Origin of the sequence: Bradyrhizobium sediminis, from assembly GCF_018736105.1 — a bacterium.
Lineage (GTDB): Bacteria > Pseudomonadota > Alphaproteobacteria > Rhizobiales > Xanthobacteraceae > Bradyrhizobium.
This window is the reverse complement of the sequence record NZ_CP076135.1, coordinates 3,200,633-3,255,489: the sequence shown is the minus strand read 5'-3', so window position 1 is coordinate 3,255,489 and position 54,857 is coordinate 3,200,633. Positions and strand designations below refer to the sequence as shown.

Sequence of the window (54,857 nt, the reverse complement as noted above, 5' to 3'; positions counted from 1 at the left end):
TTTTCGGCGGGCTGTAGGCATCGTCGGCGATGATCATTTCGATGCGACGCCCGTTGACGCCGCCGTCATCGTTGACCTTGCGAAAATAGGCCTCGGCCGATTTGGCGATCTGCGCATAGGCGGAGACGGGCCCGCTGAGCGGCGCCGTGGTTCCGATCTTGATTCGCTTGTCGTCGGCGCCGGGATCGTATTTCGCGGGATCGGCGGCCTGGGCCGGGATCGCGGCGAGCATCGGCAGCACGACGCACAGAGCGTGCAGGGGGTGTCTGAAAAAACGGGACATCGCTGGGTTCCTTCCTTGGGTCTCTCGCCTCGCCGGCCGCGGGTCGAACGCCCGCGTTCCGCTTTCGAACGGCCGTCCTGAAGCCTCCTGTGCCGCTGGCGGCAGGGGCAAACGAACGATCGTTCGTCTGTTGACTAGCGAACGATCGTTCGCTAGTCAATGCGGATGACCTCGAAGGCTTCCACCGCGGCCGACACCGCCGCGCTCTCGACCCGCGAGCGCATTCTGACCGAGGCGCTCGGCCTGTTTGCCGAGAGCGGCTATGGCGGCGCCTCGATGCGCGAACTGGCGCGCCGGGTCGGCATCCGCGAGAGCAGCTTCTACAATCACTTCCCGAGCAAGGCGGCGATCCTCGAAGCCATCGTCAGCGAGCACGGGCCGGCGAGTTCGGCGAGCCGCCTCGAGGCGCCGCGCTACCGCCAGCTGCGCCAGCAGCCGGCCGCGTTCTGCCGCCAGTTCGCACTCGATCTGGTCGAGCAGTGGTCGGACCCGCGCGAACACCAGTTCCAGAAGGTCATCACCGCCGAACGCAATCGGGTGCCCGGCATCCGCGCCAAATTCGCCGATCAGTTCTATTCGCGCGAGCAGCGGCTGATGACGGATTATTTCCGCGGTTTCGCGCTGGCCGGTCTGATCACGACGACGGATCCGCGCGAGGCGGGACGGCTGTTCGCAGCCGGCCTGATCTATATCCGCCTCGAACACTACGTGATGGGCGCCCAAGCCTCGCCCCGCGAGCGGGTAGTCGAGGCGATCGAGCATTTTCTCACATTCTTCCTGGCCATGATCGCGGCGAAGGACGCCGCCGTCGCTGCGAAGCCGGTCAGCACAAATGCAAAACCAACAAGAACCAAGGGAGAGAAGCGTGGCAAGGTTGCCCCTGATTGATCCGGAGACGACGACGGGCGATATCCGCGCCTCCTTCGACCGGATGCCGGTGAAGCTGAACATCTTTCGCATGATGGCCCACGCCGAAGCCAACATGATCCCGGCGATGCGGCTCGGCAATTCCATCCTGCATCGCCAGAAGCTCAGCGCCGCCAACCGCGAATTGCTGATCCTGCAGGTCGCGCAGCTCGAAGGCGGCGCCTATGAGTGGCGCCAGCACGTGCCGATCGCGCTCGGCGTCGGCGTCACGCAGCGCCAGGTCGATGGTCTCGAACGCGGCGACTATGGCGGCGAGGCTTTCAATGCGGCGGAACGCGCGCTGCTGGCTTTTTGCCGCGAGGTCACCCGGAACGTTCGCGTGGCGGAGCCGGTGTTTGCCGATATGCGCAAGCATTTCAGCGAGCAGGAAACCGTCGAGGCGATCGTCGCCATCGGATTCTACATGATGATGGCCCGCCTCACCGAAGCGACCGAGACCGATCTCGATTCCGCCGCCGGCATGCGCGTCTACGACGGCGGCAAGCCGCGGAGCAACTGAAGTGTCCGACGCACCATCGCCGACCGGCGCGAAGCCGGAACCCTATGTCCGTCCGCTGAGCGCGGAATCCTCGGGCAGCGCTCCCGGCAGGGGGCGGCTGAAGGGACGCCGCGTGCTGGTGGTCGGCGGGGGCCAGCGGACGTTCGATGCCGCGACCGACCCGATCGGCAACGGCCGGGCGATGAGCCTGTTGTTCGCGCGCGAGGGCGCTGAGGTCGCCGTCGCCGACCTCAATCTTTCTTCCGCCGAGGGCACCGTCGGCCGGATCAAGGCCGAGGGCGGCCGCGCCTTTGCGATTGCTGCCGATGTGACGCTCGAATCCGATGTCCGGCGCATGATCGATGAGGCGCAGCGGACCATGGGCGGCCTCGACGGCATGGTTTTGAACGTCGGGACCTTCGGCAAGACCGGGCTCGACGGCGTCAGCGCCGAGGAATGGAACAAGATCTACGACGTCAATGTGCGCGGGCCGATGCTGGCGTGCCGCGAAGCCCTGCCCAAATTCGAGAACGGCGGCTCGATCGTCTTCATCTCCTCGATCGCCGCACTGCGGGCCGGTTCGCAGATGCCGGTCTATGATTCCTCGAAGGCCGCCCTCGGTGGGCTGATGCGCAACATCGCCCATGTCGGCGCGCGGCGCGGAATCCGCGTCAATCTGGTCTATCCGGGTCTGGTCGACACGCCGAACGGACGCACGGCCGGCGCCGGGCGGCCCTCGCGCGGCAAGGGACATGTGCCGTTCGGCCGCCAGGCCACCGCGTGGGAAGTGGCCTATGCGGTGCTGTTTTTCATGTCGGAGGAAAGCGTCTACGTCACCGCGCAGACGCTCGCCGTCGACAGCGGCCTGAGCGGAATGTAACGGAGGCTTTTCATGAGCGCGTTGTTCGGCAAGGTCTGCCAGAACGGCTATGTCGTTCGCGACATCGGAGCGGCGATGAAATTCTGGACCGAGGTGATGCGCGTCGGGCCGTTCTTCTATATCCCCGAGGTCAAGACCGAATGGTTCCGCTACAAGGGCGCCGATTCAGCGGTCGAGATGAGCATCGCGCTGGCCAATTCCGGCGACCTGCAGATCGAACTGATCCAGCAGCGCAACGACGCGCCGTCGATGTATCTCGATCATCTGAAGCAGCACGGCGAAGGCCTGCAGCACATGTCCTATTGGACCAATGATTATCAGGCGCTCTACGATCGGGCGATCGCCGAAGGTTTCGTCGTCGGCCATGAGGGCCAGATCGGCGGCCCTAGGGGCCGGTTCGCCTATTTCGAGACATCTGGCCATGCCGGAACCGTGGTCGAGATCTCCGACATCAGCGGCGGCAAGGGCCGCTTCTTCGGCCACATCCGGAAAGCCGCCGAGAACTGGGACGGCAGCGACCCGGTGCGGGTGATCGGGAATTAGGCTGGGGCAGTGAAGAAGATGCGAATGGCGAGTAGCGAATGAAGGTTTCGCTATTCGCTACTCCCTATTCGCCATCTAGTCCTGCGGTTCGGACAGCACTTCGCCCGAAGCGTCGATGCGCAGCCAACCGGAGGGGGCGAGGCGCTGCTGCGGCAGGAAGCGGCCCTTGTAGTCCATCTTCTTCGAGCCTTCGATCCAGTAGCCGAGATAGACGTAGGGCAGGCCGAGCCTTCGGGCGCGGATGATGTGGTCGAGGATCATGTAGGTGCCGAGCGAGCGGCTTTCCTGTGACGGTTCGAAGAACGAATAAACCATCGACAGCCCATCGCTGAGCACGTCGGTCAGCGCCACCGCCACCAGTTCCTCGGCGCGGCCGGTAATGCCGGTATCGGCGCCGCGCTTGCGGTATTCGATGACACGGGTCTCGACGTGGCTGTCCTCCACCATCATCGCGTAATCGAGCACGGTCATGTCGGCCATGCCGCCATGGCGGTGCCGCGCGTCGAGATAGGCGCGAAACACCGAATATTGCTCCGAGGTCGGCACCGCATTGCGCTGCTCGCCCACGATGTCGGCGTTGCGGGCCATGATCTTGCGGAAATTGCGCGAGATGCGGAATTCGTTGGCGATGACGCGGACGGAAACGCAGGCGCGGCACTGGTCGCAGGCCGGCCGGTAGGCGATCGACTGGCTGCGCCGGAAGCCGCCATGGGTCAGGAGGTCGTTGAGGTCGCCGGCCTTGTCGCCGACCAGATGCGTGAACACCTTGCGTTCGTGCCGGCCCGGCAGATAGGGGCAGGGCGAGGGCGCGGTCAGGTAGAATTGCGGGGTGTCACGCGAGTGCTGGGTCACGTTTGGTCGTCAGGCCTCCGAACCATGGCGTTTCCAAGCGAATTGGGTACCGGTTCGCATGAAGAAAACGCCTCAAAAAACCACCAGAGCAGGTTCGGCCCCGATTCAGCAGGGCCGAACAGTTTCCAGCATCGCGCCACGGAGGCCGACGGTCAATCGGCTTGCCGGTTCAAAAAGTTCTTGCAGGCTGTGCCGTCTGGGTGCGGACCGAGCTGTTGATGACCACCGTTCCCAGCACGAAATCGTGCAGCAGCCGGCAGCGGCCGTTGAACAGGCCGACCAGCAGGATCAGCGGGGTCAGGAACGAGATCGACACCCAGAACAGCACCGCATGCATGGCGCCGAGCACGAAATAACCGGATGCCCCGTACCAGGTGCGCAGCTCCAGATCCATCACGCGCATGCCCAGGGTAGCCGAATGCGGTCCGCCTATCGAGGCGCCGTAATAGACCACCGCCCAGACCACGGTGGCCGGCCAGGCCAGCCAGAACAACGCCCAGCCCAACCCCAGCGTGATCAGGCCGAACACCGCGATGAAGAGGTAACCGAGGATCACCGGGACCGCGATCACGACGGCGTCGATCAGGAAGGCGAACACCCGCCGCGTCGGCACCCCGCGAAACAACTCCGGCTGCAGCACCGGATCGAACGCATGCGGCTGCACCCCACCGTCGTTGCGCCAGGCGCCGCCAGCGTTACCAGCGCCGCCAGCATTGCCTGCGCCGCCAGTGTTACCAGAATCGCCATAAGACATGGTCAGTCCTCCAGACCGTGCATTCCCGGGACAGGACATGGGAATGGCTGCTGATGGCTGCAAGGGACTTCCGTCATTCCGGGATGGTCCGAAGGACCAGACCCGGAATGACGATTACCTCTCCGCCTTCAGCTTCTCCGCCGCCTGCGGGGCGAAATAGGTCAAAATGCCGTCGGCGCCGGCGCGCTTGAAGCCGAGCAGGCTTTCCATCATCGCCCGTTCGCCGTCGATCCAGCCATTGCCGCTGGCGGCCGCGATCATCGCGTATTCGCCGGACACCTGGTAGACGAAGGTCGGCATCGCGAAGGTGTCTTTGACGCGCCGCACGATATCGAGATAGGGCATGCCCGGCTTCACCATCACCATGTCGGCGCCTTCGGCGATGTCGAGTTCGACCTCGCGCAGCGCCTCGTCGGAATTGGCGCTGTCCATCTGGTAGGTGCGCTTGTCGCCGGTCAGCGTCTTGGCCGAGCCGATGGCGTCGCGGAACGGGCCGTAGAAGGCGGAGGCATATTTCGCTGCATAGGACATGATCTGCACGTCGAGGAATCCGGCCTGGTCGAGGCCGTCGCGGATGGCGCCGACGCGGCCGTCCATCATGTCCGAGGGCGCGATGATGTCGCAGCCGGCTTCGGCCTGCACCAGCGCCTGCCGCACCAGCACCGCCACGGTCTCGTCGTTGAGGATCTTGCCGTCCTCGATCAGCCCGTCATGGCCGTGACTGGTGAAGGGATCGAGCGCTACGTCGCAGAGCACGCCGAGATCGGGAAATTCCTTCTTGATGGCGCGCACCGACTGGCAGACCAGATTGTCGGCATTGGTTGCCTCGGAGCCGTACTCGTCGCGTAGGGACGGCTCGGTATAGGGGAACAGCGCGATGCAGGGGATATTCAGCTTCATGGCGCGCTCGGCGTCGCGCACCGCCTGATCGACGGTGAGGCGGTCGACGCCGGGCATCGAGGCGACCGGGGTGCGCTTGTTGTGGCCGTCGACCACGAACAGCGGCCAGATCAGGTCGTCCGCGGTCAGCACGTTTTCCCGCACCAAGCGGCGCGCCCATTCGCTCTTGCGATTGCGGCGCGGGCGGATCACGAGATCGAGCGAGGGGGCGAGGGCGGTCTTTGGCCGCGGCGCGTCGCGCATTTCGATCGGACGGCCGAATTTGATCGCCATGGTATTGTCACTCCTGGGGCGGCAGACTGGAACGGTTCCAATTCTAGCATCTTGCATGGCAGGCGTCATTGGCATCTTGACCTGCCGCAAATCGTCCGCCGCACCGCCTGCCGGATTGATTTTGCCGCGCCGAGGGGCCAAGAGTCTTCCAATTAGGGGACCAGTCGACTGATGAAAGCGCATTTTGCAATCATGAACGGCACTCCGCATGTCTGAAACCCCGGCGCGCGACCAGTCGCGCGACAATGCGATGTCGGTGGCGGCGATCTCGTCGGAGCGAATCGAATCCGACGAGAATGCGTGGACCCGGCGGCTGGTGTTTTTCCTGCGCATCATGGCCGTGGTCTCGGTGGCCAAGGGCCTCTACCATTGGGCCCAGGTCACGGGCTTCATCGGCGGCGAGGAAGAGGCGTTCGAGAACCAGCCGATGGCCTGGCAGACCGCCACGGTTTATTTCGCCGTCATCGAACTCGTCGCCGCGGTCGGGCTGTGGCTGGCGACGCCGTGGGGTGCCGTGGTGTGGCTCACCACCGTGGTGTCGATGGCGGTGATCGAACTGATGTTTCCGGGAATCTATGGCGGCAGCCTCACGGTGGTGGGGCTGGAGGCCCTGATGCTGGCGGCCTATCTCGCGCTGGCGTGGATGGCGGCGCGCGAACGGCCGCCATAGGCGTTTCGAATTCGCACACGGGCAGGAATTGTTGTGCGCCTTCGCGATCGTTCTTGCCGAATTCGGCAAATCCACCTGCGGTCGCATCAAATTTTCCGGAACTTTTGCGGTAACTTTTCAGTCACCCTAACGCCGCGGTCACAGGTATTACGCAGGCGTTTCCAATTTGAACGATACTGTTCCCATATGCGACAGAGTGCGCCAACGAAGCGTGAACAGGGGCGCTCCACCGTTTATCGAAGGGTTGCGAAAAGTCCTTATGTGGCGGGCTTAATCCGCGATTCACTGTCTTAAATTCATGATCTCTTTATTGTCTTATTTAAGCGGATCTTCAAACCGCCCCCTTAAGTTGTGGCTATCAGGCGGAACAAAAGTTTCGTCGAATAAGTCGCTAAAAACGACAAGGGGAAGTGTCATGATCAAAGCCGTTGCAACGGCGGTGGAAACCGCTGACCGCGCTCCGGGACAAGCTCCGGTGCAGCCGCTCTACCTCGAAGCATTGACTTTGGTGGAGCGTCTGCATCGCCGTCTGCTCGACGTCATCAAGGATGAATTCGATCGCCGCGGCCGCGCCGACATCAATTCGGTGCAGGCGCTCCTGCTCTACAACATCGGCGACAAGGAGCTGACCGCGGGCGAACTGCGCACGCGCGGTTACTACCTCGGCTCCAACGTCTCCTACAATCTGAAGAAGCTGGTTGAACTCGGCTTCCTCGATCATCAGCGCAGCCGCGTCGATCGCCGCTCGGTCCGCATCCGCCTCACCGCGCAGGGCCAGGAAATCCGCAAGATCGTCGATGCGCTCTATCAGAAGCACGTCAAGACCGTGGAACAGGTCGGCGGCATCTCGAACGAGGAGTTCGCGACCCTGAACAAGTCGCTGCACCGGCTCGAGCGGTTCTGGACCGACCAGATTCTGTATCGTCTCTGACGCTTATTCGACTGCGAGATCAGGCCAAGCCGGCGTCGCAAAAGACCGGCGGCAACTAGGTTAGAGACTTCCCCAAGCGCATCGGTCCGGGCCTTCCGGACCGGTGCGTTTTGTTTTTTCGGGGGTTTTTGCCCCTCCGAGCAATGGAACTTTTGCACCTCGCCCGGCTTATCTCGTATCGGAGGACAAGCCATGCAGGTCGAGCGCGGATTGCAGGTGCTGAACGTCGAAGTGCTCGGCGACGCCTATTGCATCGCCGCGAACTATCTGCGCCGCACCGGCGCGATCGCCGACACGCTCGCCACCCATGAGCGGCTGCTCCAGATCATCGTACAGATGTTTGAGCGCGGCGAATTCAACCGGATTCGCCTCGCCAACAGGGCGATCGCGAAGTTCGAAGCCACCGAGCCTGTCTGATGGATAGCGAAGAGGATCCCATGGAAGCCGTCATCGATCGCATCATGATGACCTACGATCTCCTGATGATCCGCACCGCCGCGGCCAGCGCCGAAGCGCGCGCCAGGGTGACGGACTATCTCACCACGCTGATGGAAGCCGGCGAGAAGGATACGCATCGGCTGACGGTGTGCGGGCTGACCTATCTGCGCGAACTCGACGGATCGAGCGATCCGGTGAAGGCGGGATTTACGGGGCTGTGAGGCGTCCGACAGCTGTATGCGTTGCTGAGATCTCGCGGAAACGATACACCTCGGGACAACATCGCGCCGAGGAAACCCCATGCTCACCCTGCATCATCTCAACGACTCCCGCTCGCAGCGGATCCTGTGGCTGCTGGAGGAACTGGGCACGCCCTATGAGATGAAGCGCTATCAGCGCGATGCCGTCACGCGGCTGGCGCCGCCGGAGCTGACAAAAGTGCATCCGCTCGGCAAGTCGCCCGTGATCACCGACGGCGACATCACCATCGCGGAATCGGGCGCGATCGTCGATTACATCATTCGCAAATGGGAAGGGCGCGATGATGCCGGCGCCCGGCAGTGCCGAGTACGAAGCCTATAACGAGTGGCTGCACTATTCGGAAGGCTCGGCGATGCTGCCGCTGATGATGAACCTCTACGTCTCGGGCTGAAGGAGGCCGGCGCTCCCTTGCATCCGCGCATCGACAGCGAAATGGCAAACCATCTCGGCTATGTCGACGGCGCGCTGAAGGGCAGGGAATTCTTGTCGGGACGTCGCTGACCGGCGTCGATATCCAGATGAGCTTTGTCGCCGAGATGGCCAAGGTGTTCGACAAGCTCGGGCCCTATCCGAACCTCAGCGCCTGGCTGACGCGGATGCACGCGCGGCCGGCGTTCCAGCGCTCGGTCGAGAAGGGCGGGGCCTACCGGTTCGCGAAGTAATCCCGTCGTTCCGGCGAACGCCGGAACCCATACGCCGTGCCAGCGGGAAGGGGCGCCGTGGCAGACGGCTTTGCTCCAACGAGCTTTCGTGGTTATGGGCCCCGGCTCGAGGCCGGGGCGACGCCGGGGAGGTGTTTGGGCCGGCGTTTACGGGACGAGGACCGGCTGGAACCCGCCCAATCCCCACCATATCTTGCATAAATATCAGCCATGTACCGCAAGTGCTTGGCCGCCGCTGCCCGATATGGTATCCCGCCAGCGCCGCTTTCGATCGCCACACGTGACCGGCCGCACCTCGCCTAACAGGTTGCGGCGGTGGAGATATTTCGCCGATGAGCTCTTCCTCTTCCAGCTCCAAGACCGCTTCCGCGCCCGACTCGTTCTTCACTGCGACCCTTGAGCAGGCCGATCCCGAAATCGCCGCCGCGATCCGCGGCGAACTCGGCCGCCAGCGCCATGAGATCGAGCTGATCGCATCCGAAAACATCGTCAGCCGCGCGGTGCTGGAAGCCCAGGGCTCGGTGATGACCAACAAATATGCCGAGGGTTATCCGGGCGCGCGTTATTACGGCGGCTGCGAATGGGTCGACGTCGCCGAGACACTGGCGATCGAGCGGGCCAAGAAGCTGTTCGGCGCTGGCTTTGCCAACGTCCAACCCAATTCAGGCAGCCAGATGAACCAGGCGGTGTTCCTGGCGCTGCTGCAGCCCGGCGATACCTTCATGGGCCTCGACCTCGCGGCCGGCGGCCATCTCACCCACGGCTCGCCCGTCAACATGTCCGGCAAGTGGTTCAAGGCCTCGCACTACACGGTGCGGCGCGAGGATCAGATCATCGACATGGATGCCGTCGCCAGGCAGGCCGAGCAGGTCAAGCCGAAGCTGATCATCGCCGGCGGTTCCGCCTATTCGCGCGCCTGGGACTTCAAGCGATTCCGCGAGATCGCCGACAGTATCGGCGCCTATTTCATGGTGGACATGGCGCATTTCGCCGGCCTCGTCGCCGGCGGTGCGCACGCTTCGCCGGTGCCGCATGCGCATGTCACGACCACCACCACGCACAAATCGCTGCGTGGCCCGCGCGGCGGCCTGATCCTGTGGAACGACGAGGCGCTGACCAAGAAGCTGAATTCGGCGATCTTCCCGGGCATGCAGGGCGGCCCGCTGATGCATGTCATTTGCGGCGAAAGCGGTAGCGTTCGCCGAAGCTTTGCGCCCGGACTTCAAGATCTACGCGAAGAACGTGGTCGAAAAACGCCAAGGCGCTGGCGGAAGCGATGCGTGCCCAGGGCTTCGATATCGTCTCCGGCGGCACCGACAACCATCTGATGCTGGTCGACCTCCGGCCGAAGGGCCTCAAGGGCAATGTCTCGGAGAAGGCATTGGTGCGCGCCGCCATCACCTGCAACAAGAACGGCATCCCGTTCGACCCCGAGACCCCGTTCGTCACGTCGGGTCTTCGTCTGGGGACCCCGGCGGCGACCACGCGCGGCTTCGGCGTCGCCGAGTTCAAGCAGGTCGCCCCTCATGATTGCCGAAGTGCTCAACGCGCTGGCGCAGTCGCCGGACGGCAAGGCGCCGATGGTGGAAGCCGCGATCAAGGAACGGGTCAAGGCACTCACCGACCGCTTCCCGATCTATCAGTAAGGTCACTTTCCGGATGCGATGCCCCAGCTGCAACAGTCTCGATACGCAGGTGAAGGACTCGCGTCCGACCGAGGATTCCGCCGTGATCCGGCGGCGCCGGGTGTGCGTCGCCTGCAATTTCCGCTTCACCACTTTCGAGCGGGTGCAGCTGCGCGAACTCACGGTCATCAAGCGCAACGGCCGCCGGGTGCCGTTCGACCGCGACAAGCTGGTGCGCTCGCTGCAGATCAGTTTGCGCAAGCGCCCGGTCGATCCTGAACGGGTCGAGAAGATGGTTTCGGCGATCGTGCGCGAACTCGAAAGCGGCGGCGAGGCGGAGATTTCGTCGGAGGCGATCGGCGAGATCGTGATGGAGCATCTGCGCCAGCTCGACGACGTCGCCTATGTCCGCTTCGCCTCGGTCTATCGCAATTTCCGCGAAGCCAAGGACTTTGAAACCGTGCTCGGCGAGCTCTCCGGCGATGACGAAGCGCGGCTCGCCCCGTTGCGCAAATGATCTTCCGTATTCTGGAAGACCAGTACGCCCAGAAAGCCCGGGAATCCAAGGCTGCCGACCAGCGCTTCATGGCGCTGGCGCTGGCGCTGGGCCGGCGCGGGCAGGGCCGGGTCTGGCCCAACCCGGCCGTCGGCGCGGTCGTGGTAAAGGACGGGATCATCGTCGGCCGCGGCTGGACTCAGGCCGGCGGCCGTCCCCATGCCGAACCCGAGGCGCTCGGGCGCGCCGGCGAGGCCGCCCGCGGCGCCACCCTTTATGTGACGCTGGAGCCGTGTTCGCATTTCGGCAAGTCGCCGCCCTGCGCCGACGCGGTGATCGCTGCCGGCATCGCCCGGGTGGTGTCGGCGATCGAGGATCCCAATCCCGAAGTGGCCGGGCAGGGCCATGCCAAGCTGCGCGCCGCCGGAATCACCGTCGATATCGGGCCAGGGACGGCGGAGGCGGCGCGCGATCATGCCGGGCATTTTCCGCCGCGTCCGCAACAAGCGCCCGCATGTGATCCTGAAACTTGCGGTATCGCCGGACGACAAGATTGCCGCTGCCGGCCACAAGCCCGTCGCCGTCACGGGCGAGGCCGCCAAAGCGCGGGTGCACCTGCTGCGTGCGCAGTGCGACGCCATCCTGGTCGGGATCGGCACCGTGCAGGCGGACGATCCGCTGTTGACCTGCCGCCTGCCGGGCATGGAATCCCGTTCGCCGGTGCGGGTGGTGCTGGATCGGAGCTTGCGGATTTCCGGCACCAGCAAATTGATTCATTCCGCGCGGGAGACGCCGCTGTGGGTGATGACGTCGAGCCTCGCCGAAGCGCCCGCCGCCATGAAGCTCGGTGCCGCCGGTGCGCAGGTGATGCGGGTGCCCACCACGACCGCGCCGCTGCCGGGCCTCGATCTCGCAGCCGTGCTGCAGGCGCTGGCCGAGAAGGGCATCACGCGGCTCCTGGTGGAGGGTGGCGCGAAGGTGGCGTCATCCTTTGTCGCGGCCAACCTCGTCGACGAAGTCTGGCTGCTGCGCGGCGCCAATCCGGTCGGCGCCGATGGCGTCCCCGCGCTGGACGCATTGCCGCTCTCGGCCATCACGCAGTCGCCCGCGTTCAAACTCCGTGCTAGCGAAACGCTGCAAGACGACACTCTTACAGTTTACGAGCGCGCTTAATGTTTACCGGCATAGTCACCGATCGGCGAAATCGTCAGCCTGACGCCGACGGCGCAGGGGCAATTGCATCGCCTGCGCATCGCCTGCCGCTACGACCGGTCAACCATCGCCGACGGCGCCTCGATCGCCTGCAATGGCGTCTGCCTGACGGTCGTCGGCTCCGGCGTGGAGCAGGGCAAGACCTGGTTCGAAGTCGACACCGCCGCCGAAACGCTGCGCATGACCACCGCGAAGCACTGGGTGGCGGGAACCAGACTCAACCTGGAGCGCGCGCTGAAGATCGGCGACGAGCTCGGCGGCCATATCGTCGCCGGCCATGCCGACGGCGTCGCCACCATCGTCAAGCGTGACGACCTGCCCGACATGGCGCGGTTCGAGCTCTCCACCGTGCGCGAACTGGCGCGCTTCATCGCGGTAAAGGGCTCGGTGACGCTGGATGGCGTGTCGCTGACGGTGAATACCGTCAATGACGCGGTGTTCTCGGTGCTGATCATTCCGCACACGCTCGCTGTCACGACGCTGCAAGGCTGGCGCGCCGGCAGCGAGGTCAATCTCGAGGTCGACCTGATGGCGCGCTACGCCGCGCGGCTGTCGGAAATGAAGTAGACGCGGCCCTTGGCTTTGCCGGTGACCGCGCCTAAAAACGCCCCACCAACCCCTCATGGTGAGGAGGCGCTAGCGCCGTCTCGAACCATGAGGCCCGGAAATTTCCTCATCCTTCGAGACGCGGCCGAGCGGCCGCTCCTCAGGGTGAGGGCACCGACCGAAACGGAAAGATTCAATGGCAGACGCGCGGCGCGCACCCCTGAAGGACCAGACCGACATCTCCGGCGCACGGGCGCTGATCGTCGAGGCGCGTTTCTATGACGACATCCAGGACGCGCTGCTGGAAGGCGCGGTCGCCGAGTTGAAAGCCGCCGGGGTCAGCCACGATGTCATCACGGTGCCCGGCGCGCTGGAAGTTCCAGCCGCGATCGCAATCGCGCTCGATGCCGCCGAGAACAACGGCAAGCCCTATGATGCGGCGATTGCGCTCGGCTGCGTGGTGCGCGGCGACACCATCCATTTCGAAATCGTCTCGATCGAATCCTCGCGGGCGCTGATGAACCTCGCGGTGAACAGAAAGTTCCCGCTCGGCAACGGCATCATCACCGTCAACACCGACGCGCAGGCCTGGGCGCGGGCGCGCTCCGGCGAACTCAACAAGGGCGGCGACGCCGCGCGCGCGGCATTGGCGATGCTGCGGATCAAGCGCCGTCTGGCCAGGGCCTGATCATGGCGGACAGCAAGAACAAGAGCCCGGACAAGAAGGCCAACCGGCGCGGCGCGGCGCGGCTCGCCGCCGTGCAGGCGCTCTACCAGATGGATATCGGCGGCGCCGGGATCAACGACATCTTCGCCGAGTTCGAGAGCCACTGGCTCGGCAACGAGGTCGAGGGCGATACCTATCTGCCGGCCGAAGCCGCCTTCTTCAAGGACGTTGTCGCCGGCGTGGTGCGCGACCAGGCCAAGCTCGATCCCCTGATCGACGAGGCGCTGTCGAAGGGCTGGCCGCTGAAGCGGATCGACGCCATCTTGCGCGCGGTGTTGCGCGCCGGCGCCTATGAACTCGAGCATCGCAAGGACGTGCCCGGCCGCGTTGTGTGTGTCGGAATATGTCGATGTCGCGCATGCCTTCGTCGAGGCCGAGGAGACCGGCATGGTGAATGCGGTGCTCGACCAGATCGCCCGCCAGTTTCGCGCCGACGAGTTCGCGCGGGGGTAGCTGGAATGGGCGCCAGCCGCACGTTCAGCTGTCATCATCCGCGAAAGCGGATGATCCGGTACGCCGCGGCGGTCGTATTTGATCACTTGCGCCGCGGCGTACTGGATCGTCCGGCCAAGCCGGGCGACGACAGTCGTGGTTTGGAGCGCGCATTATGACCGGTCCCAAACAGTCTCCATCCGGCGAGGACGCGCTGATCGCGCGCTATTTTCAACCTCTCGCGACCGACCCCGGCGCGTTCGGCCTGATCGATGACGCCGCGATCCTGAAGCCATCGGCTGACGACCTCGTGCTGAAGACGGACGCGATCGTCGAGGGCGTGCATTTTTTCCCCGATGACCCACCGGACACAGTCGCGCGCAAGGCGCTGCGGGTGAACCTGTCCGATCTCGCCTCCAAGGGCGCAGTTCCCGCCGGCTTCCTGCTGACGTTGGCCCTGCGCAGCGCGGACGATGCCTGGCTGGCGCCGTTTGCGCGCGGGCTTGGCGAGGATGCGGCCCGATACGGCTGTCCGTTGCTGGGCGGCGATACGGTTTCCACACCCGGTCCCAAGATGATCTCGATCGCGGCGTTCGGGCGGGTGCCGCCGGGCAGGATGGTCCATCGCAGCGGCGCCAAGCCGGGCGACCGGATCGTGGTGAGCGGGACGATCGGCGACGCCGCGCTCGGCCTCGATATCCTGAAAGGCGGCGCGGTCGCCAAGGCACTCGCCGGCGACGCCGCGGCAAGAGATGCTGGTCGGCCGTTACCGCGTGCCGCAGCCGCGCAACGCCCTGGCGCAGGCGGTTCGCGACCATGCCTCTGCGGCGATGGACGTGTCCGACGGCCTGGCGGGAGACCTCGCCAAGCTGTGCGCGGCTTCAGCGGTGTCCGCCGTGATCGATGCGCCGGGTATTCCGCTGTCGGCACCGGCAGCGGCCTTGCTGGCGCGCGGCACGGTCGGCATTGGAACCATCGTGGCCGGCGGCGACGATTACGAGATTCTGTGCGCAATCCCGGAGAATCGCGTCGAGGCATTTGCCGCAGCCGCCGGGCAGGCCGGGGTGGCCGTGGCCTCGATCGGCACGGTCATCGCCGGGCCGTCAGCCCCGAAATTCCTGGACGCGCAGGGCAGGGAGATCGCGCTAAAGCACCTGTCCTACAGCCATTTCTAGAATTCCGGGAAAAAGCGCCGGCCGGGACGCAAATACCTGCCGAAATCGACCGTTTATGCCCTTCGCAGCGTTGCGCAGCGGATGCGATTTTGGCATGGTCCCGCCGATTTAAGGCCGCCCTTCTGGGCAGGGCAGGCCTTCTTTTTATGCGTCCGCCGCTCCCGCGGTGAGGCGTGGGGTTGACCAAAATCTGAGGCAAATTCAATGACAGCATTATGGGCGATCGTGCTCTGCGGGGCGCTTTCCATTCTCTACGCCATCTGGGCGACGGCATCGGTGATGAAGTCGGATGCCGGCAATCCGCGAATGCAGGAAATCGCGGCCGCAGTGCGCGAAGGCGCAGGCCTATCTGAAGCGCCAGTACATGACGATCGGCATGGTCGGTATCGTGATCTTCGCGCTTCTGGCCTACTTCCTCGGCATGCTGGTCGCGGTCGGCTTCCTGGTCGGCGCGGTGCTGTCGGGTGCGGCCGGCTTCATCGGCATGAACGTCTCGGTTCGCGCCAACGTGCGCACCGCACAGGCCGCGACGATCTCGCTGGCCGGCGGACTTGAACTCGCCTTCAAGGCTGGCGCGATCACCGGCATGCTGGTCGCGGGTCTGGCGCTGCTCGGCGTCACCATCTATTTCGCCTATCTCACGCACTTCCTGGGGCTTGGCGCCAACAGCCGCACCGTGGTCGACGCGCTGGTCGCGCTCGGCTTCGGCGCTTCCCTGATCTCGATCTTCGCCCGTCTCGGCGGCGGCATCTTCACCAAGGGTGCTGACGTCGGCGGCGATCTCGTCGGCAAGGTCGAAGCCGGTATTCCCGAAGACGATCCGCGCAACCCGGCCACCATCGCCGACAACGTCGGCGACAACGTCGGCGATTGCGCCGGCATGGCCGCCGACCTGTTCGAGACCTATGCGGTGACCGCGGTCGCCACCATGGTGCTGGCCGCGATCTTCTTCGCGACCTCGCCGCTCTTGGTGAACATGATGACGCTGCCGCTCGCGATCGGCGGCGTCTGCATCATCACCTCGATCGCCGGCACCTTCTTCGTCAAGCTCGGCGCCAGCCAGTCCATCATGGGCGCGCTGTACAAGGGCCTGATCGCCACCGGCGTGCTCTCTCTGGTCGGCGTTGCCGCCGTAATCCACTGGCTGATCGGTTTCGGTCCGCTGGCCGGCGTGAAGTACACCGGCATGGCGCTGTTCGAGTGCGGCGTCGTCGGTCTCGCCGTCACTGGTCTGATCATCTGGATCACCGAATACTACACCGGCACCGACTTCCGCCCGGTGAAGTCGATCGCGGCCTCCTCGGTCACCGGTCACGGCACCAACGTGATCCAGGGTCTCGCGATCTCGATGGAATCCACCGCGCTGCCCGCGATGGTCATCATCGCCGGCATCCTCGTCACCTACAGCCTTGCCGGCCTGTTCGGCATCGCGATTGCCACCACCACCATGCTGGCGCTGGCCGGCATGATCGTGGCGCTCGACGCCTTCGGCCCGGTCACCGACAATGCCGGCGGCATTGCCGAAATGGCCGGCCTGCCCAAGGAAGTCCGCAAGGCCACCGACGCGCTCGACGCCGTCGGCAACACCACCAAGGCGGTCACCAAGGGCTACGCGATCGGCTCCGCCGGTCTCGGTGCGCTGGTGCTGTTCGCGGCCTACAATGAAGACCTCAAATTCTTCATCGGCAACGCCGCGAAGTTTCCGTACTTCCAGGGCGTGGTGCCTGACTTCTCGCTGAATAACCCCTACGTCGTGGTGGGCCTGTTGTTCGGCGGCCTGCTGCCGTATCTGTTCGGCGCGATGGGCATGACCGCGGTCGGCCGTGCGGCCGGCGCGATCGTCGAGGAAGTGCGGCGCCAGTTCCGCGAAAAGCCCGGCATCATGCAGGGCACCGACAAGCCGGACTACGGCAGGGCGGTGGACCTCCTGACCAAGGCCGCGATCAAGGAAATGATCATCCCGTCGCTGCTGCCGGTGCTGTCGCCGATCTTCGTCTACTTCGCGATCTACGCCATCGCCGGCGGCGGTGCGGCCGGCAAGTCGGCGGCGTTCTCCGCCGTCGGCGCGATGCTGCTCGGCGTCATCGTCACCGGCCTGTTCGTCGCGATCTCGATGACCTCGGGCGGCGGCGCCTGGGACAACGCCAAGAAGTACATCGAGGACGGCCACTACGGCGGCAAGGGCTCCGACGCCCACAAGGCCGCGGTGACCGGCGATACCGTCGGCGATCCCTACAAGGATACGGCGGGCCCGGCGGTGAACCCGATGATCAAGATCACCAACATCGTGGCGCTGTTGCTGCTGGCGATCCTGGCGCACTAAGCGTTCGACATGGCCGAAAAAGAAACCCCGCGGTGCGAGCCGCGGGGTTTTTTCGTTGCCAGGCCTAGGGATGGATTGCTTCGTCGCTAGCGACCCTCGCGATGACGGCGAGGTTCACTTCACCTCCATCTGCAGTCCTTCCTTCTGGATGATGCTGGCGAACTTCGCGGTCTCCGCCTGGATGAAATCGGTATACTGCTGCGGGGTGCCGTAATCGGTCGTTGCGCCGATCTTGGCGATGTTGGTCTTGATGTCCTCGCGCTCCAGGAACACCTTGATCTCCTTGTTGAGGGCGTCGACGACTGGGGCCGGCGCGCTCTTCGGCAGGAAGATGCCGAACCACGACGAGACGTCGAATTTGGCCAGTTCCGGCCCGGCTTCGCGCACGGTCGGAATGTTCGGCGCCAGCGCGCTCCGCTCCGGCGTGGTCACCGCCAGCGCATTGAGCTTGCCTTCCTGAACCTGCGGCAGCGTCGGATAGAGATTGTCCGACAGGATCTGGATATCGCCGCCGAGGGCGGCCTGCAGCGCCGGGCCGGCGCCGCGGAACGGCACGTGCACCACCTTCAGGCCGGTGAGCTGCAGCAGCCAGGCCATGGTGAGGTGAGGGCTCTGCCCGACGCCCGACGAGCCGTAGGTGAGCTTGTCCGGATTGGCCTTGATGTAGGCGATCATCTCGGGGATCGACTTGATCGGAACCGACGGGTGCGCCGAGATGATGTTGGGAATCCGGATCAGGTTGGAAACCGGCTGCAACTGGTCCGGCTTGTAGGTCATATTCTTGAAGATGCTGTAGGCGATGGCATTGGGGCCGGGATTGCCGACCAGAATGACGTGCCCGTCGCCCTTGCTGCGCACGACTTCCGACGTGCCGATGGTGCCGCCGCCGCCGGACCGGTTCTCCACGATCGCGGACTGGCCCCATGCGGTCTGCAGATGCGCCGCCAGCAATCGCCCCATCACGTCGGTAGTGCCGCCCGGTGCGGCCGGCACGATCAGGCGGACCGTCTCGGTCGGCCGCCAGTCGGCACCCAGGCTCGTGCGCGGCAGGATGGCCGAGGTGGACAGCGCGGCGGCTCCGGTCAGAACGTGGCGGCGAGAAATCAGTCTGGTCACATGTCGCTCCCTGCTTGGATTGTTGTTTGCAGGGAACCTGTAGGGAATGGCCGTTGGGTCGACAAGCGACGGCTGGGCGCAGCTGGGCCCGAAGCCATGCATCCCGATTGGTCAGGGCCGCACGGCTCAGCCCTTGTTGCTCGAGGCGCGCTAGTTGAAGCTGAGCAGCTTGAACAGCGGCGTCAGGTAGCTGAGTTCCTGGCCTGAAGTGGGCGTGGTGCGGCTGACGAAGTCGAAGATCTTGCCGTCCTGCAGCCCGTAATTGGCAAGCCGCCGCACCTGGCGATTCTTGTCGAAATAGACCGCAATCACGCGCTGGTCGATGACCTGCTGGTTCATGAACGCGACCTTGCGTTCGGAACGCTGCGAAATGTAGTAGAACACCTCGCCATTCAGGGTTGCGACCGTGGAGGGCGTGCCCATCACGATCAGCACCTGGTCCTGGCTGGCGCCGATCGGAATCTGCTCGAGCGCGCCCGGCGGCAGGATATAGCCCTTCTGGAACTGCTCGCCGGTGCAGGCGCCGAGCACGGCGCACACCACGCCGATGGCTGCAATGGCGCGCAGGCGGCTCCAGCGCGCTGCGAGGCCGCGCGGTGAGGTCACGCGGGAGGAGGCTGTCTGGCTCAATTCGGTCATTCCGGAACTGGTCCCGTCCCCTTGCATCGCGCGAGGCGTTGACGTACCGGGCAGCACGCTGGATTGCAACAAGCGCGGGCTCCCACTACGGAAACCTTGGGGGCTCGCCCGCGGAACCCACAATGCTTTGGCCGTTCAATCACTTCAGGAAACCCCGGATGCCCTCGCGCGGCACCATTGAGGTCATCTATGGCATGATCGTGACGCAAGCGCGAGAACCCTTGTTTTATCGGGACTTGGCCGTCCCGGACACGGTTAATGGCCGTTTCGATCTCCTGCTGCTGCATTTGTGGATGGTATTGCGGCGGATGCGGTCGATGCAGGGTGGGGCGGACCTGTCGCAGGCGCTGTTCGATCGCTTCTGCGACGATATGGACGCCAATTTGCGCGAAATGGGGGTCGGCGACCTCACCGTCCCGAAGCGGATGCAGGCCTTCGGGGAGGCGTTTTACGGCCGGTCGGCGGCCTACGACCTCGCTTTGACCGCCGGCCGGGAGCCGCTGGCGCAGGCGCTGTGCAAGAATATCCTGAACGGCGAACATATCGACGAGGCCCGGCAGCTCGCGGTCTATGCCGAGGCGGCCACCGCCGCGCTCGAACGGCTGGACGAGGCGGCCGTGCTGGGCGGATCGTGGAAGTTCCCTTCGCCAGCTCCCGCGGGCGCTTAAGCCATGAGCAGAATGACCGACATGACAGACAGAGCCGATCCCTGGCGCGTTCCCGTCGCCGTGGCGCAGATCCCGGAGACCGGATTGCATCGCGACATCGAAGCCGACAAGGCCGTCCGCGAGGCCATTGCCGAGATGGGTGGCTTGCGCGAAGTTCTCTCCGCAAGTGCTTCGCTCGATGTGGCCCCGAAGAGCGGCGGCCGTTTTCAGGTCACCGGGCGCGTCCGGGCGCGGGTCGGGCAGACCTGTGTGGTGACGCTCGATCCGATCGAGAACGACATCGACGAAGCGATCGATCTGATCTTTGCGCCGCCGGAGCAGGTCCCGCAATTGTCCGATCTGGTCGATGACGCCGCCGAGAGCGGCGAGGAAATCCCGGACCCGCCGGAGCCGATCGAGAACGGCGTGATCGATCTCGGCCGGCTCGCCACCGACGCGCTGTTCCTCGCGGTCGATCCCTATCCGCGCAAGCCGGACGCGGTGTTCGAGCCGCCTGACGTGCCCGACGATCCCGAGGATCATCCGTTTGCCGCGCTGAAGGCGCTCAAGATCGACAAGAAACCGCCCGGTGCGAAGAAGCCGGGAAAACGCTGAGGCAGGGCCAGACGGACGCCAAAGCGCGGCCGAATCGGTCTCAAGCTCGCATTCCGGTGGAAATGGATACCGCACCGATGCAGGAATCGTACGTAAGGTGTTGAATTGTATGGAATTGTCGATTTTGGTCGATTCTATTCGAATTGGGTTCGTAAATCAAAAGGCGGCGGTCAAGAGGTTGTGTCAGGCAGGGGACACGGTATTGTCCCGGCCCGGCCGGGGCGCGCGTAGCGCTTCGCCGATCGCCGCCATTCGTGGCGATTTCCAGTCTGCGGCCGAGCGCTAAGTGGCCGCGGCACAAGATCAGGTTTCCGGGACGTTCATGCCGAAAAAGGTTCGAATCGCGCTTGACGCCATGGGTGGCGATGTCGGCGCATCGGTTGTCATTCCCGGCGCCGCGATTTCGCTGACCCGACACCCCGACACCGAATTCCTGCTGTTCGGCGATCGCGCGCTGATCGAACCGGAGCTCGCAAAGCATCCGGCGATGAAGGCGGTTTCGCGCGTCATCCACACCGACGTCGCCGTCAGCATGCATGACAAGCCGAGCGTGGCCCTGCGCCGCGGCCGCAAGGTCTCGTCGATGTGGCTGGCGATCGACGCCGTCAAGAAGGGCGAGGCCGACGTCGCGATCTCCGCCGGCAACACCGGCGCGCTGGCGGCGATGGCCCGGTTCTGTCTGCGCATGCTGCCCGGCATCGACCGGCCGGCGCTGGCGGCGATCTGGCCGACCGCGCGCGGCGATTCGGTGGTGCTCGACCTCGGCGCCACCATCGGCGGCGATGCGCATCATCTGGTGGCGCTGGCGGTGATGGGCAGCGCCATGGCGAGCGTGCTGTTCGACCTCGAACGGCCGACCGTCGGCCTGCTCAATATCGGGGTCGAGGAAATCAAGGGCCGCGAGGAAATCCGCGAGGCCGCCGAATTGCTGCGCGGGATGAACCTGCCCCAGCTCGAATATATCGGCTTCGTGGAGGGCGACGGCATCGGCCGGGGGGCGGCCGACGTCATCGTCGCCGAGGGCTTCAGCGGCAATATCGCGCTGAAGGCCGCCGAAGGCACCGCCCGGCAGATCACTGATTTCCTGCGCGCCGCCATGGCGCGCACGTGGCGCTCCAAAATCGGCTATCTGTTCGCCCGGGCCGCCTTCAAGGCGCTGCGCGACAAGCTCGACCCCAACAAGGCCAATGGCAGCGTGGTGCTCGGATTGAACGGCATCGTCGTCAAGAGCCACGGCGGAACCGACGCCGAAGGCTTTGCCTATGCGGTCGATGTTGGCTATGAGATGGTCCGCTACGATCTCCTCAACAAGATCAATCAAATGCTCAATCGTGACGGCAGCGCGCTGGCCCAGGCGCAGACCGCGCAGGAGGCTGTCTCGTGACTGCATTACGTTCGGTCGTGCTCGGTTGCGGTTCTTACTTGCCGCAGCAGATCCTGACCAATGCCGAACTGGCTGCGCGGATCGATACCTCGGACGAGTGGATCGTGCAGCGCACCGGCATCCGGCAACGCCACATCGCCGCCGAAGGCGAGTTCACCTCGCACCTTGCGGTCCACGCCGCGCGCGCGGCGCTGGCCCATGCCGGGATCGACGCCCAGTCGATCGATCTGATCGTGCTGGCGACCTCGACGCCGGACAATACCTTTCCGGCCACCGCGGTCGCCGTACAGAACGAGCTCGGCATCCACCATGGCGCGGCGTTCGACTTGCAGGCGGTCTGCTCGGGTTTTATCTTCGCGCTGGCGACCGCCGACAATTTCCTGCGCTGCGGCACCTACAAGCGCGCGCTGGTGATCGGCGCCGAGACGTTTTCGCGGATCCTCGACTGGAGCGACCGCGGCACCTGCGTGCTGTTCGGCGACGGCGCCGGCGCCGTGGTGCTGGAAGCGCAGCCACAGCCGGGCACATCCCTGGACCGCGGCCTGTTGACCACGCATCTGCGTTCCGACGGCCGGCACAAGTCGAAGCTCTACGTCGATGGCGGTCCGGGCTCGACCCGCACGGTGGGCTATCTCCGGATGGAGGGCCGCGAAGTGTTCAAGCACGCGGTCGGCATGATCACCGACGTGATCTACGATGCATTCAAGGCCACCGGCACCACGGCCGCCGATATCGACTGGTTCGTGCCGCACCAGGCCAACAAGCGAATCATCGACGCTTCGGCGCACAAGCTGCATATTGCGCCGGAGAAAGTGGTGCTGACGGTCGATCTGCACGGCAACACCTCGGCGGCGTCGATCCCGCTGGCGCTGGCGGTCGCGGTCAAGGACGGGCGTGTCAAGAAGGGCGATCTGGTGCTGCTGGAGGCCATGGGCGGCGGCTTCACCTGGGGCTCGGCGCTGCTGCGCTGGTAACCGCCGCCTTAAGAAATCCGCGCATATTGTTGTTCTCTTTCATGCTTCTGCATGATGAGGGCTGTTGACCGTTGCGTGTTAACCTCTTAATTTCAAACATATTGTTCGCCGAGAGTGCGGGGGCAGGCGATGACCGGAACCGGAAAAACAGTCACACGTGTGGATCTGTGCGAGGCCGTCTACCAGAAGGTGGGCTTGTCGCGCACGGAGTCGTCGGCCTTTGTCGAACTGGTCCTGAAAGAGATCACCGACTGCCTGGAGAAGGGCGAGACGGTAAAGCTGTCATCGTTCGGCTCGTTCATGGTGCGCAAGAAGGGCCAGCGTATCGGCCGCAATCCCAAGACCGGCACCGAGGTGCCGATTTCTCCGCGTCGCGTGATGGTGTTCAAGCCGTCGGCCATTCTGAAGCAGCGGATCAACGGCCAGCACACCGGCAACGGCGACGGCAACAAGGCCGAGTAGTCCTTTTATCGGACCACCCAACAAGGAGCGGGCATTTGGACAAGGCGCCGGATGCGTTCCGAACCATCAGCGAGGTCGCCGACGACCTCGACATTCCCCAGCACGTGCTGAGGTTCTGGGAGACGCGGTTCACCCAGATCAAGCCGATGAAGCGCAGCGGCGGCCGGCGCTATTATCGCCCCGACGACGTCGACCTGCTGCGCGGCATCCGCCGGCTGCTGTACGGCGAGGGCTACACCATCCGCGGCGTGCAGCGGATCCTCAAGGAGCACGGCATCGGCTCGGTGCAGCGCCTGGCCGACGCCAATAACGCGGCCTCGTTCGGCGCGATCGAGGAGGCGGTCGGCCGCAGCCTCTCGGAAGGGGACGAGCAGGCCACGCCCGGCGTCGACCTCGATGACGACGACTACGAGAACGCCGACGGCATCGATTTCCGTTTGCTCGACACCGACGAGGACGGCATCGCCGCGCTGGACGCCGGTCCCATCCCCGGCGTCGCCGGTCCGCGCCCGCTCGACATCGCCCGCCTGCAGAACGTGCTGGCCGACCTGATCGCCTGCCGGGAACTGCTGGATTCGGCGATGAAGGACGGCTGACCGCCGGTATCCGGGGAACCGGCGTTCGCGCCGCTCCGAGAGCGTGATCGCGCCCTCAGCCGCCTTGCGCGCGGGCCTGATCGAAGCTAATGGAACGGCATCGGAGCGTGGCGCAGCCCGGTTAGCGCACTAGTCTGGGAGACTAGGGGTCGGAGGTTCAAATCCTCTCGCTCCGACCATTTTACCCCCTACATCTCAAGTGCCTGGCAAACCAAGGCGTCGGCATCGGCGCTTCATTTGCAGCATCTTGCGGGCAGCCCCCCTCAATCCGCCTCGAACGCCAGACTGTAATCCACCTTCAGCGCCGTATCCCGCTCGTCCTTCTTCAGCACGCAGTTGCCGACCACGAGCAAATCGAGTGCGTTGCTCATGAAGCAGCGGAGGGCGTCTTCGGGCGAGCAGACGATCGGTTCGCCGCGGACGTTGAAGGAGGCGTTGACCAAGATCGGGCAGTGGTCTTGGCCTTGGAGGCGCTCAGCAGCTGGTGAAAGCGCGGATTAGTATCGCGGTGCACGGTCTGGATGCGCGCCGAATAATGGACAGGCACGGCCTGTAACGCGTTGGCGTCACGGCGTACCGGCAACACTTGAAGAAAACCCGCCGGATGGGCCGGCGGGTTCTCGCTGCTTCGCTTGCGGCGTAGGGATCAATTGCAGATCACAATGCGTCGAATGCGCCAGTGTTTTTTGATCTTCACCTTCCGACGAACCACATAGCATCCGCCTTCGTCGTAGTAATAACTGCTGTAGCCGTAAGGATAGCCGTCGTAATAATAGGCGCCGTAGCCGAAGGGATAGCCGCCATAAAACACGCCGCCTCCATGGCGGTGGTGTCTGCCGCCACCCCAATGGTGCGGTGGTCCGCCACCGCCGCCCCCCGGGAACCCGCCAACTTTGCTGCCGATGAAAGCTCCACCACCTCCGCCGGGCGGTCCGCCGCCGCCGCCCCCTGGGCCCCCGCCAACTTTGCCGCCGACGAAACCACCACCTCCACCGGGACCTCCGCCGCCTGCGAAACCACCTCCACCGCCGCCGACAGCACCACCGCCTCCGCCGCCGCCGGCGATGCCACCTCCGCCCCCGCCCTTACTTTGCGCAGATGCCCCTGTCGGAGAAACGAGGGCTACTGCCGCAACGGTCAGCAGCGCCATGATCGCTTTATGCAGCATGATCTTTCTCCTGGCTCGAGAACGGATTTAATCGCCAATACCAGTATTCGTTCCAGGCTGGCGCGGTTTGATCGAAGTCAAGCAGCGATGCGACGCCAATTTGCAGAAATTCTGCAAGCGAATGCCGCCGTCCGGATTCGATCAATCGGCCTCGAACGCCACGCTGTAATCGATCTTCAGCGCCGGATCTTGCGCTTCCTTCTGCAGCACGCAGTTGCCGACCACGAGCAAATCGAGTTCGTTGCCCATGAAGCAGCGGAAGGCGTCCTCGGGCGTGCACACGATCGGCTCGCCGCGAACGTTGAAGGAGGTGTTCACCAGGATCGGGCAGCCGGTCCTGGCCTTGAAGGCGCTTAGCAGCTGGTGGAACAGCGGATTGGTGTCGCGGTGCACGGTCTGGATCCGCGCGGAATAATCGACATGCGTCACCGCCGGGATTTCCGAACGCGACACGTTGAGCTTGTCGATGCCGAACAGCGCCTGTTCCTCCGGCGTCATCCGGCGATGTTTTTCCTGTCTGACGTCGGCGACGACAAGCATGTAGGGGCTGTCGGATCTAAGATCGAACCAGTCCGAGACGTCCTCGCGCAGCACGGCCGGGGCGAAGGGCCGAAAACTCTCGCGGTACTTCACTTTCAGATTGAGCGTCTTCTGCATCGCGGGCGAGCGCGCATCGCCGAGGATCGAACGCGCGCCGAGCGAGCGGGGCCCGAATTCCATCCGGCCCTGAAACCAGCCGACGGCCTGTTGCGCGGCCAGCGCCTGCGCGGTGGCTTCCAGCATTGCGGCCTCATCGAGCACCGAGAATTTGGCGCCCGCGGCCGTCAACCGCCGCTCGATCTCGGCTTGTGAGTAGTGGGGGCCGAGATACGAGCCGGCCATGCCGTCGGCGCCGTTGGTCTTGCGTGGCTGGTCCTTGAAGATGTGATGGGCCGCGAGCGCCGAGCCGACCGCGCCGCCGGCGTCGCCCGCCGCCGGCTGAATCCAGATATTTTCAAAATGGCCGTCGCGCAGCACCTTGCCGTTGGCGACGCAGTTCAGCGCCACGCCGCCGGCAAGGCACAGGTTTTTCGAACCGGTCTGTTTGGCGAGGCTGCGGGTCAGCCGCAGCACCGCCTCGTCCAGCACCGCCTGGATCGAGGCCGCGACATCCATGTGGAACGGCGTCAGCAACTGGTCGGGGCTGCGCACCGGCTGACCGAACAGCTTCGCGAAGCGGTCGTTGGTCATGGTGAAGCCGGTGCAATAGTCGAAATACGACATGTCGAGCCGGAACGAGCCGTCCGGCTTGAGGTCGATCAGATGGTCGAGAATGAGCTGGGCGTATTTCGGCTCGCCATAGGGCGCGAGCCCCATCACCTTGTATTCGCCGGAGTTGACCTTGAAGCCGGTGTAATAGGTGGCGGCCGAATAGAGCAGGCCGAGCGAATGTGGAAAGTGGATCTCCTGGAAGATTTCGAGGCGGCTGCCGTTGCCCATCGCCGCCGAGGTGGTCGCCCATTCGCCGACGCCGTCCATGGTCAGCACCGCCGCGCTCTCGAACGGCGAGGGGAAGAAGGCCGACGCCGCGTGGCTCAGATGATGTTCGCAGAACAGCAGCCGGCCGGTGTCGAAATCAGGTGAAAACTGCTTCAGTTCGTCGCGCAGCAGGCTCTTCTGGAACAGCTTTTCCTTCAGCCACAGCGGGATCGACATCTTGAACGAGCGAAACCCGCGCGGCGCCAGCGCGATATAGGTCTCCAGCAGCCGCTCGAATTTGAGGAACGGCTTGTCGTAGAACACGACGTGGTCGAGGCCGTCGGAGGTGATGCCGGCTTCTTCCAGACAATAGGCGATGGCGTTGTGCGGAAACGACGGGTCGTGCTTGCGGCGGGTGAAACGCTCCTCCTGGGCCGCAGCGACGATGCGGCCGTCCTCGATCAGCGCCGCCGCGCTGTCGTGATAGAAAGCGGAAATGCCGAGAATGCGCATCATGTGGCCTAGAACATATCCAGTTGGGTGGCTTCATCCTTCGAGACGGCGCTTCGCGCCTCCTCAGGATGAGGTCTTGTCAGGATGAGGTCTTGGACCCTCATGGTGAGGAGCGCGGCAACGCCGCGCGTCTCGAACCACGAGGCCATGGGAAACGAGGTCGTGATTTCACTCAAGCGCAGTACGATCTAGAACAGCGTGTAGATGAACGGCGCGATCGCGGAGCCCTTGGTCAGGACCACGAGGCCGCCGAACACCACCATCATGATCAGGATCGGCAGCAGCCAGAATTTCTTTCGCACGCGCATGAAGCGCCAGAGTTCAGCCAGGAATTCCATTCTCTGTCCCTTATCGTCATTGCCAGCGACAAACGCGAAGCGTTTGCGTCAGGGAGCGAAGCGACGAAGCAATCCAGCTTTGCTGTGGCCGTGGATTGCTTCGCTGCGCTCGCAATGACGGTCGTTTGCTGGTCGCTCTTTCGCCCATGCTCTAGAATTGATCTTTCATCGTCTCGGGCGCCGGCCCCGGGGGCTGCCGCACGATCCAGTAGCTTGCCGCGTCCGGCTGCCGCTTGAGCCGCAACAGATCCTTGCCCAGCGCGCGCATCACGAGGCCGGTCGGCAGCACGGTGCCATAGAACAGCAGGGCCATGATCACGGGGTTGACCACGCCGTGCAGCAGCAGGCCGAATTTCAGCCAGAGCCGGTTGAGCGGATTGAGGATGCCGGGGCGGAGCAGGGCGGCGGCCAGAAACAGCGCGGCGACGCCGCCCGTCCATGGCCATATCCGCCCCACATGCCAGGCGTTCAGCAGGGACACGGCCGCGAACGCCGCCGCCATCACCAGTCCGAACGAACGGTCGGAGCCGGCCACGATCTTTTCCTCGCGGGAAAAGACCTCGTGGGTTGATTGTCCGATCTTTGATTTGGGGGTGCCGTCAGTCATTCCTGTGCTTCATCCATACAAGATTGGCGGGATCGGGGATCGCCCATTCTTCCGCTCCGGGAGCTTTTATGCTTTGCAGTCCATTCCGGAAAGCCGGAAAAGCGTCCGTCCCGATGTGAGTTTGAGGGGTAATGTCCGAAAATCTGGCTTCCCGGTCGCTTTTGGGCGGGTTATCCGCCTGGCTGAGCCTGCGGCGGGCCCTCGCTTACACCGGCATGTTCTTCTATTGCCTGGTGCTGTTTCTGGCGTTCGATTTCGCTTGGTCGAGCCTGACCCGGGGCGAGGAAAGGGCCCGGGCGGCCCGGATCGCCAATCCGGTCTACGACCACGGCTTTGCGGCTGATTTCGACGGCTACGACGTCTGGGGCGAATTGCGCTACCGGCTCGTCACCAACAGCCTCGGCTTCAAGGACGCGTCGATTCGAAAGGTGCCGCTGAAGCCGGCGTCGCGCCGCGTACTGCTGATCGGCGATTCCTTTGTCGAAGGCATCGGCATGAATTTCGAGGACTCCTTCGCCGGCCTGCTGCAACAGGCCGGGCAGCAGCGCAGCGAGAAGGTCGAGTTTCTCAACGCCGGCGTCGCGTCCTACTCGCCTGTCATCTACTACAAGAAGATCAAATACCTGCTCGATATCGGACTGCAGTTCGACGAGGTCGTGGTGTTTTCCGACACCTCCGACGTGACGGACGAGGCGAATTCCTATTTCTGCATCGACGACGATCCCAAATACCGCGCGCATTGTACTTCGGCGGAAGGCTCCGCCCAGCCGGTGGCGGCCTCGCCGGCAGCGCCCTTGCCGGAAGTCGCGGCGGCGCCCAAGAAGAGCGACTTCTTCATCGATCGTTTCGTGATCACCAACCGGGTGCGCATTTCCATCAAGCGGTCGATCCAGTCCTGGCTCGGCAACCGCAGGCGGGCCATCAATAACGACCACGCCCGCATCGGCTGGACCATTCCGGGGCTGGACGTGGCCAGGGATTACAAGCTGCTCGGCGTCGAGGGCGGCATCCAGCGTTCCCGGCAGAACATGCGGGCGTTGTCCGATCTGCTCGCCGCCAGAAACATTCCGTTGACCGTCGTCGTCTACCCCTGGGCGCAGCAACTGGCGCAGGGCGACCGCAACAGCCCGCAGATTTCGCTGTGGCGCGAGTTCTGCGAGGGCCGCTGCAAGGCCTTCATCAACCTGTTTCCGGTCTTCTTCGCCGCAGCTGAGGCCGACAAGGACTGGTACGAGCACCTTTTCATCCTCGGCGACGATCATTTCTCGGTGGAAGGCAACCGGATGATGTTTCGGGAGCTGGCGAGACACCTGCTTTGATTGGCGTTACATAAATCGGGAAGTCAAAAGAAGGCCGTCGAACCAGGCGGCGCGAAAGGGAGAGACATGAAGGATTTTGCCGGAAAGATTGCCGTCATCACCGGAGGCGGCACGGGCATGGGCCGCGAACTGGCGCGCCAGCTGGTTGCCGAGGGCTGCAACGTCGCGATGTGCGACGTCTCCGCCGACGCGATGGCGGAAACCAAACGGCTGTGCGAGGTCGAGAAGCTGCCGCAGGGCCTGCGCGTCACCACCCATATCGCCGACGTCTCGATAGAGGACCAGCTCAAGCGTTTCCGCGACGAAATCGCCGAGCAGCAGGCGACCGACAAGATCCACCTTCTGTTCAACAACGCCGGCATCGGCGGCGGCGGCAGCATGTTCACCAACACGCGGGAGCAGTGGGAAAAAACCTTCAACATCTGCTGGGGCGGCGTCTATCTCGGCGTCCGCACCTTCCTGCCGATGCTGATGAAGGCCGACGAGGCTCACATCGTCAATACTTCCAGCGTCAACGGCTTCTGGGCCTCGGTTGGATTGGGAGTCTCGCACACCGCCTACAGTGCGGCGAAATTCGCGGTGAAGGGCTTTACCGAAGCGCTGATGAACGACCTCAAGCTGAACGCGCCGCATATCAAATGCTCGGTCGTGATGCCCGGCCATATCGGCACCTCGATCGTCTCCAACTCCCGCAAGATCCAGAGCGGCACCGAGTCCGAATTGCTGAGCCCGAACGAACTGCTGTCGGCGCGGCAGCGCCTCAAGGGCATGGGCATGGACACCGCCATGATGTCGGACGACGACATCCAGAAGATCGCGCTCGATCGCGCCCGCAGTTTCCGCGACGAGGCGCCGACCACGGCGGCGCAGGCCGCGAAGATCATCCTCGATGGCGTCAAGGCCGAGCGCTGGCGCATCCTGGTCGGCGACGACGCCCAAAAGCTCGACGAGCGGGTGCGGCAGACGCCGGAGCAGGCCTACACGCCGGAGTTCTACCAGAGCTTCGTCGCCGAGGTCGGCTGGCGGCTCGGATGATGAAATCAGGCGCGCGCAACGCGCGCGCGTGTGCCGGGCCGGTAGGCGAGGCGGCTGTGCCCTGAGCAGTACGGCAAACCGTCGAGCGGCATGTTGCCGCAAAAACAAAAATCCTCGGCACCGGGCGTGCTGATCGGCCAGCGGCAACGTTGCTCGCTGAGTTCGAACAGCGAACAGCGGCGCTCGCTGACGATCGGCGCCTCGTCGGCAGGTGGCTGGCCGTCGTAGTACGCTTGCAGGATCTGAAGCTGTAGCCTGGGGACGGATTTCGCGGAGCGCTCGCCGCCGGCTTTTCTCGGCCGCTGTTCGGCGTTGCCGGCGCCACCGGTCAAACCGAGGCGGGTGAGTTTGCCGATCACGGCGTTGCGGCTGACGCCGATGTGGACGGCGATCTCGCGGCAGGAAAGGCCGGCTTCAAAATGTTTCTTCAGCAGTTCGACGCGTTCGGCGGTCCAGGTCGGGATAGTCGCGAACATAGTGGCGGCCCCATATTTGGTGAACCGCCGCGCTCCAAAGCTTCCCGTCAGCGAAATCTTCCCCTCAGGACGGCTTTCCATTGTCGCGGATCGCAAGCAGCCCGTCCTTGATAGCGAGCCGAATGCCTTCCTCGATCAGGGTCTTCGCAACGCCGGGAACGCTGGTGCCGTGGGTGCCCTGTCTCACCAGCCTTTCAAGATAGGTGATGGTCGAAAGCGCCAACGTGACTGGAACGCGGTCGGTTTCGGCTTTCTCTGTAGCCATAGGGAACGCTAACTTTTAATCGGTGTACTGAAAAGTATCTATTTAGACTCTATTAAGTTTTGGAGTCGGGAGTCAATGCGCGGGCCTTTTGACTACCTATCGCCTTGTAAAATCGTTGAAAACCAGAGGCTTGCCGGATCAAGCTGAACCGGCGCCTCCGTCACGACCGCCGGGCTTCACCCGTGCACGACGTTCTTGGCGATCATGCAGTGAATACCCTTGGAGCCGTTCACCGTCTGGGTCACGCGCAAATCGGCGGCGAGGCTGCAGAGGGTGTAGGCGTCCTCGCGCGACAGATTGCGCTTTTCCCCGAGCAGCACGATCATGTCGCGCAAGGCCCGCACCACGCATTGATCGAGGTCGGGATCCATCGCCATCGTCATGTAATGATCCGGCGTCTCGGCGCGGGGATAGTCGAGCCGCAGGTCCTTGCGCAGCGTCAGCCTGAAGCGGCCCTGCAACGCGGTCTCGATCGCGGTGACGCAGACCTCGCCGTCGCCCTGCACGCCATGGCCGTCGCCGCAGGAAAACAGCGCGCCCGGCACGAACACCGGCAGATAGAGCTTGGCGCCCGGCACCAGTTCCTTGTTGTCGAGATTGCCGCCCATCGCGCGCGGGATCAGCGAGGTGATGCGGCCCCAGGCCGGCGGCGGCGCCACGCCCATTACCCCGAAGAACGGTCTTAGCGGCAGGTCGAGGCCCCAGGGCAGCCGCCCGACCATGCGCTTGCGGTCGAGCGGGATGTTGAGCAGCCGGGTTTCATGGAAGTCGTCGGGCAGGGTGCCGGCCAGCGGCCGGATCAAATTGTAGCCCCAGTCCTGCCGCAGCTGCACATCGAGAATATCGACCTCCAGCACGTCGCCGGGTTCGGCGCCCGCGACCGCGACCGGTCCGGTCAGGATATGACCGGGCACCATCCGCTCGTTGTTGGCATGCACGGCGTCGAGTTCGGGCGGAACGTGAAATTTGCTGCGGTCGGGCACCACGTCCGGGCCGCCGCTGATGGTGTCGATGGTCACTTCATCGCCGCTGGCGATGGTGAGCACGGGCTTCAGTTTTGCTTCGAAGAAGCCCCAGTGGCAGGTCTCGGGACTGGAATGCAGATGATGATGCGTCATGACGGGGGCCTCGTTCCGGACTATTTGTCATTGCCGGGCATAGTAGTCTGCTTGCGCAGACTACGTAAACTTGCCTGCGTTCCCGGCAATCCATCTTCGTTTGAAGAATGCGTATTACGAAGTTAGATGGATACGCGGGTCAAGCCCGCGTATGACACTGAGTACGAGGTTCGGCCTGGCATCCATCGGATAGAGAATTCGCATTGTTTTTTCTGCTCTCCAAGACCGTCGGCATCATGCTGCTGCCGACCAATTTCCTGATCGGCATCGGTCTGGCAGGCATGGCCCTGCTGGCCACGCGATTTGCCTCCGCCGGACGCAGGCTCCTGATTGTTTCGGTCGCATTGCTGGCGATCTGCGGATTTTCGCCGCTGGGGTATATGCTGCTTTATCCGCTGGAGCAGCGATTTCCGGCATGGGATGCCTCGCGCGGCGCGCCCGACGGCATCGTCGTGCTCGGCGGGTCGATCTACGCGGATGTTTCGACCGCGCATGGCGTCGTCGTCGTCGGTGGCGCCGCGGACCGCATCATCGCGTCGGCGGCGCTGGCCCATCGCTATCCCAACAGCCGCATCCTGTTTACCGGCGGCAGCGGGCATCTGATCTCGAACGATGCCAGGGAAGCCGATTACGCCGCTTCGCTGTTCGAAAGCCTCGGCATCTCCAGAGAACGCCTGATCATGGAGCGGCGCTCGCGCAACACCCAAGAGAACGCCGAATTCTCCAGGGCGATTGCCGCGCCGAAAGACGGCGAGCGGTGGTTGCTGGTCACATCCGCCTTCCATATGCCGCGCTCCATCGGGCTGTTTCGAAAGGCCGGATTTGCCGTGGAGGCTTATCCGGTCGATTGGCGGGTCGGCGGCCGCGGGGATGTGGTGCGGTTCTCGGCGCTGTCGCTGGACGGGCTCGACCGTGTCAACGTCGGTGTCCGCGAATGGCTGGGGCTCGCCGCCTACTGGCTCACCGGCAAGATCGATGCGTTGTTGCCGGGGCCGGGCGGCCCTGTCGCAACATCGAAACAATCGGGCTAGGATCGCCGCAGCAGGCGCGCAAGCCCGGCCCGCCGATTTGGGAGTTTATGCGATGCAACAGCAGACGCCGCCGGAACAGTTCGATTTGGCCGGCATGGTGGCCGATCTGAACAGCCTGCTCAGGCTCAAGACCACCGTGATCGGCATGAAGATGTTCGCAACCGTCGAAGAGATGGCGGCGATTCCGAAGATCCGGCGTCCATCAGCCGTGCACACCACCGACCAGATTGTCAGCATGGCCTCGCGGCTGGGCTGGACCGTCGGCATCACCGGCGACGACCTCGTCGGCGCGCAGTGCCGCGCCGTGATCGGGCTGGCGCCGCAGGACGAGCAGTGGCTGGAGGGGCAAGCTTACGTCGGCGTCTGGCATGGCACGGCCGAGGACGCGCGCAAGCGCCAGGAAGCGCTCGATGTCGTCGCGTTCGGAAAATTCCAGGCGCTGGCCGTGAGCCCGCTGTCTAGCGGCCGGCTCAACCCGCCGGACATTTGCCTGGTCTACGCCACGCCCGGCCAGATGATCATCCTGATCAACGGCCTGCAATATACCGGCTACAAGAAGTTCGAATGGGGCGTGGTCGGCGAGACCGCCTGCGCCGATTCATGGGGCCGCGCGCTCAAGACCGGCGAGCCCAGCCTGTCGCTGCCGTGCTTTGCCGAACGGCGCTATGGTGGCGTGCCGGATGAGGAGATGCTAATGGCGCTGCAGCCTTCGCATCTCGCCAAGGCGATCACGGGTATGAAGCAGCTCGCCAAAAACGGCCTGCGCTATCCGATCGCGCCCTATGGCATCCAGAACGACGTACGCGCCGGTATGGGCGTGTCCTACGCCAGGAAATAAGCCTCAACCGTCATTGCGAGGAGCACTTGCGACGAAGCAATCCACACACTTTCTTTTTTGGCGCTATGGATTGCTTCGCTTCGCTCGCAATGACAGAAACACCGGCAGTCACCAGGGAACTCAATTATGGCTTCGTCGAAATTCGACATTGTTGTCTATGGCGCCACCGGTTTCACCGGCCAGCTCGTCGCCGAATATCTCGCCGCGCATTACAAGGGCGACGCCAACCTGAAATGGGCGATGGCCGGACGCAGCAAGGACAAGCTCGCCTCAGTGCGCGACGCCATCGGCGCGCCGGCCGATACGCCCTTGATCGTCGCCGACGCCGGCGATCCGGCTTCGCTGAAAGCCATGGTCGGCCAGGCCAAGTCCGTGATCTCGACCGTCGGACCGTATCAGCTCTATGGCTCCGACCTGCTTGCGGCCTGCGTGGAAGCGGGCGTCGACTATTTCGATCTCTGCGGCGAGCCCTTGTGGATGCGGCAGATGATCGAAACGCATGAGGCGGCGGCCAAAGCGAGCGGTGCGCGAATCGTGTTTTCCTGCGGCTACGATTCGGTGCCGTTCGAGCTTGGCGTGTTCTATGCGCAGGAGGAAGCGAAGAAAATGTTCGGCGCCCCGGCCAATCGCGTCAAGGGCCGCGTCCGCGCCATGAAGGGGACGTTGTCCGGCGGCACCGCGGCGAGCATGAAGGCGACCTTCGTGGCGACGGCGCGAGATCTCAGCCTGGTCGCGCTTTTGAGGAATCCGTTCGCGCTGACGCCGGGCTTTGAAGGCCCGAAGCAGCCGCCGGGCAACAAGCCGATCTTCGATGAGGAGCTCAACTCCTGGACTGCGCCGTTCGTGATGGCGACCATCAACACCCGCAACGTGCACCGCTCCAACGTCTTGATGGGCTTTCCCTACGGCAGGGATTTTGTCTACGACGAGATGGTGCTGACGGGGCCCGGCGAGAAGGGCGAGGAGACCGCCAAGCGGGCCGCTGCCGCCATCAATGCCGAGAAGATGGGGCCCTCCAGCGGGCCGAAGCCGGGCGAGGGACCCTCGAAGGAGGAGCGCGAGAACGGCTACTATGATCTCTTGTTCGTCGCCTTTGCACCCGACGGGCGTCAGGCGCGTGCTGCGGTCAAGGGCGACCGCGATCCCGGCTATGGCTCGACTTCCAAGATGATCTCGGAATGCGCGATCTGCCTGCTGCGCGACACGCCGGACGTTCCCGCCGGGATCTGGACCCCCGGCGCCGCCATGGGCCACAAGCTGATCAAGCGGCTGGTCGATCACGCCGGGCTGACGTTCACGGTCGAGAAGTAAGCCTACGCGGCCACGCGCGGATCGGGCGCCGGGAGCGCCTGATCTCCGGCCGCCCTGTAGCGGTGCGCGGCGGCGAACAAGCCCCACATCGCCCCCAGCATCATCCAGAAATGCCGCCAGTGGTCGGTGTCGATGATGAAGCTCTCGCCGACCGTGCCCAGGAAGGCCGCGAATACCGCGAGATAGGCGCGCTGCCAGGGCACCCGGACGAAGATGTGCCGGAACCCCATGATCACGGTGACGAACACCAGCGTCGGATAGCAGATACCCGAGATCCAGCCGCCGGACATGAAGGCGTTCAGATAGGAATTGTGGGTGTCCTCGGGAAAGTAGCGGTTGAATTGCAGCGGACCGATGCCGAACGGCAGGTCGAGCGCCATCTCGGCGCCGAGGATATGCCGCCCGAACCGGCCGAAGCGGCCGGAGTCGTAGCTTTGGCCCAGGCTCGCCCGCTGCTTGAACATTTCGCCGATGGACTCGAACGACAGCAATACGCCGACCAGCGCCACCACGATGACGACGGCGACCAGGGCCATGACGATGATGCGCGAGCGCTGCGCGTACGACTGGCTGGTCAGCACCATCAGCACCAGCATAAAGGCCGCGGTGATGACGAGCCCGCCCCACGCCGCGCGCGAAAACGCCAGCAGGATGGCAAGCGTCATGATGCCGAGCGCGACGGTGCTGCGGAGGGATTTTCCGAGATGATCCGACACCACGCTCTGCAGCGCGAACAGCGCCGGCAGCACCAGGAACGCGCCGAGCACGTTCGGGTCCTTGAAGGTGCCGCGCGCGCGGCCATAGAGCGTCAGCAGGTCGTAGCCGCCGGGGACGAGGTTGAAATAGCCGGCGACGCCCGCGATCGCCGCGATCATTCCGCCCAAGATCAGGCCGCGGCGCAGCATGTCGAGCCGGGCTTCGGTGTCTTCGGACACCACCATCGCGAAGAAGATCACGGTGACCGCCATGTACCAGGAGGTCGCGATCCAGTTGGGGACGCCCGGCCGGTCCATCACGGCGATGGCGCCGATCGAGTAGCCGACATTGAGCAGGAACAGCAGCAACAACAGCGGTATGAAGACCAGCCGCAGCCGCAACCCAGTGGCAAAGAACAGGACGATCGCCGTCAGCGTCGCCAGCTCATAGGGGCTGGGCTCGATGAACACGATCGCGCCCGAGGCGCCGACCAGCCATACCAGCGCGCGCTGCAGCGCCAGCACGCCGGGCGCTGCCGTCATCGACGGGAGGGAGTTCCCGGCTGTCGCCGCATACGCCATTACAAACTCGCAAACTCACGCAACACGTACGCAACAAACGAAACAGCAGTCTAGTAGGCGTTCTCGCTCTTGGTCATCAGCGCCAGCGGCGTCTTGAGCAGGATGTAGAGGTCGAACAGCACCGACCAGTTCTCGATGTAGTAGAGATCGAATTCGACGCGCTTCTGGATCTTCTCTTCGTTGTCGATCTCGCCGCGCCAGCCGTTGATCTGGGCCCAGCCGGTGATGCCCGGCTTGACCCGGTGGCGGGCGAAATAGCCGTCCACCGCCTCATCGAACAGCCGGCTCTGCAGCTTGCCCTGCACCGCGTGCGGCCGCGGGCCGACCAGCGAGAGGTTGCTCTTGAACACGACGTTGAAGAGCTGCGGCAGTTCGTCGAGGCTGGTCTTGCGGATGAAGCGCCCGACCCGGGTGACGCGGGGATCATCCTTGGTGACGACCTTCGAGGCGGTCGGATCGGCCTGATGGTGGTACAGCGAGCGGAACTTGAAGACGTCGATGCGCTCGTTGTTGAAGCCGAAGCGCTTCTGGCGGAACAGCACCGGCCCCGGGCTGTCGAGCTTGATCGCGAGTGCGACCAGCGCCATGACAGGCAGCGCGAACAGCAGGATGACGGCCCCGACCACATGGTCGAACAGGCTCTTCATCACCATGTCCCAATCGGTGATCGGCGCCTCGAACACGTCCAGCGTCGGCACCTTGCCGAGATAGGAATAGGAGCGCGGGCGGAAGCGCAGCTTGTTGGTGTGCGCGGACAGCCGGATGTCGACCGGCAGCACCCACAGCTTCTTCAGCATTTCGAGAATCCGCGTCTCGGCCGAAATCGGCAGCGCGAACAGCACGAGGTCGACGCGGGTGCGGCGGGCGAATTCGACGATGTCGTCGACCTTGCCGAGCTTCGGGCTGCCGGCGCAGGTCGCGAGCGCGCGATTGTCGTTGCGGTCGTCGAACACGCCGAGAATGTCGATGTCCGAATCGTCCTGGGACTTGAGCGCTTCGACCAGCTTCTCGCCGTTCTGGTCGGAGCCGACGATGATGGTGCGGCGGTCGAGCCGGCCGTCGCGCGCCCAGCCGCGGACCATCGCCCGCAAAAACAGGCGTTCGCCGATCAGTGCGGCGAGGCCGACGAAGAAGAATGCCGAGAGCCAGAGCCGCGACACCTCGCCGCCGAGCTTGGCGAAGAAGGAAGCGCCGATGAACAGCAGGAACACGAAGGCCCAGGCCGAGACCATCCGCGTCATCTGCCGGAGCTGGCCGCGGAATACCTGGACTTCATAGATATCGGCGGCCTGAAAGCACACCACGGCGAGCGCGGTCATGCCGAAGATCGCCGCGATATATTCCCAGTGGAAGCCGGAGAGGCGCACCACATATCCGAAATAGAGCGCGATGCCGACGACGCTGAGCAGCAGGAAGTCGGCAAGCCGCACCGCGCCCGCGATCACGATCGGCGAATAGGCACGGCGCACCTTCTGGTTGGTGACGGCAAGGGCGGCCTGCGACAGCCGGCGGCGCCTTTCGACCGGAGGGCGGTCCGCGGTGGCGGTTGCTGCGGCCGCAGCCGCGGCATCTAACATCGAGCGAGCGTTGATCGGTTCCACTTTGTCCACATCCGTTCTTGCACAGGCATCTAGGCATGCGCGCGCCGAGGCGGAATTCCCCGCCTCACGGCTTAGAGGACAAATCGGAAGAAACGGTTAGCGCTGGTAAGGAATGGTTAACGGTCGGCAAACGCGTCGCGGTAACCGGCCAATACGCCTTCGACCATCGCCTTCTGCGAGAAGTGCAGGAAAATTCGTTCGCGCAGCGATCTGGCGCGCGCCAGCGCGGCTTCGGGGTCCTCCAGCGCGATCTCGATCGCGTCCGCCATGGCGCCGACGATGTTGGGGGCGAACAGCGCATCGGTGTGCTCGCCGAAGATTTCGGGGATGCCGCCGACATTGGCGGCCACCATCGGAATTCCCGCCGCGGCGGCCTCGATCACCACATAGGGCATCGAATCCCCGCGCGAGGGAACCACCAGCAGTTTGCCCTTGGAGAAGCCGTAGCGCGCCTTGACGTGGCCGATGAAACGCACGGCGTCGCCGAGGCCGAGCCGCTGGATCTGGGCTTTCAGGTTTTCCAGTTCCTCGCCGTCGCCGGCCAGCGTCAGCGTCACCGGCTTGCCGTCGGCGCGTAGCCGCGCCACGGCGTCGATCAGGAGGTCCGCGCCCTTGATGTGCCGGAACTCGCCGACATAGGCGACGTCGGTGGCGTCGGCCGCGGTAACGACGGGGTCGAATTCGTCGGCGGTGACGCCGTTGAACACGCAACGCACGAGGCCGGAGGGCACGCCGATGGTGCGCTGATAGGTGTCGCGGGCAAACGCGCTCTCGAACAGGAACAGGTCGGTCGAGTTCATCAGGGCGCGTTCGAGGCGGCTGTAGAGCGCGCCCTTCAGCGTGTTGAGGGGGTAGTGTAGCGAGCCGCCATGCGGCGTGTAGACGCGGATGGTCTCCTTCGAACGGGATCGCAGGCGGATGAAGGCGCCGGCCTTGGCGCCGTGGCCGTGCAGCACGTCCGGTTTCAGCCGCTTGATCAGGCGCATGATTTGCGCCCAGACCAGGAAGTCGGTGGGAAACGGCTCGCGGTGAATGGCGATGCGGTGAACGCCGAGTTTGAGGCGCGGCGCGATTTCGTTGAGGGCGGTTTCGGCGCGTTCGCCGCCGGTGAGGCTGTCGGCGATGATGCCGACATGGTGGCCGCGGTCGGCCTGGCCGTTGGCGAGATCCATGATGTGCCGGAAAATGCCGCCGACCGGCGCGCGCACGGCGTGCAGGATACGAAGCGGCTGACCTTCGATCATGGGCATCGTCAGAACCAGCGCTCGCCGACCAGAACGGTATCGCCGGGCGCAACCGCGGTGCCGAGCGGCACCACGGTGCGCATCGATCCCGAAGCGTCGGTGTGGGTGAGGGTGACACGGTCGCGGCGGGCGCGCGGCGAGAAGCCGCCGGCGATCGCCACCGCGCTTTCGACGCTCATATTGGGGACGTAGGGATATTGGCCGGGGGCCGCGACCTCGCCGAGGATGAAGAACGGCCGGTAGGCCTCGATCTCCACCGCCACCGAGGGCTCGCGGATATAGCCGTTGCGCAGCCTGGCGGCGATCTCGGCGGCGAGGCCCGCCGGCGTCCGCCCGCGCGCCGGCACCGCGCCGATCAGCGGCATGGTGATCGAGCCGCCGGCGTCGATCGCATAAGTGTTGGTGAGACCTTCCTGGCCGTAGACCACGACCCGCAATTTGTCGCCGGCATCGAGATGATAGGCCGCGTCATAGGCCACCGGCGCGGGCGCGGCGGCATAGACCACCGGCATGGGTGCCGCCGCATAGGCCTCCGGGATCGGGGCGGAGGCCGCGGCATAGGACTGCCCATAGGCGATGGTGTCGAGATCGGCTTGCGGCTGGACGACGGCGACCGGCGCGGCTCTGCGCATGCAGCCCGACAGAGCGAGCGCAGTCAGCAGACAGACAAGGACGGCGCGCACGCCTCGCATCGGACAACCCACAGGAATTTGTTGATTCCGATTAAGGGCTTTCATGGTTAACAAAGCATGACCGCTGCGGCCCCGGCGGGCATGTTCCCATCATCAAATCGGGTGAATTAACCCAGCGGCAACCTTAATGGAGTGTAATCGCCCCAGTTGAGTGGATGAGTGGCGTCTGCGGGAGTGTGCGATGCGTTTAGCGTTCTGGCGTGCAGGCAAGGACGGAGCGGGCAGGGCCAGGGCGCTGGTCCAGAAGGCCGTCTCGAAGCCTGCACCCTCGGCTTACGGTCCGGCCGCCGCGTCCGTCGCTGCGGCGCCGATGTCAGGCGATCTCGACCTGCGCGCGCTGGGCCAGGCGCTGTCGCGCAAGAAGGGCTGGATCATCGTTCCGACAGTGCTGGCCGCCGTGCTCTCGGTTGCCGCCGTCAACGTGGTGACCCCCCGCTTCAAGTCCGAAGCCCGCATCCTGGTCGACGGACGCGAGAACGTGTTCCTGCGGCCGAGCGGCGAGCGCAACGAGGAGCGCACCTCGCTCGACGCCGAGGCGGTGACCAGCCAGGTGCAACTGGTGCTGTCGCGCGATCTCGCGCGCGAGATCATCAGAAAGAACAAGCTCGGCGAGCGCCCGGAATTCGATCCGGTGCTGCAGGGGGTGTCGCCCCTGAAATCGCTGCTGCCCTTGTTCGGGATCGGCCGCGATCCGTTCTCGCTGACGCCGGAAGAGCGCGTGCTGGACGCCTATTACGACCGGCTCACGGCGTATGCGGTAGACAAGTCGCGCGTCATCGTCGTCGAATTCCAGTCGCGCGATCCGGAGCTCGCCGCGCGCGTCGCCAATTCGATCGCCGAAGGCTATCTGGTGCTGCAGCAGAATGCGCGGCAGGAGCAGGCCAAGTCGGCCAGCCTGTGGCTGTCGGGCGAGATCGACAGCCTGCGCAAGAAGGTCGCCGAGGCGGAATCCCGGGTCGAGGACTTTCGCTCGAAATCGAGCCTGTTCGTCGGCACCAACAACACCACGCTCTCCAACCAGCAGATGGGCGAGCTGAACACCCAATTGAACAACGCGCGCGCGCTGAAGTCGGACGCGGAATCGAAGGCGCGGCTGATCCGCGAAATGCTCCAGAGCGGCAAGCCGATCGAGGCTTCGGAAGTGCTCAATTCCGAACTAACCCGGCGGCTGTCCGAACAGCGCGTCACGCTGCGCGCGCAATTGGCCGAGCAGTCGTCGACGCTGCTCAACAACCATCCGCGCATCAAGGAACTGAAGGCGCAACTGGCAGATATCGACCACCAGCTTCGCGAGGAAGCCAGCAAGCTGTCGCGTTCGTTCGACAACGACGCCCGCATCGCCGGCGGCAGGGTCGATGGCCTGAGCGCCAGCCTCGAGCAATTGAAGAAGCAGGCGAGCTCGACCAACACCCAGGACGTGCAACTGCGCGCGCTCGAGCGCGAAGCCAAGTCGCAGCGCGATCTTCTCGAATCCTATCTGGCGAAATACCGCGAGGCCAACACCCGCGAGAATATCGACACTGCGCCTGCGGACAGCCGGATCATCTCGCGCGCCAGCGTCTCCAACACCCCGGCCTATCCGAAGAAGCTGCCGATCGTGCTGATCGCGACGCTGGCGACGCTGATGCTCAGCGCCGGCGCGATCGCAACCGGCGAGTTGCTGCGCATTACGGCGCCCCGTGCGGTGGCGGCCTTCGCGTCCTCGGCCGCCGCGATCCGCGCGCCGGCCGCAGCCGTTGCCCCGATCGCTGCCGCCGAGCCTGTGTTCGAACCCGCGCCCGAGCCGGCTCCGGCGTTCCGCGCGCTCGATCCCGAGGCAGTGTCGGGACCATCCGAAACGAGGCTTTCTGAAACCAGACTTTCCGAAATGGAGCAACTGGCCGCGGATCTGTGCCGCGCCGGCGACGCGGCGCGCAAGGTGACCGTGCTCGGCACCGCCTCGAACGAAAGCATCACCTGGACCGCGCTGGCGCTGGCGCGCCTGATCGCGCGCGACGCAAGGGTCGTGGTGGTCGATCTGTCGGCGTCGTCGCCGGTGCTTTCGACGGTATCCGTCGATCCGGCCGCGCCGGGGCTGGCGGAACTGATGCTGGGCGAGGCGTCGTTCGCGCAGGTCATCACCAGGGACCAGAGGTCGCGCGCGCATCTGGTGACCTCGGGGCGTCCGGGCTCGGACCGCGCCCTGTTGCAATCGCCGCGGCTGACGCTGGCGATCGACGCCCTGCTGCGGGTCTACGACCATGTGTTGCTGGATGCCGGCACCGCTTCCGACCTGCCGGCGGAACTGCTGACGGCGCAGGCGCGCGCCGTGGTGGTGCCGGATGCATCGATGGCCGCCGACGCCCGCACCCTGATGTGCGATCAGCTCAAGGCCGTGGGCTTCTCCGAGGTGGCGATGCTGAGCGCGCCGGTGCCGTCTACGGACGCCGTCGCACCCGGCCCGCGGGTGGTCGCCGCCTGAGCGGCACATTCGAGACAGTCAACGAAGCGGCACTTCACGGCAAACTCGTCATGCTCGGCAAAAGCGCGAAGACGCGCTTCGCGCTTTTGCCGGCCATGACGAAAAACGACGAACGAAGGAAAGCCAGTTTTCAATCAGCGCTGAAACGCGCCGCGCAGCTTTTGCGCCAGCTCGAACAGTGCCGGATTGTGCTTCACCAGATGCTTGGCGCGGTTGACGCCCGACATCGCGGTCGCCGCCAGCTTGCCGCGCAGGCTGAGCGGGATGAAGCTGTCGAAGATCGGCTCGTCGCCCTTGCAGAACAGCCTCTTGTATTCATCCGATCCGATGCCGAGATCGAGCGCGCGATAGCCGCGCCCGGCGTAATGGTCGACGATTTCGCGCATAAGGATCAGGCCGGGGCTGTATTTGGAATTGGCCGACAGCGTGTAGGTATTGAACATCATCGAAAAGCGATGGCCGTCGGCGACGCCGGCGAAGATCGCGATGACCTCGTCGTCGCATTCCAGCGCGTGGATGTCGATGACGTGACCGTCGCCGGCAAGCTTCGCCATGCAGGCGTCGCGGATGAAATCCTCGACGCCGGGGTCGGCGAACACGTTGGGCAGCTTCTGCTCCGCCATCCGGAGCGGCTTGATCTGGAAGAACCAGTCGAGCAGCCGCCTGACGTCGGTATCCGCGGCCGCGACGTGATAGCGATAGCCGGCAAGCGCCTGCAGCTTGCGTTCCTTGCCCTTGAGCCTGCGGCGGAACGAATTCGAGATCCGCGCCGTCGGCGGCTCCTCGGGGACGATCGTCATCAGCGGGCAGTCATTGGCGGAGGACTGGCGCGGCAACAGCGCCATCGGGTTCGGCAGATCCCGCCAGTTCAGGGGCTGCTGGGTCAACGCCAGGACATCGGCCTCGGCGCGGGCGCGGATCGCCGATATCAGCGCGTCGAGATCGGCCGATGTGGCGCCGGCGGCAAAGTCTCGGTCCCACAGCGCCATGTTGAAGGTTGAGTGCTTGCCGCCCATGAAGCAGGCGGTGCGGACGCCGTGCTCGTGGCCGAGCGCGAGCGGAAGCAGCAGCAGCGGCCGGCGTTCGGCGTCATAGGCGATCACGATGAACGGGCGAAGCCCCTCGCGCGCGCCGACCTGGCGTTGCCAGGGCGCGAGGAAATCGAAGCGCTGATAGGACGTCGAGAATTGCCGCGCATCTTCGAGGCCGCGCCAGACGGCTTCGGCCTGGCCGAGGTCGCCGAGAATATCCACGCTGGCGATGCGGTTCGTTTGCATTGATGCCGGCGCTTCCGCCGTTCGGCTTTCGATCGCGGCGGCCATGGTCATCGTAAAACCTGTTTGTAGGGGATTATTTACACTTTTCGGCTTGGGCCGACCTTTGCAAAGAAATGTCAACAAAGAGTAAGGACAATGCAGCTGCGGCGGGGGCGGGATCGGCTGCATCTGGGGAACGCGAATTTGTCATCCGAAAACCGATTGCTGACGAGCCTCAGGCTGGAACTCGCCTATTTCACCGGGCAGCCGTGGCTGAGCGGCCGTAAGGCCGGCGGCGCCGGCGCGGTTCTGCGCTTCGAGCGGGTGCGCCCGCGGCGCGCCGTCCGCTTCCAGCCGCGCAGGGAATACGAGATCACCCCCAAATTCCTCGACCGGACGATCCGGGCGCTGAAGCGCTGGAAGTTTGACATCGTTTCGATGGACGAGGTCTGCCACCGGGCGGTGACGTCCCCCACGCCGCGGCGGTTCGTGTGCCTGACCTTCGACGGCGGCTACAAGGATCTGATCGCGTCGGCCTATCCGGTGTTGTCGCGGCACGGCGTGCCCTTCACGATTTACCTGCCGACCGCGTTCCCGGACCGCCTCGGCGAGGCATGGTGGCTCGCGCTCGAGGAAATCATCGCGCGCGAGAGCAGGATCAGCCTGGTGATCGATCGCAAGGAGCTGCGCTTCGACATCGGAGCCAGGTCCGAAAAATATCAGCTCTACGAATTTCTCTGGGGCTGGATGCGCTCGCTGGCGCCGGCCGATCTTTCGAACGCGATCAACGATCTCTGCAGGCGATACTCCGTCAACCTCGCGGCGCTGACGCGCGAGGCGACGATGGACTGGGGCGACCTCGCAAAGCTCGCCGCCGATCCCAATGTCACGATCGGAAGCGCCACGGTAAACTATCTCGCGCTGTCGAACCTGAAAGACGCCGAGGCGGAACGCGAGATGACGATGGGGAGGGCGGTCGCCGAAGCCGCGTTCCGCCGCGACGTCAGGCATTTCGCCTATCCGTTCGGCGGTCGTACCGCGTTTGCCCGCAAGCATGTGGTGATGGCCGAGCAGGCCGGCTTCGCCAGCGCCGCGTCGACGATACCGGGCATCGTTCAGGCGGAGGGCGGCACCAACCTGCACGCGCTGCCGCGCATCGCCTGGGACGGACGGCAGCGTTCGCTGCGCATCATGCGGGTGATGCTTTCGGGGATTCCCTTCGCTCCGGTCAAGCCGGCCCGAAGGTCCTAGTACCTGGAATCGTAAATCGGTAATGCAGCCATCCTTCGAGACGGCCGCTTCGCGGCCTCCTCAGGATGAGGTCTAACTTGTTGATACACAACAACCTCATGCTGAGGAGCGAGCATCGCGAGCGTCTCGAAGCATGGGCAACAAGCGACTCACTGACCATCAATAGTGAGTACTACGCGTCCGGCCGCGCCATCCAGCTGATGATCGGCATCGCCGGCAGCACCCATCCGATGCCGGCCACGACATAGAAGATCGCTTGCAGCAGTCCGGAACTCGCCAGCCACGGCGTCTGCGCCACCGTCATTCCCAGCAGCGACCACACCACCACGAGCACCAGGAGCGCGATGGTTCCGAACAATTTGCGGGTGCGTATGGTCATGGCGGACATGTGCAATTCTTTGCGGTAGCGCAACTTGCGCGCGGGGAGGGGCGGACTATAAGGGGCGCGCCAATTCATTCAAGCGTGGCCTCGATGATCGGTAATCCCGCACAGCAAGCCCCGAGAGCCGCTGTCAGATGGTGGCTATTCTCGATCGCGGCGCTGATCGCAATCATGGTGCTGGTCGGCGGCGCCACCCGGCTGACCGAGTCGGGGCTTTCGATCGTCGAGTGGAAACCGGTCACCGGCACGCTGCCGCCGCTCGGCGAGGCGCAGTGGGCGCAGGCCTTCGAGGCCTACAAGACCATTCCGCAATACCGTGAACTCAACGCCGGCATGAGCCTCGACCAGTTCAAGACCATCTTCTGGTGGGAATGGAGCCACCGGCTGCTCGGGCGCGCGATCGGGGCGGCCTATCTGTTGCCGTTCCTCTGGTTTCTGTGGCGCGGCATCCTCGGCGCGGATCTGAAGCGGCGGTTGTGGCTGATCTTCGGCCTCGGCGCGCTGCAGGGCGCGGTCGGCTGGTGGATGGTGGCGTCGGGGCTGACGCAGCGAACCGAGGTCTCACAGTATCGCCTCGCCAGCCATCTGGTGCTGGCGCTGCTGATTTTCGCCGCGATCGTCTGGACGCTGCGCCGGCTGGCCGGGCGGCCGCCTGCGATCGTCTCGGCGCGGCTCAGGGTCACCGCCGTGGCGCTGTTGGTGCTGACCTTCGTGCAGCTCTATTTCGGCGCACTGGTCGCGGGGCTGCGCGCCGGCAGGATCTACAACACCTGGCCGGAGATCGATGGCGCCTTCATTCCGCAGGCCTCAAGGCTGTTCTTCGAAGAGCCGTGGTGGCGCAATCTGTTCGACAACACGCTGACGGTGCAGTTCGAGCACCGGATGACGGCCTATGCGCTATTGGCGCTGGCGATCCTGCATGCGATCGACGCCATCCGCTCGCGCGCCGGGACATCCGCGGTCAGCGGCGCGGTGTGGCTGGCGGCGACGATGATCCTGCAGGCGACGCTGGGCATCTTCACGCTGCTCCATCAGGTCCCGATCGATCTCGCGCTATTGCATCAGGCCGTGGCGATCGCGGTGCTGACATTGGCCGTGGTTCAGGTCGAGCGATTGGCCGCGCAGCCGGAACGGGCGCAGCCGAAGGTGGGTGTGCCCGCGGGGCAGCCCCGGCTGAACGAACCCTCTGCAAGAGCGTGATGGCTTTGCGCTGGCTTAGCCCGGACGTCTGGTCCATCTGACCCGCCATCAGGTTGGCCGCTTTTTGCGAGCAATTTGCAGGAGGATCATTCGCATTCATCTTAGGTGTTGCAAATTCGCACTATGTCTGGCCTGCAGCGAGTGTAGGTTTCCCCTTCAGATAGAGAACACCGGCTAGGGGGACTGCCATGTCTGCAACCAAGCTTCTCCTTTCGGGCGTTGCGCTCGCATCGGCGCTGTTTGTTTTCCAATCGGCTTCCGCGGCCGATCTGCCCGCGCGCTTGCCCGCCAAGGCGCCCGTGTATGTCGCTCCGCCGTTCAGCTGGACCGGCTTCTACATCGGCGCCCATGCCGGCTATCACTGGGGTAGCGACCGCGTCTCCACGGCAACCAATCCTGTCGGGTGGTCGGTGGCAGGCGCCGCGGACATCGATGCGTTCAATCGGGGCACTGTTCACCCCAGTGGATTCATGGGCGGCGGCCAAATCGGTTACAATTGGCAGATGAACAATTTCGTGGCGGGCATCGAAGCCGACGCGAGTTACATGGGCGGGACGGCTAGCCGCGCCGTTACCGGTTTCGCGGTCATCAATCCGGCGGACGTGTTCAGGACATCTGCCGAGAGTCGTTTCTTCGCCACCTTGCGCCCGCGAGTCGGCTTCGCCGCGGACCGTGCGTTGTTCTACGTGACTGGCGGTCTGGCGGTGACCAATGCCAAATTCACCGACTCGTTCGGCTCTTTCGGAAATTTCTCGGTGGCAACGGTCAGCAGCGATACCACGCGCGTGGGTTGGACGGCGGGCGTCGGCGTGGAGTACGCATTTACCAACAATTGGTCCGTGAAGGCGGAGTATCTCTATGCGGACTTCGGCAACTACACTCAAACCATTCCGAACTGCGCCCTTTGCGGGGTCGGGAGCGAAATCTCGGTTACGCACAAATATACCGAGAACATCGGCCGTGTCGGCTTGAACTACAAATTCGGTGGCCCCGTCGTGGCCAGGTACTGAGTTCTGTTGAATTCTGGCAATTCGAGCCCCGGCATTGTCCGCGGCTTTTTTTGCGGTCCGCACGTTACTGCGCGGGTATGAGCCACGTACTGGAACATGCCCTAGCAATAGCTGTAGCCGTAGAAGCCGTAGCCGCAGCCGTAACCGTAGGACTGGAGATTCGATTCGCGGCTCTCCGGGCCGGTGTACCAGGGGCTCTGATAATCGTAGCCGAAGGGCAGCCCCCAATCGCCTGACCACGCCGGGTAGCCCGGCCACCATGCGACTCCGACCGCAGGCGGGAGGTACGGCACGTATCCATCCGACGGCGTGAACGGCACCTCGGGCCCGTCGGTGACATAGACCGGGACCAGGTAGGGCGCTGGCGTGGCGCGCGTGATCGTCGTCCTGAATTTATAGTTTGCGCGGGGAAGGCCGGCGGGCAATTGGCTGGCGGCGCGCCGCGCGGCCGACTTGCCGGCGGGGCCGACGGCCTCCGCAGTGGAGGAGAGCGCGAAGGTCGCGACCACAATCGGCATCATCCAGCGCAGCATCGTCAGCTCCGGTTTCAGACGCCGGCAGCATGCCATCTTATCGGGGGACGGGGGATCAATTTGCGGAACGAGGGTTAACGCGGCACCGGCAAAATGCCGGATTTTCTAGGGGCGCATGAACATGAAGTCGGTGCCGGGATCGCAATTCTCGGCGACGAAGTGAAGCTCCGACTGGACGTCGGAGACGTTCCTGCTCTCGAGGTATTTGGAGACGACGAGGCCGAGCAGCGAGCGGCAGACGCTGTCGTGACCCAGCCCGGCCGCTTCCGCCTCTTCAACAGCCGCCAGGAAATGACGCTTCGCGATCTCGGTTGCGGACATCTCAGCTTCCTTTTTTGGCCTTTGTGTCATGAAGGCCCGCGCTGCCATTGATCTGTGTCAAAGCGAAGCGCAGGCCCCGAATGACGAAAGGTCTACGCGCTCAGCGCCTGCTCGAGGTCGGCGATCAGATCTTCCTTGTCCTCGATACCGATCGACAGCCGCACCACGTCGGGGCCGGCGCCCGACTTGATCTTGGCGGCGTCGTCGAGCTGGCTGTGCGTGGTCGAGGCCGGATGGATCACCAGCGAACGGGTGTCGCCGACATTGGCGAGATGCGAGAACAATTTCAGGTTCGACACCAGGTTGACGCCGGCCTCGTAGCCGCCCTTGAGGCTGAAGGTGAACACCGCGCCGGCGCCCTTCGGCGCATATTTGCGCGCGAGGTTGTTGTATTGGTTGCCCGCCAGCCCCGAGTAATTCACCGCCGCCACCGCCGGATGGCCCGCGAGGAATTCGGCGACTGCTTTCGCATTCTCGCAATGCTTTTGCATGCGCAGCGGCAGCGTCTCGATGCCGGTCAAAATCAGGAAAGCGTTGAACGGCGAGATCGCCGGCCCGAGGTCGCGCAGGCCGAGCACGCGGCAGGCGATCGCGAACGCGAAATTGCCGAACGTCTCCTGGATCTTGATGCCGTGATATTCCGGACGCGGCTCGCTCAGCATGGGGTATTTGTTGTCCTTCGACCAGTCGAAGGTGCCGGCGTCGACGATGATGCCGCCGAGCGAATTGCCGTGGCCACCCAGAAATTTGGTCAGCGAATGCACGACGATGTCGGCGCCGTGGTCGATCGGGCGGATCAGATAGGGCGTCGCCAGCGTGTTGTCGACGATCAGCGGCACGCCGGCCTTGCGGGCGACCGCGGCGATTGCCTCGATGTCGGTGATGGAGCCGGCCGGGTTGGCGATCGATTCGATGAAGATCGCCTTGGTGCGCGGGGTGACGGCGCGCTCGAAGCTGCCGATATCGTCGGGATCGGCCCACGCCACGTTCCAGCCGAAGCTCTTGAAGGCGTGGGTGAACTGGTTGATCGAGCCGCCATAGAGTTTTCGCGCGGCGATGAATTCGTCCCCGGGCATCAGCAGTTGATGCAGCACGACCACCTGCGCGGCGTGTCCGGAGGCAACCGCCGTCGCCGCGGTGCCGCCCTCGAGAGCGGCGACGCGCTCTTCCAGCACCGCCGTGGTCGGATTGGTGATGCGGGTATAGATGTTGCCGAACGCCTGCAGTCCGAACAGGGAGGCAGCGTGATCGCTGTCATTGAAAACGAATGACGTGGTCTGATAGATCGGCGTCACCCGCGCGCCGGTGGTGGGATCGGGCTGCGCGCCGGCATGTACGGCGAGGGTGGCGAAACCGGGAAGACGGTCGGTCATTCTATGCGTCCTGTTTCTTGGCTTATTTGAAATCGCGCGGCATGCTGGTGGTCGAGGCGTTCGCCGTCAAGCCGGATCGGCGCTCTACCACATGTTCGAAACGGCCGTGCTGCGGTTCGTCGCATTTCCGGAACAATCGCTTCGCATTTGCATCACGCCGGATCGGTTTTGTTTTTCGCGGCGCGATCGGACGCGGCGGTCTCGCCGCCGCCGACGCTCATGCGATTGAGCGACAGCCGCATGCCCTGGGTCGGTATCGGCGCGCGCTTCGAACTCAGGGTGCGCGAATTGACGCCCATCCACGAAATCTCCGACGACAGCCGGCCATATTCGATCTTCGGGCAGCGGTTCATCACCACTTTGAGGCCGGCGGCTTCCGCCTTGGCGGCTGCGGCGTCGTCGCGTGCGCCGAGCTGCATCCAGATCACCTTCGGCAACGGGACGAGCTTCAGCGCCTCATCCACCACAGGCATGATGTGGCTCGAATTGCGGAAGATGTCGATCATGTCGACGGGGCGGCCGATATCCGCGAGCGAGGCGACGAAGGGTTTTCCGAGCAGGCTCTTGCCGACGTGGCCGGGATTGACCGGGATCATGTCGTAGCCGCGCTGGGCGAGGTATTTGAAGGCGAAGTAGCTCGGCCGCACATTGACCGGCGAGGCCCCCACCATCGCGATCGATTTCACGCTGTTGAGAATTTCGCGGATGTAGCTGTCGGGGTAGGCGTCGTGGTTCATTTTACGTACAGTCCTCAAACCCTCATGGTGAGGAGCGCGAAGCGCGTCTCGAACCATGAGGCCACAGGGCGGGCCTCATCCTTCGAGACGCGGCCAAGAGGGCCGCTCCTCAGGATGAGGAAATCCGATTTATTTGTCCTGCCATTTCGGCTCGCGCTTCTCGATGAAGGCGCCGATGCCTTCCTCGGCGTCGCGGGCCATCATGTTCTCGGTCATCACCTCGGCCGCATAGCGATAGGCCTCGGTGAGGCTCATTTCGGCCTGACGGTAGAACGCTTCCTTGCCGAGCTTGATCGTGTAGGCGGATTTCAGCGCGACCTTTTGCGCCAGCGCGATGGCGGCGTCGCGCTCGGTGCCGGCGGCGACGACGCGGTTGACGAGGCCGAGTTCGCGCGCCCGCGTGGCGGAGACCGGCTCGCCGGTCAGCAGCATTTCCATCGCCTGCTTGCGCGTCACGTTGCGCGACAGCGCCACCATCGGCGTCGAGCAGAACAGCCCGATATCGACGCCCGGCGTGGCGAAGGTGGCGGCTTCCGAGGCCACCGCGAGATCGCAGCTCGCCACCAGCTGGCAACCGGCGGCGGTGGCGATCCCCTGGACCGCGGCGACGACCGGCTTCGGCAATTGCACGACCGCCTGCATCATCGCGCTGCAGGACGTCATGATCTGCGCGAAATAGGCGCGGCCGCGATCGGCGTCGGAGCGGCGGGCGGTGAGTTCCTTCATGTCGTGGCCGGCGGAAAAGGCCGGGCCGTTGGCCGCAATCACCACCGCGCGCACGCTTTTGTCGTCGTGAATTTGCTTCAGCGCCGCGTGCAGTTCGGCGATCAGGCCTTCCGACAGGCTGTTGCGGGCCTGGGAACGGTTGAGCGTGAGCACGGCGACGTAGCCCTGCGTCTCCCGCAGCAGGATCGGCGATGGCGGCGACGGGGCTCGGGCGGTTTGGGCGGACATCGAAAAATTTCCACTAGGGCAGATACATCACCTTATTGTAACAAGCCTCGCGAGGCGAGGGCAGGCAAAGCGACATGGCAATTGTGAAAATGAGCGTGGCCGAACTGGAGGAGTTCCTCCGTGCCGAATTTCCGCAGTCGTTCGGCAGCGGTGACACGTCAATCGAAAGCGCCGACGGTACCACCTGCCTGCTGCGCCAGCGCTACAACGAGCGGATGCTGCGGCCGGGCGGGACGGTGTCGGGGCCGACGCTGATGGCGCTGGCCGATTGCGCCATGTATGTGGTGCTGCTGTCGGCGATCGGCCCGATCGGCCTTGCCGTGACGACCAACCTCAACATCAATTTCCTGCGCAAGGGGCAGGCGGGGCAGGATGTCCTTGCCGAAGCCAGGCTGTTGAAGCTGGGCAAGCGGCTCGCGGTCGGCGAGGTCAACCTGCTGTCGGGGACCTCGCCCGATCCGATCGCCCATGTGACGTCGACCTATTCCATTCCAAATACTTAGTGTTTTTCGTGGTATTATAGCACCATATTTGTAAGCCATTGTTTTTGAAGGGCTAAATATCGCCTTTTGGGATTGACGCGCGCGCGGGACCTATCTAGAAACCGCGCAGTTCGGCGCAGTCGCGTCCGATATCCCCTTTCACGGATTTCCTCACATGAAAACGTTTTCGGCAAAGCCCGCCGAGGTGACGAAGAAGTGGGTGTTGATCGACGCCAAAGGTCTGGTGGTCGGCCGGCTCGCCACTCTGGTCGCGATGCGCCTTCGCGGCAAACACCTCCCGACCTACACCCCCCACGTCGATTGCGGTGACCACGTCATCATCATCAACGCGGCGCATGTGGTGCTGACCGGTCGCAAGCGCGACAACAAGGTCTATTACAACCACACCGGCTTCATCGGCGGCATCAAGGAACGCACCGCCAAGTCGATCCTCGAGGGCCGTTTCCCCGAGCGCGTGGTCGAGAAGGCGATCGAGCGCATGATCCCGCGCGGACCGCTCGGCCGGGTGCAACTCGGCAACTTGCGGGTTTACCCCGGACCTGAGCATCCGCATGAAGCCCAGCAACCCGAGACGCTCGATATCGCTTCGATGAACCGCAAGAACATGAGGGCCGCATAAGATGTCCGATACCATGCAGTCGCTCGATCAGCTGTCGGCGCTGAAGCCGGCGACGCCGGAAGCGCCGAAATACGTCAAGAAAGTCGACAAGCAGGGCCGCGCCTACGCCACCGGCAAGCGCAAGGACGCGGTCGCCCGCGTCTGGATCAAGCCCGGCGCCGGCAAGATCGTGGTCAACACCCGCGAGGTCGAAGTCTATTTCGCCCGTCCGGTGCTGCGCATGATGATCCAGCAGCCGCTGGTCGCCGCCGCCCGCGCCGGCCAGTACGACGTGATCTGCACCGTCGCCGGTGGCGGTCTGTCGGGCCAGGCCGGTGCCGTGCGTCACGGCATATCGAAGGCGCTGACCTATTTCGAGCCGGATTTGCGCGGCGTCCTGAAGAAGGGCGGCTTCCTGACCCGCGACTCCCGCGTGGTCGAGCGCAAGAAGTACGGCCGCGCCAAGGCGCGCAGGTCGTTCCAGTTCTCGAAGCGCTAATTGCTTCCTGCAAATTTGCCGCGAATGCGGCATTAAAGAACTTCGAAAAGGGCGCTTCATCGGCGCCCTTTTTGCTGAGTATTTGCCGACGAGTTGACGCAGTTTTTCCTGAAAACTTGCCTGCGCGCGCAAACGAATTTCCAAGGCGGCGACCCTAGCGTTCACAGCGATGGCGCGTATTTCGTTTCGGGCGCGCCGAAACGCTGCATCACAAATCGCCAGGTGGCCCATGTCCCTCGACACCTCCACGCTTTATCTCGTTGCTACGATGGTTGCGGCAATGCTCGGAGCCATGCTGCTGTTTTTCGGCAAGCAGGAGAATATCCCGGCATTGAAATGGTGGGGCACCGCCTATCTGCTCGGCGCCGCCTCGGTCGCGCTCTGGACGCTCGCCGCCAATACGCTCGGCGAAGTGCTTTCGCTGGCGCTCAACGCCGTCGGCTTCGTGGCCTGCGGCATGGTCTGGAACGCCTCGCGCGTGTTCCACGGCCGCAAGCCGAACCTGCCGGGGCTGGTTCTGGGCGCGGTCGCCTGGATCGCGGCCGTCACGACGCTGGCGCCCGAGTCCTCCGCGCTGCGCATGACCATCGGCGCCGGCATCGTCGCGATCTACGCGGCGCTGACCGCCACCGAGCTGTGGTCCGAGCGGCGCAGGACGCTGCAAAGGCGCTGGCCGGCGATCGTGGTGCCGATGCTGCACGGTTTCGTGCTGATGCTGCCGATCCTGCTCGGCGACCTCCTGCACGCGCGCGACGGAGCATTCTCCGGCAGCATCTGGGTCACGATGTTCGCCATCGAACTCGTGCTCTATGCGGTTGGAACCGTATTCGTGATCTTCATGCTGGTATCGGAGCGTGCGGTGCGCGCGCACAAGACCGCAGCGTCGATGGATCCCCTGACCGGCATGTTCAACCGCCGCGGTTTCGCGGAGGCGTGCGCGCGGGTGATCGAGCGCGAAGCCAGCGCCGGCCGACCGGTGACGGCGCTGATCTTCGACATCGACCATTTCAAGTCGATCAACGACCGCTTCGGTCATCCCGCTGGCGACGAGATCCTGAAGCTGTTCGCCACCGTCGTTGTCAACACCGTGCGCATCACCGACCTGTCCGGGCGAATCGGCGGCGAGGAGTTCGCGGCCTTGCTGCCCTGTTCGCTGGAGGAGGGCGTGATGGCGGCCGAACGCGTTCGCGCGGCCTTCGCCAATTCGGGAATCGTGGTCGAGGACGGGCCGGTCGATACCACCGTCAGCATCGGCGTGGCCGGCGGGCCCGCCGGTACCGAGCTCGAAGTGCTGCTGGCCGCGGCCGATACCGCGCTCTATCAGGCCAAGCGCGGCGGCCGCAATCGCGTCGAGGCCGCGGAGGAGTTGCCGCTGTCGCTGGAAAACTGGCGGCGCAAAACCGCTGGAATCGCGCGCCAGCCTCAGCCGCGGGCGGGACTCATGGGCCTCGCGTGAGCGGGGCTGGCCGCGGTAACCTGCCGTTTACCATTCGATCGATATCATCGGTGTCATGGAAACGATCCGCAGTCACAACGCCCAAGCCGCCCTGATGTCGCTCGAAGCCGCAGCCGTATCGGCGCGCGGCGGGTTTGCCTGCATGTTCTCCAACTCCGACGAATATGAAACGGCGCTGATCATGGAACGACGCGCGCAGGGCCGCTATGCG

Annotated in this window: 57 protein-coding genes, 1 tRNA gene and 7 pseudogenes (2 of these 65 running past the window's edge); 40 read left to right on the top strand and 25 right to left on the bottom strand. The window is 64.4% G+C overall.

From position 1 onward, the window contains the following. Window positions 1–283, bottom strand: partial view of an ABC transporter substrate-binding protein gene (locus tag KMZ68_RS15565; RefSeq protein ID WP_215612138.1) — the start only. 938 nt of this gene lie to the left of the window's left edge; the window shows 283 of its 1,221 coding nt (coding positions 1–283); its start codon is at window positions 281–283; its stop codon lies beyond the left edge, outside the window. Between the two features lie 165 nt (window positions 284–448). Here KMZ68_RS15565 and KMZ68_RS15560 point away from each other — a divergent pair, with 165 nt between their 5' ends. From KMZ68_RS15560 to KMZ68_RS15545, 4 genes are read left to right on the top strand one after another with little or no spacing between them, the layout of a single operon-like run. After that, entirely contained in the window at window positions 449–1,171 is a 723-nt protein-coding gene (locus KMZ68_RS15560) for a TetR/AcrR family transcriptional regulator (protein WP_215612137.1), read from the top strand. Next, the gene (locus KMZ68_RS15555; protein WP_215612136.1) at window positions 1,149–1,709 is read left to right on the top strand and encodes a carboxymuconolactone decarboxylase family protein; all 561 of its coding nucleotides are present in this window, start codon (window positions 1,149–1,151) and stop codon (window positions 1,707–1,709) included. Before KMZ68_RS15560 ends, KMZ68_RS15555 begins: the two co-directional genes overlap by 23 nt. Before the next feature lies 1 nt (window position 1,710). Next, window positions 1,711–2,568, top strand: coding sequence for an SDR family NAD(P)-dependent oxidoreductase (locus KMZ68_RS15550; protein ID WP_215612135.1), 858 nt, complete (start codon window positions 1,711–1,713; stop codon window positions 2,566–2,568). 12 nt (window positions 2,569–2,580) lie between these two features. Continuing rightward, window positions 2,581–3,111 (top strand): VOC family protein, encoded by a 531-nt coding sequence (locus KMZ68_RS15545; RefSeq protein ID WP_215612134.1) that lies wholly within the window; start codon window positions 2,581–2,583, stop codon window positions 3,109–3,111. Window positions 3,112–3,186: 75 nt separating this feature from the next. Here KMZ68_RS15545 and KMZ68_RS15540 read toward each other — a convergent pair whose 3' ends face one another. From KMZ68_RS15540 to hemB, 3 genes are all read right to left on the bottom strand, one after another. Further along, window positions 3,187–3,963, bottom strand: coding sequence for an arginyltransferase (locus tag KMZ68_RS15540; RefSeq protein ID WP_215612133.1), 777 nt, complete (start codon window positions 3,961–3,963; stop codon window positions 3,187–3,189). 169 nt (window positions 3,964–4,132) lie between these two features. Next, a complete protein-coding gene (locus KMZ68_RS15535; RefSeq protein ID WP_249779371.1) occupies window positions 4,133–4,717 on the bottom strand; it encodes an RDD family protein in 585 nt (194 codons plus the stop codon). Between the two features lie 114 nt (window positions 4,718–4,831). Then, a complete protein-coding gene (gene hemB, locus KMZ68_RS15530; protein ID WP_215612132.1) occupies window positions 4,832–5,890 on the bottom strand; it encodes a porphobilinogen synthase in 1,059 nt (352 codons plus the stop codon). 208 nt (window positions 5,891–6,098) lie between these two features. Between hemB and KMZ68_RS15525 the strand changes: the two genes are divergently transcribed. From KMZ68_RS15525 to KMZ68_RS15455, 15 genes and pseudogenes are all read left to right on the top strand, one after another. Beyond that, complete coding sequence (locus KMZ68_RS15525) at window positions 6,099–6,560, top strand: DUF6163 family protein (RefSeq protein ID WP_215606400.1); 462 nt, start codon at window positions 6,099–6,101, stop codon at window positions 6,558–6,560. Window positions 6,561–6,975: 415 nt separating this feature from the next. Continuing rightward, a complete protein-coding gene (ldtR, locus tag KMZ68_RS15520; RefSeq protein ID WP_215606401.1) occupies window positions 6,976–7,491 on the top strand; it encodes a transcriptional regulator LdtR in 516 nt (171 codons plus the stop codon). Between the two features lie 192 nt (window positions 7,492–7,683). Next, complete coding sequence (locus tag KMZ68_RS15515; RefSeq protein WP_215612131.1) at window positions 7,684–7,908, top strand: hypothetical protein; 225 nt, start codon at window positions 7,684–7,686, stop codon at window positions 7,906–7,908. Between the two features lie 20 nt (window positions 7,909–7,928). After that, complete coding sequence (locus tag KMZ68_RS15510) at window positions 7,929–8,150, top strand: hypothetical protein (protein WP_215616356.1); 222 nt, start codon at window positions 7,929–7,931, stop codon at window positions 8,148–8,150. A 79-nt stretch (window positions 8,151–8,229) separates the two neighbouring features. Beyond that, window positions 8,230–8,511 carry a glutathione S-transferase N-terminal domain-containing protein gene (locus tag KMZ68_RS15505; RefSeq protein WP_371741337.1) on the top strand — a complete coding sequence of 94 codons (282 nt, stop codon included), beginning with the start codon at window positions 8,230–8,232 and terminating at the stop codon, window positions 8,509–8,511. Window positions 8,512–8,514: 3 nt separating this feature from the next. Then, entirely contained in the window at window positions 8,515–8,691 is a 177-nt protein-coding gene (locus tag KMZ68_RS15500; RefSeq protein ID WP_215616484.1) for a hypothetical protein, read from the top strand. Next, complete coding sequence (locus KMZ68_RS15495) at window positions 8,670–8,852, top strand: glutathione binding-like protein (protein ID WP_371741477.1); 183 nt, start codon at window positions 8,670–8,672, stop codon at window positions 8,850–8,852. The genes KMZ68_RS15500 and KMZ68_RS15495 overlap by 22 nt, the downstream gene beginning before the upstream one ends. A 332-nt stretch (window positions 8,853–9,184) precedes the next feature. Next, window positions 9,185–10,498, top strand: a pseudogene (gene glyA / locus KMZ68_RS15490) (serine hydroxymethyltransferase). A gap of 13 nt (window positions 10,499–10,511) precedes the next feature. Then, window positions 10,512–10,994, top strand: coding sequence for a transcriptional regulator NrdR (gene nrdR, locus KMZ68_RS15485; RefSeq protein ID WP_215606404.1), 483 nt, complete (start codon window positions 10,512–10,514; stop codon window positions 10,992–10,994). Next, window positions 10,991–12,146, top strand: a pseudogene (ribD, locus tag KMZ68_RS15480) (bifunctional diaminohydroxyphosphoribosylaminopyrimidine deaminase/5-amino-6-(5-phosphoribosylamino)uracil reductase RibD). Before nrdR ends, ribD begins: the two are co-directional and overlap by 4 nt. Beyond that, window positions 12,146–12,752, top strand: a pseudogene (locus tag KMZ68_RS15475) (riboflavin synthase). The pseudogenes ribD and KMZ68_RS15475 overlap by 1 nt, the downstream one beginning before the upstream one ends. A 175-nt stretch (window positions 12,753–12,927) precedes the next feature. Next, entirely contained in the window at window positions 12,928–13,419 is a 492-nt protein-coding gene (gene ribH, locus KMZ68_RS15470) for a 6,7-dimethyl-8-ribityllumazine synthase (RefSeq protein WP_215612130.1), read from the top strand. Between the two features lie 2 nt (window positions 13,420–13,421). Next, window positions 13,422–13,911, top strand: a pseudogene (gene nusB / locus KMZ68_RS15465) (transcription antitermination factor NusB). A gap of 154 nt (window positions 13,912–14,065) precedes the next feature. Further along, window positions 14,066–15,065 (top strand): annotated as a pseudogene (thiL, locus tag KMZ68_RS15460) (thiamine-phosphate kinase). A 204-nt stretch (window positions 15,066–15,269) separates the two neighbouring features. After that, window positions 15,270–17,388: pseudogene (locus tag KMZ68_RS15455) on the top strand (sodium-translocating pyrophosphatase). Between the two features lie 114 nt (window positions 17,389–17,502). On the opposite strand, the gene KMZ68_RS15450 reads toward KMZ68_RS15455, so the two are convergent. Together KMZ68_RS15450 and KMZ68_RS15445 are read right to left on the bottom strand one after the other, a co-directional pair. Next, window positions 17,503–18,504 (bottom strand): Bug family tripartite tricarboxylate transporter substrate binding protein, encoded by a 1,002-nt coding sequence (locus KMZ68_RS15450; RefSeq protein WP_249779370.1) that lies wholly within the window; start codon window positions 18,502–18,504, stop codon window positions 17,503–17,505. Window positions 18,505–18,654: 150 nt separating this feature from the next. Continuing rightward, complete coding sequence (locus KMZ68_RS15445) at window positions 18,655–19,143, bottom strand: outer membrane protein assembly factor BamE (protein WP_215612128.1); 489 nt, start codon at window positions 19,141–19,143, stop codon at window positions 18,655–18,657. Window positions 19,144–19,265: 122 nt separating this feature from the next. Here KMZ68_RS15445 and KMZ68_RS15440 point away from each other — a divergent pair, with 122 nt between their 5' ends. The 7 genes from KMZ68_RS15440 (at window position 19,266) to KMZ68_RS15410 (ending at window position 24,000) form a co-directional block, all read left to right on the top strand. Further along, window positions 19,266–19,811: a ubiquinol-cytochrome C chaperone family protein gene (locus KMZ68_RS15440; RefSeq protein WP_215612127.1), complete on the top strand. Its 546-nt coding sequence runs from the start codon at window positions 19,266–19,268 to the stop codon at window positions 19,809–19,811. 21 nt (window positions 19,812–19,832) lie between these two features. Next, window positions 19,833–20,405, top strand: coding sequence for a YceD family protein (locus tag KMZ68_RS15435; protein WP_215612126.1), 573 nt, complete (start codon window positions 19,833–19,835; stop codon window positions 20,403–20,405). A gap of 322 nt (window positions 20,406–20,727) precedes the next feature. Further along, on the top strand, window positions 20,728–21,789 hold the full coding sequence (plsX, locus tag KMZ68_RS15430; RefSeq protein WP_215612125.1) for a phosphate acyltransferase PlsX: 1,062 nt from the start codon (window positions 20,728–20,730) through the stop codon (window positions 21,787–21,789). After that, a complete protein-coding gene (locus KMZ68_RS15425) occupies window positions 21,786–22,763 on the top strand; it encodes a beta-ketoacyl-ACP synthase III (RefSeq protein WP_215612124.1) in 978 nt (325 codons plus the stop codon). The genes plsX and KMZ68_RS15425 overlap by 4 nt, the downstream gene beginning before the upstream one ends. 129 nt (window positions 22,764–22,892) lie before the next feature. After that, window positions 22,893–23,225 carry an integration host factor subunit alpha gene (locus KMZ68_RS15420; protein WP_215606417.1) on the top strand — a complete coding sequence of 111 codons (333 nt, stop codon included), beginning with the start codon at window positions 22,893–22,895 and terminating at the stop codon, window positions 23,223–23,225. Window positions 23,226–23,260: 35 nt separating this feature from the next. Continuing rightward, window positions 23,261–23,821, top strand: a complete 561-nt coding sequence (locus KMZ68_RS15415) for a MerR family transcriptional regulator (protein WP_215612123.1) — start codon at window positions 23,261–23,263, stop codon at window positions 23,819–23,821. Between the two features lie 101 nt (window positions 23,822–23,922). Further along, window positions 23,923–24,000: transfer RNA gene (locus KMZ68_RS15410), tRNA-Pro, on the top strand. Between the two features lie 84 nt (window positions 24,001–24,084). Here KMZ68_RS15410 and KMZ68_RS15405 read toward each other — a convergent pair. From KMZ68_RS15405 to KMZ68_RS15385, 5 genes and pseudogenes are all read right to left on the bottom strand, one after another. Next, window positions 24,085–24,362 (bottom strand): annotated as a pseudogene (locus KMZ68_RS15405) (carbamoyltransferase C-terminal domain-containing protein); the annotation flags it as partial. Between the two features lie 105 nt (window positions 24,363–24,467). Then, the gene (locus KMZ68_RS15400) at window positions 24,468–24,989 is read right to left on the bottom strand and encodes a hypothetical protein (RefSeq protein ID WP_215612122.1); all 522 of its coding nucleotides are present in this window, start codon (window positions 24,987–24,989) and stop codon (window positions 24,468–24,470) included. Window positions 24,990–25,130: 141 nt separating this feature from the next. After that, on the bottom strand, window positions 25,131–26,960 hold the full coding sequence (locus tag KMZ68_RS15395; RefSeq protein ID WP_215616355.1) for a carbamoyltransferase family protein: 1,830 nt from the start codon (window positions 26,958–26,960) through the stop codon (window positions 25,131–25,133). A gap of 188 nt (window positions 26,961–27,148) precedes the next feature. Beyond that, the gene (locus KMZ68_RS15390) at window positions 27,149–27,298 is read right to left on the bottom strand and encodes a DUF5989 family protein (protein WP_215606419.1); all 150 of its coding nucleotides are present in this window, start codon (window positions 27,296–27,298) and stop codon (window positions 27,149–27,151) included. Window positions 27,299–27,449: 151 nt separating this feature from the next. Further along, the gene (locus tag KMZ68_RS15385) at window positions 27,450–27,905 is read right to left on the bottom strand and encodes a hypothetical protein (protein WP_249779369.1); all 456 of its coding nucleotides are present in this window, start codon (window positions 27,903–27,905) and stop codon (window positions 27,450–27,452) included. Between the two features lie 131 nt (window positions 27,906–28,036). On the opposite strand from KMZ68_RS15385, the gene KMZ68_RS15380 reads away from it, so the two are divergent. Both KMZ68_RS15380 and KMZ68_RS15375 read left to right on the top strand, forming a co-directional pair. Next, on the top strand, window positions 28,037–29,224 hold the full coding sequence (locus KMZ68_RS15380) for a hypothetical protein (protein ID WP_215612121.1): 1,188 nt from the start codon (window positions 28,037–28,039) through the stop codon (window positions 29,222–29,224). 66 nt (window positions 29,225–29,290) lie between these two features. Beyond that, window positions 29,291–30,259 carry an SDR family NAD(P)-dependent oxidoreductase gene (locus KMZ68_RS15375; protein WP_215612120.1) on the top strand — a complete coding sequence of 323 codons (969 nt, stop codon included), beginning with the start codon at window positions 29,291–29,293 and terminating at the stop codon, window positions 30,257–30,259. Between the two features lie 5 nt (window positions 30,260–30,264). On the opposite strand, the gene KMZ68_RS15370 is transcribed toward KMZ68_RS15375, so the two are convergent. The 3 genes from KMZ68_RS15370 to KMZ68_RS15360 form a co-directional block, all read right to left on the bottom strand. Then, on the bottom strand, window positions 30,265–30,735 hold the full coding sequence (locus KMZ68_RS15370; RefSeq protein WP_215612119.1) for a GcrA family cell cycle regulator: 471 nt from the start codon (window positions 30,733–30,735) through the stop codon (window positions 30,265–30,267). A 64-nt stretch (window positions 30,736–30,799) separates the two neighbouring features. Further along, window positions 30,800–31,000: a hypothetical protein gene (locus KMZ68_RS15365; protein WP_215612118.1), complete on the bottom strand. Its 201-nt coding sequence runs from the start codon at window positions 30,998–31,000 to the stop codon at window positions 30,800–30,802. 176 nt (window positions 31,001–31,176) lie between these two features. Beyond that, window positions 31,177–32,118, bottom strand: a complete 942-nt coding sequence (locus tag KMZ68_RS15360; RefSeq protein WP_215612117.1) for an acetamidase/formamidase family protein — start codon at window positions 32,116–32,118, stop codon at window positions 31,177–31,179. 203 nt (window positions 32,119–32,321) lie between these two features. Here KMZ68_RS15360 and KMZ68_RS15355 point away from each other — a divergent pair, with 203 nt between their 5' ends. From KMZ68_RS15355 to KMZ68_RS15345, 3 genes are all read left to right on the top strand, one after another. Further along, complete coding sequence (locus KMZ68_RS15355) at window positions 32,322–33,149, top strand: YdcF family protein (protein WP_215612116.1); 828 nt, start codon at window positions 32,322–32,324, stop codon at window positions 33,147–33,149. Window positions 33,150–33,201: 52 nt separating this feature from the next. Continuing rightward, window positions 33,202–33,987: a DUF169 domain-containing protein gene (locus KMZ68_RS15350; RefSeq protein WP_215612115.1), complete on the top strand. Its 786-nt coding sequence runs from the start codon at window positions 33,202–33,204 to the stop codon at window positions 33,985–33,987. A gap of 126 nt (window positions 33,988–34,113) precedes the next feature. Continuing rightward, complete coding sequence (locus KMZ68_RS15345; RefSeq protein WP_215612114.1) at window positions 34,114–35,298, top strand: saccharopine dehydrogenase family protein; 1,185 nt, start codon at window positions 34,114–34,116, stop codon at window positions 35,296–35,298. Window positions 35,299–35,300: 2 nt separating this feature from the next. Here KMZ68_RS15345 and KMZ68_RS15340 read toward each other — a convergent pair whose 3' ends face one another. The 4 genes from KMZ68_RS15340 to KMZ68_RS15320 form a co-directional block, all read right to left on the bottom strand. Beyond that, on the bottom strand, window positions 35,301–36,575 hold the full coding sequence (locus KMZ68_RS15340) for an O-antigen ligase family protein (protein WP_215612113.1): 1,275 nt from the start codon (window positions 36,573–36,575) through the stop codon (window positions 35,301–35,303). Window positions 36,576–36,625: 50 nt separating this feature from the next. After that, window positions 36,626–38,152, bottom strand: coding sequence for an undecaprenyl-phosphate glucose phosphotransferase (locus KMZ68_RS15335; protein ID WP_215612112.1), 1,527 nt, complete (start codon window positions 38,150–38,152; stop codon window positions 36,626–36,628). A 140-nt stretch (window positions 38,153–38,292) separates the two neighbouring features. Further along, window positions 38,293–39,426, bottom strand: a complete 1,134-nt coding sequence (locus KMZ68_RS15325) for a glycosyltransferase family 4 protein (protein ID WP_215612110.1) — start codon at window positions 39,424–39,426, stop codon at window positions 38,293–38,295. A 2-nt stretch (window positions 39,427–39,428) separates the two neighbouring features. Then, window positions 39,429–40,112 carry a polysaccharide biosynthesis/export family protein gene (locus tag KMZ68_RS15320; RefSeq protein WP_215612109.1) on the bottom strand — a complete coding sequence of 228 codons (684 nt, stop codon included), beginning with the start codon at window positions 40,110–40,112 and terminating at the stop codon, window positions 39,429–39,431. Between the two features lie 181 nt (window positions 40,113–40,293). Here KMZ68_RS15320 and KMZ68_RS15315 point away from each other — a divergent pair, with 181 nt between their 5' ends. After that, the gene (locus KMZ68_RS15315) at window positions 40,294–42,573 is read left to right on the top strand and encodes a GumC family protein (protein ID WP_215612108.1); all 2,280 of its coding nucleotides are present in this window, start codon (window positions 40,294–40,296) and stop codon (window positions 42,571–42,573) included. Between the two features lie 134 nt (window positions 42,574–42,707). On the opposite strand, the gene KMZ68_RS15310 is transcribed toward KMZ68_RS15315, so the two are convergent. Next, on the bottom strand, window positions 42,708–43,901 hold the full coding sequence (locus KMZ68_RS15310) for a GNAT family N-acetyltransferase (protein WP_215612107.1): 1,194 nt from the start codon (window positions 43,899–43,901) through the stop codon (window positions 42,708–42,710). Window positions 43,902–44,033: 132 nt separating this feature from the next. On the opposite strand from KMZ68_RS15310, the gene KMZ68_RS15305 reads away from it, so the two are divergent. After that, window positions 44,034–45,080, top strand: a complete 1,047-nt coding sequence (locus tag KMZ68_RS15305; RefSeq protein WP_215612106.1) for a polysaccharide deacetylase family protein — start codon at window positions 44,034–44,036, stop codon at window positions 45,078–45,080. A 172-nt stretch (window positions 45,081–45,252) separates the two neighbouring features. Here the strand turns inward: KMZ68_RS15305 and KMZ68_RS15300 are convergent, their stop codons facing one another. Continuing rightward, a complete protein-coding gene (locus KMZ68_RS15300) occupies window positions 45,253–45,459 on the bottom strand; it encodes a DUF2842 domain-containing protein (protein WP_215616353.1) in 207 nt (68 codons plus the stop codon). Window positions 45,460–45,552: 93 nt separating this feature from the next. Between KMZ68_RS15300 and KMZ68_RS15295 the strand changes: the two genes are divergently transcribed. Next, window positions 45,553–46,662, top strand: coding sequence for a COX15/CtaA family protein (locus KMZ68_RS15295; protein WP_215612105.1), 1,110 nt, complete (start codon window positions 45,553–45,555; stop codon window positions 46,660–46,662). Window positions 46,663–46,850: 188 nt separating this feature from the next. Beyond that, entirely contained in the window at window positions 46,851–47,672 is an 822-nt protein-coding gene (locus KMZ68_RS15290) for an outer membrane protein (protein WP_215612104.1), read from the top strand. Window positions 47,673–47,773: 101 nt separating this feature from the next. On the opposite strand, the gene KMZ68_RS15285 is transcribed toward KMZ68_RS15290, so the two are convergent. The 5 genes from KMZ68_RS15285 to KMZ68_RS15265 all read right to left on the bottom strand — a co-directional run bounded on the left by KMZ68_RS15285 (window position 47,774) and on the right by KMZ68_RS15265 (window position 51,590). Then, window positions 47,774–48,193, bottom strand: coding sequence for a hypothetical protein (locus tag KMZ68_RS15285; RefSeq protein WP_215612103.1), 420 nt, complete (start codon window positions 48,191–48,193; stop codon window positions 47,774–47,776). Between the two features lie 117 nt (window positions 48,194–48,310). Beyond that, window positions 48,311–48,526, bottom strand: coding sequence for a hypothetical protein (locus tag KMZ68_RS15280; RefSeq protein ID WP_215612102.1), 216 nt, complete (start codon window positions 48,524–48,526; stop codon window positions 48,311–48,313). A 92-nt stretch (window positions 48,527–48,618) separates the two neighbouring features. Next, a complete protein-coding gene (locus tag KMZ68_RS15275) occupies window positions 48,619–49,899 on the bottom strand; it encodes an O-acetylhomoserine aminocarboxypropyltransferase (protein ID WP_215612101.1) in 1,281 nt (426 codons plus the stop codon). Between the two features lie 152 nt (window positions 49,900–50,051). Continuing rightward, a complete protein-coding gene (locus tag KMZ68_RS15270) occupies window positions 50,052–50,636 on the bottom strand; it encodes a CoA-binding protein (protein ID WP_215612100.1) in 585 nt (194 codons plus the stop codon). A 129-nt stretch (window positions 50,637–50,765) separates the two neighbouring features. Continuing rightward, window positions 50,766–51,590, bottom strand: coding sequence for an enoyl-CoA hydratase (locus tag KMZ68_RS15265; RefSeq protein WP_215612099.1), 825 nt, complete (start codon window positions 51,588–51,590; stop codon window positions 50,766–50,768). 74 nt (window positions 51,591–51,664) lie between these two features. Between KMZ68_RS15265 and KMZ68_RS15260 the strand changes: the two genes are divergently transcribed. From KMZ68_RS15260 to KMZ68_RS15240, 5 genes are all read left to right on the top strand, one after another. Further along, window positions 51,665–52,093, top strand: a complete 429-nt coding sequence (locus KMZ68_RS15260) for a PaaI family thioesterase (protein ID WP_215612098.1) — start codon at window positions 51,665–51,667, stop codon at window positions 52,091–52,093. A 154-nt stretch (window positions 52,094–52,247) separates the two neighbouring features. Further along, entirely contained in the window at window positions 52,248–52,712 is a 465-nt protein-coding gene (gene rplM, locus KMZ68_RS15255) for a 50S ribosomal protein L13 (RefSeq protein ID WP_215606446.1), read from the top strand. 1 nt (window position 52,713) lies between these two features. Next, window positions 52,714–53,190 (top strand): 30S ribosomal protein S9, encoded by a 477-nt coding sequence (gene rpsI, locus KMZ68_RS15250; RefSeq protein ID WP_215606447.1) that lies wholly within the window; start codon window positions 52,714–52,716, stop codon window positions 53,188–53,190. A gap of 229 nt (window positions 53,191–53,419) precedes the next feature. Continuing rightward, the gene (locus KMZ68_RS15245) at window positions 53,420–54,646 is read left to right on the top strand and encodes a GGDEF domain-containing protein (RefSeq protein WP_215612097.1); all 1,227 of its coding nucleotides are present in this window, start codon (window positions 53,420–53,422) and stop codon (window positions 54,644–54,646) included. Between the two features lie 55 nt (window positions 54,647–54,701). Further along, window positions 54,702–54,857, top strand: partial view of a hypothetical protein gene (locus KMZ68_RS15240; protein ID WP_215612096.1) — the 5' portion only. The gene runs 81 nt beyond the window's last position; 156 of the gene's 237 nt are visible here — the first part of the coding sequence; the start codon lies at window positions 54,702–54,704; its stop codon lies beyond the right edge, outside the window.

What these genes read in the sequence shown, in the direction of transcription:
- KMZ68_RS15560 (WP_215612137.1), top strand. Translation starts at nt 449, where the DNA reads ATGACCTCGAAGGCTTCCACCGCGGCCGACACCGCCGCGCTCTCGACC.
- KMZ68_RS15545 (WP_215612134.1), top strand. Translation starts at nt 2,581, where the DNA reads ATGAGCGCGTTGTTCGGCAAGGTCTGCCAGAACGGCTATGTCGTTCGC.
- KMZ68_RS15535 (WP_249779371.1), bottom strand. Translation starts at nt 4,717, where the DNA reads ATGTCTTATGGCGATTCTGGTAACACTGGCGGCGCAGGCAATGCTGGC.
- hemB (WP_215612132.1), bottom strand. Translation starts at nt 5,890, where the DNA reads ATGGCGATCAAATTCGGCCGTCCGATCGAAATGCGCGACGCGCCGCGG.
- KMZ68_RS15525 (WP_215606400.1), top strand. Translation starts at nt 6,099, where the DNA reads ATGTCTGAAACCCCGGCGCGCGACCAGTCGCGCGACAATGCGATGTCG.
- ldtR (WP_215606401.1), top strand. Translation starts at nt 6,976, where the DNA reads ATGATCAAAGCCGTTGCAACGGCGGTGGAAACCGCTGACCGCGCTCCG.
- KMZ68_RS15515 (WP_215612131.1), top strand. Translation starts at nt 7,684, where the DNA reads ATGCAGGTCGAGCGCGGATTGCAGGTGCTGAACGTCGAAGTGCTCGGC.
- KMZ68_RS15510 (WP_215616356.1), top strand. Translation starts at nt 7,929, where the DNA reads ATGGAAGCCGTCATCGATCGCATCATGATGACCTACGATCTCCTGATG.
- KMZ68_RS15505 (WP_371741337.1), top strand. Translation starts at nt 8,230, where the DNA reads ATGCTCACCCTGCATCATCTCAACGACTCCCGCTCGCAGCGGATCCTG.
- nrdR (WP_215606404.1), top strand. Translation starts at nt 10,512, where the DNA reads ATGCGATGCCCCAGCTGCAACAGTCTCGATACGCAGGTGAAGGACTCG.
- ribH (WP_215612130.1), top strand. Translation starts at nt 12,928, where the DNA reads ATGGCAGACGCGCGGCGCGCACCCCTGAAGGACCAGACCGACATCTCC.
- KMZ68_RS15445 (WP_215612128.1), bottom strand. Translation starts at nt 19,143, where the DNA reads ATGACCGAATTGAGCCAGACAGCCTCCTCCCGCGTGACCTCACCGCGC.
- KMZ68_RS15440 (WP_215612127.1), top strand. Translation starts at nt 19,266, where the DNA reads ATGCTTTGGCCGTTCAATCACTTCAGGAAACCCCGGATGCCCTCGCGC.
- KMZ68_RS15435 (WP_215612126.1), top strand. Translation starts at nt 19,833, where the DNA reads ATGACAGACAGAGCCGATCCCTGGCGCGTTCCCGTCGCCGTGGCGCAG.
- plsX (WP_215612125.1), top strand. Translation starts at nt 20,728, where the DNA reads ATGCCGAAAAAGGTTCGAATCGCGCTTGACGCCATGGGTGGCGATGTC.
- KMZ68_RS15420 (WP_215606417.1), top strand. Translation starts at nt 22,893, where the DNA reads ATGACCGGAACCGGAAAAACAGTCACACGTGTGGATCTGTGCGAGGCC.
- KMZ68_RS15400 (WP_215612122.1), bottom strand. Translation starts at nt 24,989, where the DNA reads ATGCTGCATAAAGCGATCATGGCGCTGCTGACCGTTGCGGCAGTAGCC.
- KMZ68_RS15395 (WP_215616355.1), bottom strand. Translation starts at nt 26,960, where the DNA reads ATGCGCATTCTCGGCATTTCCGCTTTCTATCACGACAGCGCGGCGGCG.
- KMZ68_RS15390 (WP_215606419.1), bottom strand. Translation starts at nt 27,298, where the DNA reads ATGGAATTCCTGGCTGAACTCTGGCGCTTCATGCGCGTGCGAAAGAAA.
- KMZ68_RS15385 (WP_249779369.1), bottom strand. Translation starts at nt 27,905, where the DNA reads ATGACTGACGGCACCCCCAAATCAAAGATCGGACAATCAACCCACGAG.
- KMZ68_RS15380 (WP_215612121.1), top strand. Translation starts at nt 28,037, where the DNA reads ATGTCCGAAAATCTGGCTTCCCGGTCGCTTTTGGGCGGGTTATCCGCC.
- KMZ68_RS15375 (WP_215612120.1), top strand. Translation starts at nt 29,291, where the DNA reads ATGAAGGATTTTGCCGGAAAGATTGCCGTCATCACCGGAGGCGGCACG.
- KMZ68_RS15370 (WP_215612119.1), bottom strand. Translation starts at nt 30,735, where the DNA reads ATGTTCGCGACTATCCCGACCTGGACCGCCGAACGCGTCGAACTGCTG.
- KMZ68_RS15365 (WP_215612118.1), bottom strand. Translation starts at nt 31,000, where the DNA reads ATGGCTACAGAGAAAGCCGAAACCGACCGCGTTCCAGTCACGTTGGCG.
- KMZ68_RS15360 (WP_215612117.1), bottom strand. Translation starts at nt 32,118, where the DNA reads ATGACGCATCATCATCTGCATTCCAGTCCCGAGACCTGCCACTGGGGC.
- KMZ68_RS15350 (WP_215612115.1), top strand. Translation starts at nt 33,202, where the DNA reads ATGCAACAGCAGACGCCGCCGGAACAGTTCGATTTGGCCGGCATGGTG.
- KMZ68_RS15345 (WP_215612114.1), top strand. Translation starts at nt 34,114, where the DNA reads ATGGCTTCGTCGAAATTCGACATTGTTGTCTATGGCGCCACCGGTTTC.
- KMZ68_RS15340 (WP_215612113.1), bottom strand. Translation starts at nt 36,575, where the DNA reads ATGGCGTATGCGGCGACAGCCGGGAACTCCCTCCCGTCGATGACGGCA.
- KMZ68_RS15335 (WP_215612112.1), bottom strand. Translation starts at nt 38,152, where the DNA reads ATGTTAGATGCCGCGGCTGCGGCCGCAGCAACCGCCACCGCGGACCGC.
- KMZ68_RS15325 (WP_215612110.1), bottom strand. Translation starts at nt 39,426, where the DNA reads ATGCCCATGATCGAAGGTCAGCCGCTTCGTATCCTGCACGCCGTGCGC.
- KMZ68_RS15320 (WP_215612109.1), bottom strand. Translation starts at nt 40,112, where the DNA reads ATGCGAGGCGTGCGCGCCGTCCTTGTCTGTCTGCTGACTGCGCTCGCT.
- KMZ68_RS15315 (WP_215612108.1), top strand. Translation starts at nt 40,294, where the DNA reads ATGCGTTTAGCGTTCTGGCGTGCAGGCAAGGACGGAGCGGGCAGGGCC.
- KMZ68_RS15310 (WP_215612107.1), bottom strand. Translation starts at nt 43,901, where the DNA reads ATGACCATGGCCGCCGCGATCGAAAGCCGAACGGCGGAAGCGCCGGCA.
- KMZ68_RS15300 (WP_215616353.1), bottom strand. Translation starts at nt 45,459, where the DNA reads ATGACCATACGCACCCGCAAATTGTTCGGAACCATCGCGCTCCTGGTG.
- KMZ68_RS15295 (WP_215612105.1), top strand. Translation starts at nt 45,553, where the DNA reads ATGATCGGTAATCCCGCACAGCAAGCCCCGAGAGCCGCTGTCAGATGG.
- KMZ68_RS15290 (WP_215612104.1), top strand. Translation starts at nt 46,851, where the DNA reads ATGTCTGCAACCAAGCTTCTCCTTTCGGGCGTTGCGCTCGCATCGGCG.
- KMZ68_RS15285 (WP_215612103.1), bottom strand. Translation starts at nt 48,193, where the DNA reads ATGATGCCGATTGTGGTCGCGACCTTCGCGCTCTCCTCCACTGCGGAG.
- KMZ68_RS15280 (WP_215612102.1), bottom strand. Translation starts at nt 48,526, where the DNA reads ATGTCCGCAACCGAGATCGCGAAGCGTCATTTCCTGGCGGCTGTTGAA.
- KMZ68_RS15275 (WP_215612101.1), bottom strand. Translation starts at nt 49,899, where the DNA reads ATGACCGACCGTCTTCCCGGTTTCGCCACCCTCGCCGTACATGCCGGC.
- KMZ68_RS15270 (WP_215612100.1), bottom strand. Translation starts at nt 50,636, where the DNA reads ATGAACCACGACGCCTACCCCGACAGCTACATCCGCGAAATTCTCAAC.
- KMZ68_RS15265 (WP_215612099.1), bottom strand. Translation starts at nt 51,590, where the DNA reads ATGTCCGCCCAAACCGCCCGAGCCCCGTCGCCGCCATCGCCGATCCTG.
- KMZ68_RS15260 (WP_215612098.1), top strand. Translation starts at nt 51,665, where the DNA reads ATGGCAATTGTGAAAATGAGCGTGGCCGAACTGGAGGAGTTCCTCCGT.
- rplM (WP_215606446.1), top strand. Translation starts at nt 52,248, where the DNA reads ATGAAAACGTTTTCGGCAAAGCCCGCCGAGGTGACGAAGAAGTGGGTG.
- rpsI (WP_215606447.1), top strand. Translation starts at nt 52,714, where the DNA reads ATGTCCGATACCATGCAGTCGCTCGATCAGCTGTCGGCGCTGAAGCCG.
- KMZ68_RS15245 (WP_215612097.1), top strand. Translation starts at nt 53,420, where the DNA reads ATGTCCCTCGACACCTCCACGCTTTATCTCGTTGCTACGATGGTTGCG.